Consider the following 57342-nt stretch of genomic DNA (forward strand, 5'->3'; position numbering starts at 1 on the left):
CTCGTCGGGCAACCTCGACAGCCCGGCTGGAGATGCGCTTCCTGTGTACCTCGTGGTCGGGCTCCTTGCTTTTACGATCGGCGTCAATCTCACCGATCGCTCCGTGTCCGTGCGCAATTCACGATGGAAGCCATGACCCGCTCGGCGTGTGATGCCGGCGACGAGTGTGGCGGTGACGTCTTGACGGAGCCGCCGGCCGCGGTCTGACCTGCGCGGGCTGAGAGGTCGCCCTCCGCCACCTGCGAGCAGACCAGCCCGCGAGACTGGGGTGCAAACGCGGTATTAGGTGCGAGGGGATGAGCTGTTCCAGGTTGTGGCCCCGAGCCAGACCGCCGCGTACCCAAGGGTGGCTGATCCGAGCTGGATTTGGAACGGCCCCATCTGGGGCATGAAGCTCATGCTCCTGAAACCTCGCGGGTCCGGGACTACACGGCTGCGCTCGGGATGCGTGGAATCAACGAGCGGTGTGCGGGTATGGGCGACCCGCCACCTGATGGGTAGCGGGGCCGATCGAGCAGAGCTGTAGACCCTTGGTCACTCCTTTCGGAGGAGGATGCTTCCGAAGCCGACGAGCATGAGGCATGCGCCGAGCAGGCCAGTCAGAGCAGCAGGTGCGAGGTTGCCAGTCGTGTGCTCCGCGTCTGAAATGTAGCCCTCAGCAATCGCCATGACGATGGCGAGGACGATGACGCCAGCGCCGACGAATCCTACGCTGACCATCGCTCGTCTCGTTGGCTGCTTCACAATCGCTCCTACGGGTTGCATCCTGCCGTTAAGACGTCGCTGTACCTTACGTCAGGCCGCCAAGCGTCGAGGTTCCATGACCGGCGCGGGCGAGCGGCTGTCCGGCATCGTCGCGCTCTCTGACAGGAGCCCCGGCCGTGGCTCACGGTGTGGGCCCGGGCGGCGAGGAATGCCGGCTCGCGTCGCGATATCGCCTCATCATCGCGCCGAACCACACAGCGGCGCCCGCCGCCGCAGTCGCTTCAAGCGCCGGAGCGAGCTGGGGCACGGAGTTCGCTCCCACGAGCACCGCAAGGAACCAGCCCCATACGCACAGGGTCGCGATGAGATGGCTTCGAGGGCGTGTGATCGTTGAGAACCACGTGGGCTTCATCGTCTGTTCCTCACCGGCAAGATCCGCCGCGGTAGGTATCGACCCACCAGACGAGACCGGGGACGACATAGGGCTGGGTCGCCGTCACCTGCACACACTTCTTCGGTCGGGACTTCTCAGCGATGCCGGCGTTCCACACCAGTGATCCCGCGGCGAGGAGGCAGACGGGTGCCATGGTCCCGCACGCGAGCCCTCCGAGTGCGCCAAGGCCTTTGTCATAGATGATGGCCGTCTCCGCTCGGTTGAATCGCATGCGGTACTGGAAGAAGTTGGGGCGGTCGAACGTCGGGTCCGCGACGATCGGGTACGCGTAGTCGCCGCCGCGGTGCTCGACGACCTGGATCAGAGCCGATCCGGATGACTCGTATCGTGTCGGCACGTTGACGCCGGCGGCATCCCGCGCCCATGGCACCGCGACGTCGGCGACGATCTTCTCGACAAGGGACGTCACGCCGGTGTCTGGGTCGGTGACCTCTTCGGCCGTAAAGGCGATCGCACTCCCGTCCTGCTGGATCTCGACCGACACCCCTCCGCCGAAGTCGTACTCGAAGCGCTCGGTCTGCGAGGCATCGCTAATGATCGCGCTCGCGCGAATCTCCTCCTCGCCGGCGATGACGTTGATCGATGGCGTGTTCGCGTCGCCGAGATAGGTCACTGACCCGTCCTCTCCGACGGTCGCGTCATCAAGGTGGCCAGCGCCGGGAAGCGACACGGACATCGTTTCCTCACCGTCGGGCAAGAGGACGGAGATCCCGTCGTCCGGTGCCGCGGCAATCGTGGCCTTTCCGCCGCCGTCGAGGGTGGCCACGATCTGCTCGGAACTCTCGGTCGTTTGGGCAGCGGTGATGGGCACGGGCGCGACCTCCGTGACCAGCGCGACGATCTCCTCGGTCGCGAGGTCGGTTCCGTCCGCACCGGTATCCGCGGAGGCGGCCGGGACGGTTGCGAGGGATGATGAGCCGACGATCGCAGCGGTGAGCAGGCTGGCGAGTCTGAGGTGTTTGCGCACGTTCTCTCCGATCAGATCAATTGCCCGCCTGTGACCAATTGAAGACCTCATACGACGACGTATGCAATATATTCGAGGGGCCTGCCCAGGAGCATGCGGAGCGCTAGGATCCAGGCATGGACGCGTCGTTCTTCAGCTGGACCGGGTTCGCCATCACCGCAGCGGTCGCGGTCGTGATCCTCGTGCTCGCGTTCCTGCTCGTGCGCGCGGTGGCGCGAGTGATCGCGCGTCGCCGGAGCCGTGGCCGGGGGCGCATGCCATCCGCACCTCGCCGTCCGTCCGGACGTTGAGCGCGACCTGCCTCACGCCGTTGGGTCGTGCGCGGGCGCTGCCGCGGGGGCCACTGTCCGTCCGTCCGTGAACCGCGCCTGCGCGCGATCATGGCGTCGCGGTACGGGAACGTGCTCCGTCGCGGCTGCGAGGCCCATGCGCTTCGTCGAGACGTACACGCTCTCGGCGGTGTCGACGAGGAATGTCTCGTGCCACACGCCGACCGCTCCCGGAGCCTTGCGGGCGGCGCGGTTGAAGGCCGTCCATGCCGGACGATGCTGCTGGTCCGGGTTCGAGGCATAGGCGTAGAGCTTGTCGACCGACGACCAGAACTGCACGACGTAGGGGCCGCCCGATCCGAGGAGGAGATGGTAGCCGAGCAGCCCGGAGTCGGGCTCGGTGCTGAGCTCGCGGAGCATGCGCGGCATGGCGACGAACGCGGGCAGCCACAGGTCGGGGCGCCACCACCGGTTGATCTGCATCCCGATGTGGAACACGACGAGCTCGCCTTCGTGGCGGTGGGTCATGCGACCCGTGACGACTTTCGACATGGCGACTCCTCGTATGGATAGCGATGCTATCCATAATGGATAGCGCTACTATCGAAGTCAAGGGGTGACCATGAGGATTTCCGAACTGTCAGCGCAGACCGGCGTGACCGTGCCGACGATCAAGTACTACCTGCGCGAGGGGCTGCTGCCCGAGGGCGAGCGCACCTCCGCGACGCAGGCCGTCTATGGCGAGAAGCACGTCGAGCGGCTGCGCGTCATCCGGGCGCTGCTCGACGCCGGCGTGAGCATCGCCGAGACGCGACGGGTGGTCGCGGCGCTGGATGATCCGCCCCCGAACCCGCACGAGCTGCTGGGGACCGCGCATGCCGCTATCACCCCGCCGGCCGATGACGCGTCGGACCTCGCCGGCGCCGAGGCACTCGCCACCCGGCTCGGGTGGAAGCCCGGGATGTGCGATCCGGCCGTGCTGCATGCGGTCGCTCGAGCGTTGCAGGGGCTGGAGCGCGTCGGGTTCACGGTGCCGGAGGCGGTGATGGCGGAGTACCTCGCGAGTGCGCGGCGGATCGCGGATGCGGAGATCGCGGGGGTGCCGGAGGAGTCTGCTGAGGCTGCGGTGCGGTACGTGGTGCTGGGGTCGGTGTTGGTCGAGCCGTTGTTGTTGGCGTTGCGGCGGGTGGCTCAGCAGGTGAGCTCGGGGGAGAGGTTCAGCCGGCCCGAACTCAACGGGTAAGCGCGGCGGCGAGACGCTCCCGAAGCGCCGGATCACACACGTAGACGTAGGTTCCACGCATTCCTCGAGTCAACAGCACCCCGTAGATGTTTCGAATGAACGTCAGCAGGTCATCGTCCCCAAACGTATCCTTCAGATGGCCGGTGTTCTCCTTGCCCTTCTTGTCGCGATAGCTCTCGCGATCGGCGACGATCCGACCCGTCGCGGGGTCCAGGCGAAGGTCTGGCCCAATGATGACGCCGGCGTAGTTGAGGTCATACCCCTGCACGGTGTGGATCGAGCCGACCTCTTCGAGTGAGTCCTTTGAGTTGATCCAGTCTTTATCCGTGCCGTTCCACCGCAGTCGCTCGCCATCGAGTTCAATGTCGAAGGCCTCCGGGTGATTCCGCGACACCCAATCCCATGCATAGCCGGCCACAAGTCGGGAAAGTCCCACCTCAGCATCTTTCTGGCGGATGGCTTCGCGCATCTCTCCAAGGTCGTCGAAGAGGCGGAGTTCGTAGTCGCCGAGATCTGGAAGCGACGGCTGTTCGCTCCGAAGAACGGCGCGAACAAACTCCACATAATCGGCGCCAGCCTGTACCCGCATCTGGGTGGTCAGACGGAAGAACCGATGCTCGTTTTTCGCTTGGGACACCTCTGCGCTAAGCGTTGTCGGGGAAAGGTCATGGGGCCGCACGCTCTGCTCGCCGTCGACGAGCAGGAGCTTATGCGTGCTCCGAGCCTTGATCCAGTCGAGCTGGGTGTATCGAGGATCGTCACTCCCGAACAGCGCTTCGTTGATTTCGCGAAACTTCTTGTTTTGCACGCCCGATGCTTGGTTGGCCCGCTGCCCGAGACGATGGGTCTCGTCGACAAGCACGAGGTCGTATGGCTGGTCCGATTCGCCCAGCTGGAACGGCGACATCACCATCGAAGCGTCGAGCTTGGGCGTCCTCTTGAAGACCTTCTTCACCGACATCCGCAGAGACTGTTGAGGGATCACGAGGGCCATTCGAAGTGTCCTCAGCAGATCGCGATTCTCCGGGACGAAGAACTCCGAGAACATCGAGTCCGGCTCGATGCCGTCCTGGTCTCGATAGTCGCGGATATCGGCGAGCAGCTTCATGAGAAAGATCGCGATGATCGTCTTTCCCGTTCCGGGGTTGCCCTGCACAACGAGGGTCGATCGCGCATCCGGGTCCTGGAGATCTTCGAGAAGCCCCTCCAGGATGTCCATGATCGCGATGCCCTGGTCCTCAGTGAGAGCCTTGAACGGCGACAGCTTGAAGAGGTCAGAGTTCTCGATCTGCGGGATGCTCCGAGAGAAAAGTCCCTCTGCTCGCAATGCCTCGAACACGTCACGGAAGGACTCGCGGTAGATATCGCGGTCGTAGTACTGCGCGTCAGTCAGGCCGTCGTTGCCATTGAGGAGGCGATAACGTCCGTCGCCCGAGAACCACCGAATGAGATGCGATTCAAGGTCGAGGCACACTGACTTGTTGAACCTGTGGTTTACGACGACGCGAATCGATTTGAGGGACTCGTTCCGTTTTGACCCCGAGAGATGTTGACGCATCCGCGTGGCCGCACTCACGGTCTCACCGACGTAGAGTCCGGGCGAACTGCGGCGGGTGTCCCCCTCGATCACGTACACCACCGGCCAGTTTGTGTGCCGGGCGTCATCACGCGCCCACGTATCAACAGCGTCACGACGGAACGGGAGGCGCTGGATGCTGAACTCCGTCACTCCGCCGCCTCGGAGAGCTTTGTGTACTTCGTCATGCGGCCCTTGGCGAGCTCGACGGGGTACTTCGCCTTCGTAGACTCCAGCTTCTTCAGGACGATCTCATCGAGGTCGACGCCGATCTTGTTCGCGAGATGGACGCAGTACGTGATGACATCCGCGAGCTCTTCTTCGACCTGTTCTTGGTCGAAGTCAGGAGACCATTGGAAGCATTCGAGGAGCTCACCGGCCTCGATCGCGATGCTCTTGGCGAGGTTCTCTGGCGAGTGGAACTGGTCCCAGTCTCGTTCCGCGACGAAGGCGCGAAGGGCGGAGAGAGTCTGCGGCGACGGCATGATGAGACGCTAGCAGGGTCGGGGTAGGGCCCTGAGGACACTCCCTGTTAGCTTGCTCTCGGAGGCATAGTGAGCGAGAGCCGCGTCATCGAGGTCGTTGCAGCCGTCATCGAGCATGAAGGCAAGATCCTTGCGTGCCGCCGCCGACCGGAGAAGGCCGCTGGAGGGAAATGGGAGTTCCCCGGCGGCAAACTCGAAAAGGGCGAGACGCACAGCGAGGCTTTGGTGCGAGAGATACGCGAAGAGCTCAGCACCTCAATAGAGGTCACCGCGCTGCTTCGAGCGGATGACACCGTGGTCGGTGAAAGCACCATCCGCCTCATTTGTCTTCGCACCAGGCTGCTCGGAGAGCCACCGACCCAGAGCCTCGATCATGATGAACTGCGCTGGGTTCGTCGTAGCGATCTGCCGGGTTTCGACTGGGCCGCCCCGGACCTGCCATGTGTCGCGGAACTGGCGGCCGGGGCGCCTACTCGATGACCAAGAACCCCTCGTCGTCGCGGACGATCAGGGTGATTCCCAACTCGGACAACAAGGTCTCGAGATGTGAGATCGGTCGGCTGGGAAGCAAGATGACCGGAACCGCGGGCCTGCCGGACTCCCGAGCCAGGCGCGAGTAGTCGAGGACTTGCCCTATCGCGGTGCGAACGTATTCACGGGCAGGCGACTTTTTCGCTTCGACGACCCAGCCTGACTCCGAGACATAGAGATCGGGCTCGATCGTAGCTCCGGCGGAGCTCAGACGAAGGCGCTGAGGAGTTTCACCACGGGACTTAATCCACTGGCCGAAGTCGTTCTGCAGCTCGAACTCGATTCGGGAGACGACGCGCTCACCAGGAATCACGGGTGCGCCCAGGAGATACGACGATGACTCGGGAGGCGTCCATGACGAGGTCTGTGCACTCTCCGTGAGGGGCGTGGATGGCGCGTCGAGTGCTTCCACATCAGCGTCAACTGGCACGAGCTTGAAGATGATTCCTTCGCGAAGATTCCCGTCAGAGTCGGGGATCGTCTCGATACTGAACGCTGGCTCGCCTGTTGTGAACTCGCCGACGTAGGTGACGTAGGTGCCCTGTTTCGTGAGTAGGCGGATAGGGCGTTCGTTCTCGGCCGCGTCCCGAAGTGCGGCATTGCCACGCACGAACAATTGAGGACCCCGCTGGCCTTCGCCCGTGTAGAGAAACGAGCCATCCTCCTGTAATCCTTCACGCGCGTTGTATCCGTGCCTCGCACCGCTCTCCGGGCTGGTGATGAGGAGGATGTCAGGCATCGACCGCGGCGTGATGATTCCGCCCTGTTCCTGGCCTCCGTACGCGGCATGAATCTCTCGTCGCAGCACTTTGTCGCCGATCTCGAGTGTCCAGAGCGCCGGATCGGAGGGTCGGAGCCGCCGGCCGAATCGAGCCCGCACAGCGTCAGCCTGACTATCCTCGAGTTCCCATCGAGCGAGGCCTTCGGGAAGTCTGCCGTATCGCTCACGAAGGAAGCTGCGGATGCGCTTCTGGCTGATGTTCAGTTCGAGCGAGAGTCGGGCCGGCGTCGTGGTGCTCACGCGAGGCAGCATATCGATATGCTGCACTGCTCATGCTTCGCAGCAGCCAAATGGCCAAGAGATCCTCCAGCCCGCGCCTGGTACGCTCCACGCCTTGGTCTGTGTGCACTGGGTGACGATCTCTTGGGCGCTAGCGATGCGTTGCCATGCGGCGTTCATCGCGCGCCCGCCTGGCATCAATGGCCTGCCAAACAGCTAAATAGCACCCGCTATTGCAGCGACGCCTCCGGCAAGGCCGATCACATCACGGATGTCCATGCCGCGGGCCGAAGTGCAATCGATCTATCTCCCGAGTCGGAGCGCCAAGCGTCGCGTCGTACTTCGTGTGTCCACTTGCGGCTATTGGAACCCGCCCGTCAACCGCCCCCGCATCCGCGAACTGCTCTCGTTCATCCCAACGATCCTCACCGTCTTCCCCAACGCGACGTACTTCGTCTCGATCGCATCCAACGCAGCAACGGTCGACGCATCCCACACATGCGACCGCGACAGATCGACGACAACCCGATCGGGATCCTCGGTATACGAGAACAACGTCGTCAGATCATTGCTCGACGCGAAGAACAATTCCCCCTCCACGACGTACGTCACGAAGTCCCCGGCCTCAGACAGCACGCGCGTAACCGAAACGAAGTGCGCCACCCGCCGCACGAACAGCACCGACGCGACCAGCACCCCACCGACGACTCCGACCGCCAGGTTGTGCGTGATCAGCACCAGCACCACCGTCGCGATCATCACGAACGTCTCGCTCTTCGGCATCCGCTTCAGCGTCGACGGCCGCACGCTGTGCCAATCGAACGCCCCGATCGCGACCATGATCATCACCGCCACGAGCGCCGCCATCGGAATCGTCCCGACGAAGTCGCCGAACACCACGACCAGCAGGAACAGGAAGATCCCGGCGCAGAACGTCGAGATGCGGGTCCGCGCGCCTGACGCCTTTACGTTGATCATCGTCTGACCGATCACCGCGCACCCGCCCATGCCGCCGAACATTCCGGAGAGCACGTTCGCGACGCCCTGCCCCCACGATTCGCGGGTCTTGTTCGAGTGGGTGTCGGTGATCTCGTCGACGAGCTTCGCGGTGAGCAGCGACTCCATCAGCCCGACGAGCGCGACTCCGAGCGCGAACGGCGCGATGATCGTGAACGTCTCCCACGTCAGCGGAACGTTCGGGATGAACAGCGACGGCAGGCTCCGAGGCAGCTCGCCCTGATCGCCGACCGTCGGCACCGTGATCCCGAAGGCGAGCACGACGCCCGTCACGATGATGACCGACACGAGCGGCGCCGGCACGATCTTGGTGAGCTTCGGCATCACGAGCATCACGACGATGCCGAGCGCCACCAGCGGATACACCAGCCACGGCACGTCGATCAGCTGCGGGAACTGCGAGCTGAACACGAAGATCGCGAGCGCGTTCACGAACCCGACCATCACGCTGCGGGGGATGAATCGCATGAGCTTCGCGACGCCGAGCACTCCGAGGACCACCTGGAAGATCCCGGCGAGGATGACCGTCGCGATGAAGTAGTCGAGCCCGTACGTCGGTGCGACGGGAGCGATCACGAGCGCCACGGCTCCGGTCGCCGCGGTCACCATCGCCGGTCGCCCGCCGAGGAACGCGATCGATACCGCCATGATGAACGACGAGAACAGCCCGACCTTGGGGTCCACGCCGGCGATCACCGAGAACGCGATCGCTTCCGGGATGAGCGCGAGTCCGACGACGAGCCCGGCCAGCACCTCCCGCGTCAGCAGTCGCGGGTTCTTCAGCGCGTCGAGCACCGAGGGGTGGGCGCGATAGCGGGCGCGGTCGTCGACCGTCGTTGCAGACATGGAGCTCCAGGGGAAGGCGCCTCAGAGAGGAGGCAGACGTTCCAGCCTACGACTGATGCACGAGCGCCCACCCGCGCCCCTTCCACCCACCCCGTACATCCGCCAGGATGAACACGACCGCCCCGAGAGGAGCCCCGCATGTCGCTCGCCCCCTCCACCGCCCCGGACACGGCATCCGCCGCGCTCCCCGGCGTCGTGGTCATCGCCGCGATCCGCCGAGTCCTCCTCTGGTCGCTGATCACCGCATTCCTCTACCCCGTGTTCATGACCGCCAGCAAAGGCATCTGCCCCGGCGGCGTCGACGCGAACGGCGGGTTCATCGACTCCGCGGGTCAGCCCGTGGACGAGGCTCCGCAGTGCATCCAGCTCACGCTCGCGCCGAGCCCCCTCGTCTACGTCGCCATCGCCGTCATCCTGCTGCTCGCGCTCGGTCGCGTGATGAAGGCGGCCGACGAGCGCACGGCGCTTCGCACCCTGGAGTGGACCCTGCGCGGAGTCGGGCTGTTCGTCGTGGTCGCGATCGTCGTCTCGCACGTCTGGTTCGCGCTGATCCCGCTCGAGCAGTTCACCAGCGACTCCTGGAGCGTCGTCAGCCCGTTCCCGTTCGGCTCGATCGACGTCGAGGTGACGCCGATGACGACCTCGTGACCGCCTAGTCGCGCCAGTCGATCCCGACGCCGGCGATCCGTCGTCCGGCCTCGTCGGCGGCGACCGGCTCCCCGACGTCCGCCCCGCGCTCGAGCGAGACGGCGGAGTGCACGATGGTGTCGGCGTACACGTGCACGAGGTTGTAGCCCTGCGCGGCGTCCTGTCCGCGGGTGGCGCCGACGGGCTGCGCGAGGTCCTGCCCGTACGCGCTCGACGAGGCGACGGCGACGGGGATCCCGGCGAAGGTGCCGAACGACGGATGGTGCACGTGACCCGACAGGATGCCCCGCACGTCCGACCCCCGCAGCACCGCGGCCAGCGCGTCCTGATCCCGCAGCTCGACCGTCACGGCGAGGTCGAGCACCGTGGGCAGGGGCGGATGGTGGATGAGCAGCAGCGTGCCCTGCGGTGCCGCCGTCGACAGCTCTCCCTCCAGCCACTCCAGCTGCGACGACGGCACCTCCCCCCAATGCGCGCCGGGCACCGTCGAATCGACGACGATGACGCGCATCCCCCCGAACCACCGCACCTCCACGATCGGCTCGTCACCCGCCCCCGCGAGTCCGAGCTCCGATCGCATGGCACGGCGGTCGTCATGGTTGCCGGCCGCCCACACGACCTCGCAGCCGAGCGCATCGGCGGCGGGCGTCACGAGCTCGCGCAGTCGATGGTAAGCGGCGGCATCGCCCCGGTCCGTCAGGTCTCCCGTGAACAGCAGCGCGTCGGGACGGAGTCCCGAGGCGACGAGCCGGTCGAGCATCTCCGCTAGGTTCGCGTCGGCGTCGGCCCCGCTGCCGTACAGCGGCGACCGTTCACCGGGCAGGTGCGTGTCGGAGATGTGCACGAAGGTGTGCGACGGGCGAGGGTGTTCGGTGAGGATCATGTCTCTTCCTGGTCGGCGGACGGAGGCAGGTCGGGGCAGATATCAGACGGCGGCGGCCGTGGAGCCGGGGACGAGCGTTCCCGTGAACGAGCGGCGTACGAGCGTCTCCGGCTCGTCCGCGGTGAGCAGCTGCTGCATGGTCTCGACGGCGGCCGCGGCCACCGCCTCCACGGGGATCCGCAGGGTGGTGAGCCCGAGCAGGTCGGCGCCGGGAAGGATGCCGTCGCACCCGGTCACGCTCACGTCCTCCGGCACGCGGAGCCCGGCCGCGCGGGCGGCGCGCATGACGGCGAGCTGCCGGTAGTCCGAGGCGCACATGACGGCGGTCGCCCCTGCGCGCACGGCGGCGAGGGCCTCGTCGACGCCGTCATCGGGACGCGCGCCGGCCGAGATCATCGTCACGGCGACGCCCGCCGCGGTCAGCACCTCCTGCATCGCGAGCGCGCGGAGGTGCTCGGGGTACGAGGCCTCGGGGCTTCCGGCGAGCACGACGACGGTCCGGTGGCCGAGCGCCACGATGTGCTCCGCGAGCAGACGTCCGTGGCCCTCGTCGTCGTAGTGGGCGGTGTGAATACGGCCCGCCGACTCCACGCGCCCGGCACGGAGGATCGGCACCTGGTCGGCGAACGGCTCGAGCTGCGCCGCGGAGATGCCGCCGGTGGCGACGATGAGTCCGGCAACCCGCATGCCGAGCAGCCGGTGCAGCGCATTCACCTGCTTGGCGCCCTGCTCGTCGGCGCCGATCGTGACGGTCACGAGGTCGAGGCCGCGCTGATGCGCCTCCTCCTGCAACCGGGAGAAGAGGAGACCGTACGCGGGGTTGCTCGCATCGCGAAGCATGAGGCCGACGGTGCCGGTGCGTCCGGCGGCGAGCTCCGCGGCCATCGTGTTGCGCACGTACCCGAGCCGCTCGGCCGCTTCCAGGATGCGCTCCTGCGTCTCCGGCGCGAACCGGCCCTCGCCCTTCAAGGCTCTGGTCGCCGTGGCTCGCGACACCCCGGCCGCCGCGGCGACGTCGCTGATCGTGACCCGCAGGGCGGGAGTCCCAGCATCCGCCCCGCTCATGCGCGCTGCTTCCGTCGGCGGGGCGCTCCGGCGCGCGAACCTCGTCCATACACGAGATACATGGTGACACCCATGATGATCATGAGCAGCACGGTGTAGACGAACGTGATGGGCATCGCGTCGAGGTTGTTCTCGCCGCGCGTGCTCTCCTGGATCGCGACGCCGAGCGGCTTGTACAGCGGGTGGTAGAGGAAGATCGCGGCGTCGTAGTCGTCGAGCAGGCTGTTGAAGTTCAGCGCCGTGATCGCGGCCGCGGTCGGCAGCACGAGCGGGATGAGCACGCGCCGGAACGTGGTCAGCGAGCGCGCTCCGAGGATGCGCGAGGCGTCTTCCAGGGAGTCCGGCACGGACGCGAACCCGGCCTTGAGCAGCCGCAGCGTGAAGGGGATCTTCACGCAGATGTACGCGACGAGCAGCAGGACCGGCGTCCCCGTGAGCACGATGTTGCCCACGAGCGGCTGCGGGGCGTCGAAAGCCATCACAAAGGCCAGCGCGATCAGCACGATCGGCAGGATCCACGGGATGTGCAGCACGTACTCGATGGCCGTGGTGAGCAGGTTGCGGTGCTTCTGCATCATCCGCGCCACGAACAGCAGCCCGCCCACCACGATGACCGCGGCGAGGGCGCTGTAGACGACGCTCACGATGAACGGACGGAGGGCCGCCGCGCTGGAGAACACGGTGATGTAGTTGTCGAGCGTGAAGCTGTCGAGCGTGATGGATCCGGCGAGGATGCTCCGCGCGTCCACGAACGAGAAGATCACGATGAGCACGACCGGGATGAGGTAGATCACCCAGAGGAGGTAGGCGACCACGTGCACGACCGCGTTCGCGAACGGGTTGCGGATCCGCTGCTTCTGGATCGGCGTCGCCACCTTCGCCACCGAGAAGTACACGCCGGACTTCTCGGCGCGGTTCATGATCGCGAGCAGGATGATGGTCGCGACACCGAGCACGATCGCCAGCAGCGCCGCGATGTCACGCGTGATCGGGCTGCGCGACAGGTCGATGATGAGCGGTGCGACGGTCTGGAAGTCCGGCCCGCCGAGCACGAGGGGCGCGGTGAGCGCCCCGAGGCCGATGAGAAAGGTCAGCACGGTGACGGCGAAGAGCATCGGCTTCATGACCGGCAGCACGATGCGACGCAGGATCGTCCAGGTCGAGGCGCCCATGAGCTTCGCCGCCTCGATCGACGCGTAGTCCACCTTGCCGAGCGACGAGGACAGGAACAGCATGTGGTTCGTCGTCGTCGCGAACGTCATCACGAACACGACCGCGAAGTAGCCGGAGAACCAGTCCCGGTTCATGTCCGGCCAGATGTTCACCATCAGATTCGTGATGAAGCCGAATTTCCCGTAGATGAAGTTGTAGCCGGCGGCGAGCACGATGCCGCCGTAGATCAGGGTCGTGGCGTAGCCGAGCCAGAGGAGCTTGGCGCCGCGCACCTGGAAGTACTGCGTCACCAGCACGATGAACACCCCGACGACGTTGACCGTGACGGACAGCGTGATCGCGAGGAGGAAGCTGTTGCCGAGCGTCTTCAGGGCGCGCTCGCTGCCGAGCAGCTTCTCGACGGCGCGGATGCTGAACTGGCCGTCCGGGAAGAAGGTCGCGGCGAGCAGCTCGGCGTTCGGCAGCACGAGGAAGGCGGCGGCGAACCAGACCACGACGATGCCGGTCACCCAGGCGAGCGGCGAGCGGAGCATCGCGCGCACGCTGCCGGGCCGTCCGCGGCGCAGGCGGGGCTTCGTCGCGGTGCCCGCCTCGGCGGCCTCGGTGGTCAGGGCGCCGGGGGCGTCGGTCATGGCCGCGGACGGCGGCGGCACCGGGCGGGAGTCGTTCTGCGGAGCGCTCATGTCACGCCGCCGGGTACTGCAGAATCCACCGCGGGTCGACGTCGATGCGCACGGCGTCGCCGACGTCCCACCGGTGCGCGCTCGCTGCGGCCGGCACGCTCACCCGGAGCGTCCCGTCGGCCGCCGACACCGTGTAGACGCTGTGGCTGCCGTGGTACGTGCGCTCCGCGACGGTGCCGTCGAGCGACGCCGTGCCTCCGGCGGCGGCCGCGGACGGCGACGCGAGGTGCAGCTTCTCCGGCCGCACGTAGCTCTCGGCCGTGGCGTCGAGGCCGGCACCGATCGCGACGAGCTGCGCGGGGCTGAGCCGGTTGTTCTCGCCGATGAACCGGCAGACGAAGGGTGTCGCGCTGCGGTCGTAGATCTCCTCCGGCGTGCCCACCTGCTGCAGCGTCCCGGCGTCGAGCACCGCGATGCGGTCGCTGAGGGTGAGCGCCTCCTCCTGGTCGTGCGTGACGTACACGGTGGTCACGCCGACCTCGTGCTGCAGCTCCTTGAGCTGTTCGCGCAGCTGGACGCGGAGCTTGGCGTCGAGGTTCGACAGCGGCTCGTCCAGGAGCAGGATGCTGGGGGTGAGCGCGAGCGCCCGGGCGATGGCGACGCGCTGCTGCTGGCCGCCGGACAGCTCCGCCACGTTCTTCTCGAGCTGCGACGCGGCGAGCCCGGTGCGGTCGGCGACCTCGTCCACGCGCCGCCGCTGCTCGGCCTTCGACACCTTCTGCACCGAGAGGCCGAACGCGATGTTCTCCCGCACGTTCATGCTCGGGAACAGCGCGTAGTTCTGGAACACCATGCCCACGCCGCGCTTCTCGCTCGGCACGCGGGTCACGTCGCGACCCGCGATGTGGATGCGGCCGCCGGTCGGCTCGATGAACCCCGCGAGCGTGCGCAGGGCGGTGGTCTTGCCGCATCCGGACGGACCCAGGAGGGTGAAGAACTCACCCTCCTGGATCTCCAGATCGAGGTGCGAGACCGCACGGTGGTCGCCGAACACGACCTCGACGTCGTCGAAACGGATCATCGTCTTCTCTCTCTGCCGGTGCGGGACTGCGCGGGTCAGCCGATGTACTCGAGCGTGACCTTCTCGACCCAGGCGCCGAGGTTCTCGCTCACGAAACCGAAGTCGATGTCCTGACGGTCGAGCGTGCCCATGAGCTCGACGACCTCGGGGTTGGCCTTCTCGACCGCGCCCTCGTTCACCGGCATGGCGTTGAACTCCGCGGCGAACTCGCCCTGCACTTCGGCGCTGCCGAACCAGTCGATGAACTCCTGTGCCTTGTCCTCATTGTCCGTGCCGTTGATCTGTGCGATCTGCTCGGTCACGTAGGGGACGCCGTACTCGGGCACGATCATCCCGGTGCTGGTGCCGTACTCCTCGTCGCGGGCGGAGATGCCGCTCGACGGCAGCACGCCGTAGTCCACCTCGTCGCGGGTGATGCGGGCGTAGAGGTCGGTGCCCTCCACGGCAGGGGAGCCGTTGGCGTAGTACGACTTCACCAGGTCCCAGCCCTCGTCGCTCACGCCCAGGTCGCCGTCCTCGTCGAGGTGACGGGTGAGCATGCTGGCGAGCACGAGCTGCGGGGTGGCCTGGCCGAGCGCAGGGTTGACCTCGTAGCGGCCGGCGAACTCCTCGTCGGTGTACAGGTCGTCGGGGTCGGTGGGCGCGTCGCTGATGCGGTTCTCGTCGTAGACCGTGACGATCGCCTGCTCCACGAGCGGCCAGAACGCGCCGTCCTTCGGGTCGCCGGCGTCTGCGGGCACCTCGCCGCTCCAGCTCGGCTCGTAGGCCGTGATGGCCTCTTCGGTCTTGAGCTGCTCGAAGAACATGTTGTTCAGGCCGAACACCACGTCGCCGACGGGGTTGTTCTTCTCCGCGATGATGCGGTTCGTCAGGTCGGCGCCGCCGAGGCCCACGATCTCGATGTCGATACCCGCGTCCGCCGCCTTCTCGGTGATCCACTCACCGCGGCCGTCGCTGTTCGAGTTCGTGTAGACGATGAGGGTGTCGCCGGAGCCGCTGTCGCTGCCGCCGCCGTCCGCGTCTCCATCGCCGCCCGCCGTGCATCCGGTGAGCGCGATCGCCGCCGCGGCCGTCAATCCGATGAGCGCCCAGCGCCTCTGCTGCCTGTCGGCCATGTTCGTCCCTTTCTCGCCTTCGAGGTGTGTCGATGCGACACTACCGGTTCTTGTGGTGAAGGCACAAAGATTGTCTGGTTTCGTGAGCGCGGTCGCGCGTCCGCACTCAAGATAGGCGCGCGGCGTGAACGTGAGGATGCGATGAGGTGAACGGGTGGGGGATGGGTCCCGGACCGGGGTGTGGGATGTCCTGTCGGAGGGTGCGGAATGCCGGTATTGACTCGAACATTTCTTCGAAACTCGCGCCTCGCGGAGATAAAATGAAGCATGTCGAAAATGTCCGGGTTGCGCGAGGCGATGGAGCGTCTCGACGAGGCGTGGGGCTCTGCGAGCTGCGCGCCGGAGCTCTCCCGCGCGCAGCTCGTCGACGTCGCCGACGCGATCGGACTCCTGCAGCGCCGGCTCGATGCATTGCACATCGACGTGGCGGCTGGCATCGCCCGGGAGTCGCGCGCCGAGCTCGGGGCCGACAGCCTGGCGAAGCAACGCGGGTACCGCACGGCGGCGAAGCTCATCGCCGCCGTGACGGGCATCTCGACGGGGGAGGCGCAGCGCCTGGTGAAGGTGGGAGAGGCGACGTCACCGCGGAGCGATCTGCTCGGTGCGCCGCTGCCCGCGCGGTACCCGCTCCTCCGGGAAGCGCTCGCGTCGGGTGCCCTCGGAGCGCCGGCGGCTGGTCTCCTCGTCGCCCTGCTGGATCGCTGTCGCGTGGCCGCCGGGGTGGAGCGCATCGCCGAGGCGGAGCGCGTGCTGGCCGCCACAGCCGAGGGGCTCGAGCTCGATGCGGTGCGCAAACTCGTCCTCCGCGCCGAAGCGTGGCTCGACCCCGACGGCGTGGCGCCGCGGGCGGAGGAGCAGCGCGCTCGGCGCGGACTGCGCATCTTCGAACGGGACGGCATGGTGCACCTGCACGCGCAGCTCGATGCCGAGACCGCGGCGCCGGTCGTCACCGCGATCCGCGGGCACGTGTCCGCCGTGTTCGCCGCCCGCCTCGACGCCCCTGATGCGGGGTCGCCGGACGCCGACCGGCGCTCGGTCGCGATGATCCAGGCCGATGCGCTGGCCCTCTTCTGCGGGCATGTGCTCGGGTGCGAGGGTGATCGGGTGCCGCTCGCGGGGGCGACGGTGGTCGTCCGGGTATCGCTGGACGATCTGCAGGCGGGAGCCGGGTCGGCGACGATCGACGGGCTCGACCAGGTGATCGACATCGGCGCCGCGCGGCGGATGGCGGCCAGCGGCGGCGTCATCCCCTGCGTGCTCGGCGGGGCGAGCGAGGTTCTGGACTGGGGTCGCGAGAAGCGCCTCTTCACCCGAGCCCAACGCCTGGCACTGGCCGAACGGGACGGCGGGTGCGCGATGTGCGGGCTTCCCCCGGGGATGACGAAGGCTCACCACCTCCGCTGGTGGCAGCGCGACCGAGGTCCGACCGATCTCTCGAACGGGATCCTGCTCTGCGAGACCTGTCACCACCGCATCCACGACAACGGGTGGGAGATCGTCATCGAGGGTTCCGGTGTGGCCGGCCGGCCCTGGTTCCTTCCGCCGCGGTGGGTCGACCCGCAGCGCACACCACGGCTGGGCGGACGGGCGCGCTTCGATGTCGCGGCCTGAGTGCGGTGCGCAGGCACGCGAGTTCGGGCGCGGGGCGTTGTGGGGCTGTCAGCGGCGGAGGCGGGAGCGCACGCGTCGCGCGGTGCGTGCCAGGGCGTCACGCCAGGCGCCTCTGGGCCATTCCCGGTGCAGGCGCAGGCTGCCGTCGTCGTTCCGCACGAGTTCGACCCGCCGGCCCGCGAGAAGGGGCGAGCGGCCGAGGTGTGCGACCACGTCCGGGGCGGCCGTCAGCGGCGCCGTGAACACCCAGCCGGCCACGCGGACCGCGACCGATAGATCGGCGTCGCGCGCACCGTCCTCGCGGAACACCTTCATGGGGTCCACGGCGATGGGAACCGCGTCGAGGCGCTTCGGTCGGCGCCCGCCGACCTTGCGCTCCGAACCCGCGGTGGACTCCGCGGCCTCGCCCGGCTGCGGGGTGTCCTGCGCGACCACGTCGACCCGGTCGGCACGGCGCTCCTTGCGGGCGTCCAGCAGGCCAGGCGGAAGATCCTCCGTCGTCGACAGCGGGAGGGACAGCAGATGATCCGCCGAGCCGACCGTCTCGAACACGAAGGCCTCTTCGCCGTTCCGACGCACGCGGACGCGCACGGTCAGCTGCAGCCCTCCCCGCGACCAGCGCGCCGAGGTCACGGCGGCGGTGCAGGTCGTCTCGGCCTCGAAGGCGGCGAAGGCGAGCAGGTCGTCGCGGCGGTCGGCGCGCAGCAGAGCGGCGCGGATGCGCTGCGGGAACGACAGCCCCGCGTCCACGCCGGGTCCGAAACGACGCTGCGTGAGCGGCACGACCACGTCCAGCAGACGGTCGCGGTACTCCGCCGGGTACTTCACCATCCGTCGCCCGGCGATCCTGTTGAGGATCTTGCCGCGGAACCAGTGCCGCAGCAGCCGATCCCGCACCTTCCCCGGTTCGGTGTTCGCCTCGACCACGTCGAGCACGGTCTCCAGATGCGGGAAGTACGACTCCGGCTCGATGCGGGCCGAGCTCGCGCTCCCCGGCTCCTTCACCCACGCATAGCAGGGCTCGCTCGCGAGCACCGAGATCGTATCGGCGGCGAAGTACGCCTGCATCACGAAGAGATGGTCTTCGAGCCGCACCTTCCCGTCAGGGAAGCGGATGCCGTTCTCCCGCAGGAAGGCGGTCCGGAACATCTTGTGCGGCGTCAGCATCTCCAGGATCGGGTCTTCCCCGAGCACCGCGTGCGGGATGTCGCGCTGGAAGATCTTGGCGGGCAACTTGCGTCCGATGCCCACCTCCTTGCCGACCACGACATCGGAGCCGTTCTCGTCCGCGTAGTCGCACAGCCGCTCCAGCGCCCGCGGGTAGAGGCGGTCGTCCTGATCGACGAACTGCACGTACGTCCCTCTGGCCTCTTCGACACCCCGGTTGCGCGGAGTGCCGGGCCACCCGGAGTGCGGCAGCGACAGCACGCGCACATGCGGACGGTCCTTCGCGATGCTCTCGAGCCGCGCGGCCGTCTCCTCCCCGGAGCCGTCGTCGCAGAGCAGGACCTCGAAGGACCCCGCGGGCAGCGTCTGCGCGTCGAGCGAGGCGATGAGGTCGTCGAACGACGCCTTCGGCCGGAACACCGGCACCACCACGCTCACCCGCACGCGGCCCCCGGCCGCCTCGTCCCCGGTCGCACTGCTCATGGACGTCATCCCCCTGTGATCGTGACCGGCCCGAATCTCCCCCGCCGGAGATTCCAGCCAACCATCCCTTCCTGCTGAGCGCGCCAGGCTCGCGGCGGTCCCGGGTGTATGCCGCCGCCGTGGAGGATCAGTGCAGGGTGAGACCGATCTCGAACGAGCGCCGCCAGGGGAGGGTCAGCTCCGCGATCCGCACGTCCTCGGCGGGCAGCATCGACTCCAGGAGGGCCGTCAGCTCCGCACGGATGACGCGCTCGGCCGTCGCGACCTGCGCATCCTCGGCCATCGGGTAGATGTCGGGGAAGAGGGAGGGGCCCGCATCGGTGCGCACCACGGCCTGGTAGGCGAAATCGTCGAGCAGCCGCGTGAGCAGGGCGATCCGCGCGGCACGCTCGTCGAAGGAGCCGGTGGCCCGGCCCACCACTCCGGCGGCGGCCACCGCGACGACGCTGCCGAGCGTGTTCCCGGCGGTGTTCCACCCGCCGAAGGCCTCCAGGCGCCCGAGCAGTCCGGCCTCCGCCAGCGCGCGCACGAGCGCCTCGTCCGCGCCGTTCGGGTAGCGCACGTCGGCCAGGGCCACGTGCTCCCCGGCCTCCAGACGCTCCCGCACGAGTGCGACCGTCCCCGCGACGGCCTCGACGTCGACGACCTCCGGCCGCCCGCGGAACATGTCGTGCCGGTCGGGGTCCGGGGCGTGCAGCACGAGGGTGACGTCGCCTCCCGCGGCGACCTCCTCGGCCCCGGCCGCGCGGATCTGCCGGCTCGCCGACGCCGCCAGCGACATATTCTCGTACGGCGGGACGCGCTCCATGCCGGCGGCGTCCGCGCAGGCCACCGAGAACGAGGCGGTCACCCCGGCGTTCACCGCGAGGGCCCGGGCGACGAGCGCGGCCCCGACCTCGTCGGCCCCCGGGTACATCAGCACGCGCCGGCCCGACGGCAGCATCCGCATCCAGTGCCGGAGCCACACCTGCTCCGCGCTGCCCGCCGCGAAGGGGGCGGTGTCGTCGGCGGTGATCGCCAGGAAGTCGAGGGTCTCGTCCTCCACGAGGCCGAGCGTGGAGAGGTTCACGATGTGGTTGCGCAGCCGCCGAGACGAGTAGTCGGAGACCACATCGGCCGGCACCGGGGTCAGCGCGTCGAGCGGCAGCACCTCGGTCTCGCCGAGCAGCCGGTGCGCGTCGCCGCCGAGCGCGTGGATCTCCTTGCCGTGCTCCGTCCAGTAGGTCGGCTCCTCGGCCGCGGAGTAGGAGTTGCTCGCCCTGGTCACCAGCGACACCGCCGAGATCGGCAGGTCGGGCCGCATCCGCCGCACCTCGCGCAGCACGTCCAGGCGCGCCAGCACGTCGCGAGCGGTGTCGTGACTCGTGCGGCTCGCGATGAGTCCCCCGTAGAGCAGCATGTCCACCGACACCACCAGGTGCACGGTGGCCGGGTCCGCGGCACGCTCGCGCAGCCAGGCGCCCAGCCCGTCGGCATCGCCCGCGGTCCGGTAGGAGGGGAGGATCCCGGCGGGCGGAACGTCGAGGGTCACGCCCGCGACGGCCGCGACGTCTCCCGGGAGCTTGACGTTCACCGGACGGTCGTCGAGGGGCAGCAGCGCGATGCGCGGGCGGAGGATCGGGTCGGACACGAGGAGCCTTTCGTCGGTGAAGGGGGTCGCAGATCGGGGATCAGGGGCGGGCGACGGAGACGAGGTACGAGTAGCGGTCGCCGCGGTACACCGACTCGGCATACTCGATCGGGCGGCTGCGGGCGTCGTAGGTCGTGCGCTTCACGAGGAAGGCGGGCGAGAACGGCGGCGTCTGCAGCGCGGCCGCCTGCTCCTCGTCGAGGACGACCGCGTGGATCTCCTGGTCGGCGCGCACGGCGGTGATGCCGAAACGGGTGCGCAGGTCGTCGTAGAGCGAGTCGCCCTCGATGCCGTCCTCCAGGCCCGGCACCGCGTCGGCCGCGATCGAGCACACCTCCAGGCAGATCGGGATGTCGTCGGCGGTCCGCACCCGGCGGATCCGGACGACGCGCGACTGCGGGCTGAGGTTCAAGGCGTATCCGGCGGTCTGCCCGGCCGCCGCGGTGCCCACGTCGACGGAGAGGGAGCCGGGTCGCATGTTGCGGGCGAGCATGTCCTCCGAGAACGAGGTCAGCTCGAACGCCTTGCTGATCCGCGAGGCGCTCACGAAGGTGCCCGCTCCCTGCAGCCGGTACACGAGGCCGTCCCGTTCGAGCTCGTCGAGGGCGCGACGCACCGTCTGCCGATTCACCTCGAGCGACTCCGCGAGTTCGCGCTCCGTCGGCAGCTTCTCGTGGGGTGCGAGCCCCTGGTCGATGACCTTCTCCAGATGCCGCCGCACGCGTTCGTGCTTCGTGAGGCCCTCGATCGCCGCCATGGTTCCCCCTCGTTTGGACTAACCCAATCTTGACGATCACCCGGGATTGTGTCAATGTCTCCTCTCAGCGGTTCCTAATTGGTCTATTCCAATCCTTGCACGGTCAACGATGAGCGGAGAATCCCCATGCACGTGAAGCACAACATGCGCCGACGCGTCCTGGTCGCCGGGGCGCTGGGCACGGCGACGATCGTCGCCCTGAGCGGCTGCGCCGGCGGCGGCGGCGACGCGGACGGCCCCACCGAGATCACGTTCTCGTACCTGTGGGGAGGCGAGGAGGCGAAGGCGCTGGAGGCGATCATCGCCGACTTCAACGCCAGTCAGGACGACATCGTCGTCACGGGCGTCTCCAGCCCTGACACCCAGAAGCAGCTCACGTCGATGTCGTCGTCGAACGGCTCCTTCGACATCTCCGACAACTTCGGCAACACCGTCGGCGCCTGGGCCTCGAAGGGCATCCTCGCGCCGCTCGACGAGGCGATCGCCGCCGAGGACATCGACGTCGACGACTTCGTCCCCAGCGCCATGGAGCAGATGACGTACGACGGCAAGATCTACTCGCTGCCGATCGCCATCCACAGTTTCCAGCTGCTCTACAACCCGCAGCTCCTGGAGGAGGCCGGGGTCACCCCGCCGACCACGATGGACGAGCTCGCCGCCGCCATCCCGAAGCTCACCAAGAAGGACGCGTCGGGCAAGATCACGCAGCTCGGACTCGGCTCGGCGAACGACAGCACCACCCTCACGACCCTCGGCTACGCCTTCGGCGGGAGCTGGGACGGCGAGGACGGCCCGACCCCCGCGGAAGACGGCAACCTCGAGGCCCTGCAGTGGTATCAGGACAACGTGATCGAGCCGGTCGGCGCCGACGCCATGGCCACGTTCGTGTCCGGACAGGGCGAGTACCTCTCCGCGCAGGACCCGTTCTTCAGCGGCCAGGTCGCCATGATCATCGACGGCGAGTGGCGGTCGGCCAGCGCCGCCAAGATCGCCCCCGACTTCGAGTGGGGCGTGACCGCGATCCCCGCCGCCTCGCCGGACCTGGAGAACAGCACGCAGGTCACCGCGAGCACCCTCTTCATCCCCGCGAACTCGAAGCACAAGGAGGAGGCGGCCACGTTCCTCGCCTATCTCGTGAGCGACGAGCCCATGGAGAAGTTCGCCGTCGCGCTCGGCAATCTCCCCGGCCGCTCCTCTCTCGCCGGCAGCGCCGCGTTCGACGAGCTGCAGGACTTCGGCGTCTGGGCGGAGGCCGCGTCGTCCCCGAACGCGAAGTCCCTGGCGAGCCGTCCGTACAGCGCCGAGTACGCGACCGACCTCGCGACCGCGTTCGACGAGGTCGTGCGACTGACCGCCACCCCGGAGGAGGCGATCGCGACCGTCGAGGAGCGCATGGCCTCCTACGCCTCGAAGTGAGCCGGTCCTCGTGACCACGGCAACGGCACCCCGGGTCCGGCAGGAGAACGCTCCTGCCGGACCCGGCGCTCCCGTCCGGCGGCGCCGCAGCCGCCGGACCACGCTGATCGGGCTGGCGTTCGCGTCGCCGTTCATCGTCGGCTTCCTGTTCCTGTTCGCCTATCCGATCGCGGCGTCGGCGTACTACAGCTTCACCGACTTCAACCTGTTCCAGGCGCCGGAGTGGGTGGGGCTGGACAACTACACCCAGATGTTCGCCGACGGGGTGTTCTGGAAGTCACTCGCCAACACGGCCGTGCTCACCGTGTTCGGCGTGCCGCTCGCGATCGGCATCGCGCTCGCCGGCGCGCACCTGCTGAACACCCCCGTGCGGGGCCAGCCGCTCTACCGCGCGCTCGTCTACCTGCCCTCGATCGTGCCGGTCGTCGTCGGCGGCTACCTGTGGCGCTGGCTGCTGAACGCCCAGTACGGCTTCATCAACCACTTCCTGTCATGGTTCGGCATCGAGGGCCCGGCCTGGCTGCAGCAGCCGGAGTGGACGAAGCCCGCCATCATCCTCATGTCGCTGTGGACCGTCGGCGGCACCATGATCATCTACCTCGCCGCCCTGCAGGAGGTGCCGAAGGAGTTGTACGAGGCGGCCGAGCTCGACGGCGCGGGGGCGTGGCGCCGCTTCACGAACGTCACCTGGCCCACGGTCTCCCCTGTGACCCTGTTCCAGGTGATCGTGAGCATCATCGGGTTCCTGCAGATCTTCACGCAGCCCTACATCCTGTCGCAGGAGCGCCTCAACCAGGCGGGCTCGGGGCCGGGGCAGTCGATGCTGTCCTACGCGATGTACCTGTACCAGAACGCCTTCGTGTTCCTGAAGATGGGCTACGCCTCCGCCATGGCGTGGACGCTGTTCATCATCACGCTCGTCGTGAGCCTCATCGTGCTCGCGACCTCGAGGAAGTGGGTCCACGATGGCGCACGCTGACATCTCCGCACCGGTGCGCCGCCCCCGTCGCACCCGGCGCACGCTCCGCCGCGTCCGGCAGCAGATCGCGGTGACGCTGCTTGCGCTGCTGTTCCTGTTCCCACTGCTGGTGATGCTGTCGACCGCGTTCAAGACGCCCGGCGACGTGTTCTCCTCGCCGCCCACCCTGCTGCCCGCCGAGTGGACGACGGCCAACTTCGCCGAGGCGTTCGCGCAGATCCCGGTGTGGCGCTACCTCGCCAACACGCTCTTCGTCTCGGGCATGAGCATCCTGGGCACGGTCATCTCCTGCCCCCTCGTCGCCTACGCGCTCGCGAAGGTGAAGTGGCGCGGCGCCCGACCGCTCCTGATCCTCGTGCTCGCCACGATGATGCTGCCGCCGCAGGTCACGCTGATCCCGCTGTTCCTCGTGTGGAACGGGCTGGAGGCGACGAACACCTATCTCCCGCTCATCGTCCCCGCGTTCCTGGGCACGCCGTTCTTCATCTTCATGATCCGGCAGTTCCTCCTCGCGGTGCCGGACGAGCTCATCGAGGCCGCCCGTCTGGACGGTGCCTCCGAGTTCCGCACCTACGCGACGATCGTGCTCCCGCTGGCGCGCCCGGCCATCGTGACCGCCGCGATCTTCCAGTTCGTCTGGGCGTGGACCGACTTCCTCAATCCCCTCATCTACCTCAACGACCAGTCGACGTACACGCTGTCGATCGGTCTGTACGCCTTCTTCGGGGAGAACGACGTGGCCTGGGGGCCCCTCATGGCCGCGTGCGTGATGTTCACCCTCCCCGCCGTGGCGATCTTCCTCCTCGGCCAGAAGTTCTTCATCGGCGGTGCCAGTGCAGGAGCCCTCAAGTGACCCATGAATCCCTCGCCCTCCTCCGCGGCCGGCTCGTCGCCTCGGTCCAGGCCTCCGCGGGAGCTCCCGCGAGAGACACCCACGTCATCGGCGCGCTCGCCGAGTCGGCGCTGCTCGGCGGCGCGAGCGGCCTGCGGCTCAACGGGCCGGAGGACATCCGTCGGGTGCGACCGGTGACCGATGCGCCGATCATCGGGCTCCACAAGGTCTGGAACGGCGTCCGCAACGTCATCACCCCGGAATGCGCGCTCGCCGCGGGGCTGGCGGAGGCCGGGGCGGACATCATCGCGGTGGACGCCACGACGGAGCAGCTCGGCACGGACTTCCGGCTCATCGGGGAGATCGCCGCGGCGACGGGGCGGCCGGTGATGGCCGACGTGTCGACGGTCGCGGAGGGCGAGCGCGCCTGGGCGGCGGGGGCGGCGGTCGTCGGCACGACCCTGTCCGGCTACACCCCGCACTCGCCGCGTCAGGACGACCCTGACCTCGACCTCGTGGCCGCGCTCGTCGCCGCGGGGATCCCGACCATCGCCGAGGGGCGCTATCAGACCCCCGCGCAGGTGCGTGCGGCCTTCGACGCCGGGGCCTTCGCGGTCGTCGTCGGCGGAGCGATCACCGATCCGATCGCCCTCACGCGTCGGTTCGTCGCGGCGACACCGGCCGCCCGGGAGCGGGTGTGATCGTCGGGGTCGACATCGGCGGCACGAAGATCGCCGTCGCCGGGTTCCGTGCGGAGCCGGGCGGGGCGCGCCGTCGCGCCACCGCCGTGCACACCCTGCCGACGCCAGCTCGGGAGGGTGGCGAGGCCATCGTGCGGGCGGTCGTCGATGCGATCGATGCGATCCGCGGTGGGGAGCAGCTCGCGGCGGTCGGCGTGGGCACCGCGGGCGTGGTAGATCAGGACGGCGGCATCACCTCCGCGACCGATGCGATCAGCGGCTGGGCGGGCTTCCCGCTGCGTGCGGCGCTCATCCGAGCCCTCGATGTCCCGGTGGCGGTCGTCAACGACGTGCACGCGGCGGCAGTCGCGGAGGCCACAGCAGGGGCGGGCAGGGGAGCGCGTGGTCTGCTGATGGTCACGGTCGGCACCGGCATCGGGGGAGCCGTCGTCCTCCCGGACGGTCTCCGCGCAGGCGTGACCGGCACGGCGGGATCGGTCGGGCACACCGAGCTCGCCCTCCCGCCAGGACTGGCCGGTCGTCGATGCGGCTGCGGAGGGGTCGGGCACGTCGAGGCCGTGGCCTCCGGTCCGGCGTTGGAGCAGACGTACCGCAAGCGCACCGGCATGGCGCGTACGCTGCGGGAGGTGGACACGGCCGCTCGTGCCGGGGATGCGGTCGCCGAGGAGGTGATCGCGGAGGGGGCGGCGTTCCTCGGTCGCGCGCTCGCCGGGGCGCAGGCGCTCCTGGACGTGGAGGTCGTCGCGGTGGGCGGCGGCGTGGCGGCCATCGGGGAGCGGTACCTCGCCGGGGTCGCCCGCGCCTACCGCGCGGCGGCGATGCCGGGCCCGTCGACGGCCAAGGTGCGATCCGCGGAGCTCGGGGTGGATGCGACCGTCACCGGGGCTGCGGTGCTGGCACCGGTCTGAGTCCGGATTCCCACCCCGCATTCAGCGTTAACGATATATCGTTGAGTATCGTTCACGACTGGGAGGTCATCATGAACAACGCATTCCCCTCCACCCCGTTCGGCGGCAACGGCAACGGCAGCAACGGCGGCGACTTCGCCGGCGGCCTCGGCAACCTCTTCGGGGGCTCGCAGGGTCCCGCCGGAGCACTGTTCGAGGCGATGGACCAGCTCCGCAAGTCGTTCGAATCGCGTCCCTCCGGCGGGTCCCGCATGGCGCGCGGCGACGTGCGCGCCGCCGTGCTCTCGCTCCTCACCGAGCGACCGATGCACGGGTACCAGATCATCAACGAGATCGCCGAGCGCAGCGGCGGCACCTGGAAGCCGAGCGCCGGCTCCGTCTACCCGACGCTCCAGCTCCTCGCCGACGAGGGTCTGATCGAGGCCGAGGAGCAGAACGGCCGCAAGACCTACGCCCTCACCGAGGCCGGCCGGGCCGTCGCCGCGGAGAGCACCGAGACCCCGCCGTGGGTGCCGTCCTCCGACAAGGACCGCAGCCGCGACGCCCGGTACAGCGCTCTGCCCAAGGCCGGGGTCGACCTCGCCGCCGCGGCCGCGCAGGTCGGGCGCAGCGGCTCCGCGGAGCAGGTGCAGCAGGCCATCGAGGTGCTCGACGAGGCCCGCCGTAGGCTGTACACGATCCTCGCCCAGGACTGACCGCGTCGTGCGGCGTCCGGCGCGGAACGGCGGAAGGATGACGCGATGACGGCAGCGGCGGCACAGGGTCCCCACCGAGCCCGGTACCGCCGCATCCTGTCGTTCGCGAGCCGTGAGTTCCTGAAGATCTGGTGGTTCGAGCTCGTCCTTCCGCGGTTCGGGCTGTCTTCCGTTGCGGAGCGCACACGCGCCCGCCGCATGCAGCGGTTCGCGCGCCGATTCCACACGCTCGCGATCGAACTCGGCGGCCTCATGATCAAGGTCGGGCAGTTCATGTCCTCGCGCCTCGATGTGCTCCCACCCGAGATCACCGCCGAGCTGGAGGGGCTGCAGGACGAGGTTCCCGCCGTGCCCACCCCGCAGATCCGGGCGCTCGCGGAGGCTGAGCTGGGCATGCCGCTCGAGCGGGTGTACACCTGGTTCGACGACACCCCCGTCGCTGCCGCGTCCCTCGGCCAGGTGCACCGTGCCCGCCTGTCGGCGCTCGACGCGGAGGACACCGGTCTCGACGAGGTCGTGGTCAAGGTGCAGCGCCCGGGCATCGACGAGATCGTCGCCGTCGACCTCGCCGCCCTCCGCCGGGTCGCGCGGTGGCTCACCCGGGTCCGGATCGTGGCCGACCGCGTGGACGCCCCCGCCCTCGTGGAGGAGTTCGCCGTCACGAGCCTCGAGGAGATCGACTACCTCCACGAGGCCCGCAGCGCCGAGCGGTTCCGCGAGAACTTCGCCGACGACCCGCGCGTCGCCGCCCCCGAGATCGTCTGGGAGCGCACGACCCGTCGGGTCCTCACGCTGTCCGACGTGACGGCGATCAAGATCAACGACACCGCGGCGCTCCGGGCGGCGGGCATCGACCCCTCCGCGGTCGCCGACGCCTTCGCCGAGGTCATGTTCGACCAGGTCTTCACGCACCGGTTCGTGCACGCCGACCCGCACCCCGGCAACATCTTCGTCACGCCGGTCCCTTCGACGGGCTCAGGGACCCAAGGGGGCTCAGGGACCCAAGGGGGCTTCCGGCTGACGTTCATCGACTTCGGCATGATGGCCGAGGTCTCCGACAACCTCCGGCAGGGACTGCGGACCCTCCTCATCGCGGTGACCGCGCGGGACAGCCGCGGCCTCGTCCGCGCCGCGAAGGAGATCGGCGTGCTGCTCCCCACGGCCGACACGGGAGAGCTGGAGCGGGCGCTGACCGCCCTCTTCGCGCGCTTCGGCGGGATGGGGTTCGCGGAGCTGAGCCGGGTGGACCCGCGGGAGTTCACCGACTTCGCCGAGGAGTTCGGCGACATGGTGCGGCGGCTTCCGCTGCAGCTCCCCGAGGACATGCTGCTCCTCATCCGGGCCGTGTCCCTCACCTCCGGCATGTGCAGCGGCCTCGATCCCGCGTTCAACGTGTGGGACGCGGCCGAGCCGTACGCCGCGCGGCTGCTCCGCGACGAGTCCGGGACCCTCATGCAGGACATGGCGCAGCAGACGATGGCGAACGCGGCCACGACCTGGCGGCTCCCGAAGCGCATCGACGACATCATCACCCGCGTCGACGACGGCAACGTCTCCTTCGACACCTCGCGTCTGGAGCGCCGCCTCGACCGGCTGGAGGGTATCGCGCGGCGGATCGCCTCCGGGGTCCTGTTCGCGGCGATGCTCATCGGCGGGGCGCTGCTCGTCGGTCCGCTCCCGCCGCTGGGCATCACCCTGCTGTGGGTCTCGGTGCTCCCGCTCCTCGGCGCCCTCTTCCTGGGTCGCCGCCGCCCCCGCTGACCCCCGCCAGGCCCAGACCCGCCCGGCGGTCCCGCCCAGGCCCCGCCCCAACACCCCCGCCGGAACAGGCGATCGCGCGGAACCAGGCGCTCCCAACCAGGAGTGCCTGATCTCCCGCGTACGCCTGAGCCCGCACAGGTGGAAAGATGGTCTCTCATGGACACGCCTGACGAGAAGCCCACCGAACGCTCCGCAGGATCCCCGACCCGTCCGCGCACCGACGCCGTCGTGACCGGGACGCACCGCCAGGCGGCGAAGGCCTCCGAGACCGCGCGCAAGATCGTCCGCGACATCACGACGGTCCCGCCGCGCAGCGTGCACCCGGCGCTGGTTCCCGGGGTGTCGGTGGAGGAGACGGGGCGCACCTACCGCACCGACCCGCTCGTGTTCGGCGTCGCCGCCGCGTTCGCCCTCGCCTTCATCGCGTGGGGCGTGTTCGCGGGGGACAACCTCGCCGGCACCACGAGCACCGTGCTCGCCTGGGTCGTGGAGTACTTCGGCTTCTTCTTCACGACCATCGCAACGATCATCCTCGTGTTCATGCTGTTCGTCGGCTTCAGTAAGTACGGGCGCATCCCGCTCGGCCGCGACGACGAAGAGCCCGAGTTCTCGATGTTCTCGTGGATCTCCATGCTCTTCGCGGCGGGCATGGGCATCGGCCTGGTGTTCTGGGGCGCGGCCGAGCCGCTGACCTTCTTCGAGAATCCGCCGCCCGGCACCGTCGAGGCGAACACCCTCGAGGCCATGCACACCGCGCAGACGCAGGTGCTCTACCACTGGGGCCCGCAGGCCTGGGCGTTCTACGCGCTCGTCGGTGGAGCCATCGCCTACGGCGCCTACCGCCGCGGCCGCACGCCGCTGATCTCGTCGATCTTCGCCCCGCTGCTCGGCGAGAACCGCACGACGGGCCCGGTCGGCCGCACGATCGACATCTTCTCCATCATCGTGACGCTGTTCGGCACGGCTGCCTCGCTGGGGCTCGGTGCGCTGCAGATCGGCCACGGCGTCGAGATCGTCAGCGGAGCCGGACCCCTCGGCAACGGCATCCTCATCGCGGTCATCGCGGTGCTCACGGCCTGCTTCATCGCGTCCGCCGTGTCGGGCGTCTCCAAGGGCATCCGGGCGCTGTCGAACATCAACGCCGTGGTCGCCATCCTGCTGGCGTTCTTCGTGTTCTTCGTCGGCCCGACGCTGCTCATCCTCAACGTGATCCCGTCGGTGGCCGTGCAGTTCCTCGGCGATCTGCCGACCATGATCGGCCGCTCCGCCTCGCAGGGTGAGGCCGCGCAGGCCTTCCTGTCGAGCTGGACGATCTTCTACTGGGCGTGGTGGATCTCCTGGTCGCCCTTCGTCGGCATGTTCATCGCGAAGATCTCGCGCGGCCGCACGCTCCGTCAGTTCGTGTCGGTCGTCATCGTCGTGCCCTCCGCGATCTCGCTCGTGTGGTTCGCGATCTTCGGCACGACGGCCATCCAGCAGCAGATGGACGGCGCAGGCCTCGTCGTCGACCCGCCGGAGGAGGTGCTGTTCGGGGTGCTGGAGAACCTGCCGTTCCCGCTCGTGACCAGCATCATCCTGATCATCCTCATCGCGATCTTCTTCATCACGGGTGCCGACTCCGCCTCGCTCGTCATGGGCACGCTTTCGCAGCAGGGCCGCCCGGAGCCGTCACGCTGGGTCGCCGTCGTCTGGGGCGTGCTGGTCGGTGTGATCGCCGCCGTGCTGCTCGTCAGCGGCGCCGAGGGGAGCGGGCTGCAGTCGCTGCAGAACGCGACGATCATCGCGGCGCTGCCGTTCGCGATCATCATGACGTTCATGATGATCGCGTTCATGAAGGATCTGCGGCGCGATCCCCTGATCCTCCGCGACCGGTATGCCCGCGCCGCCGTCCGCCACAGCGTCATGGCCGGACTCGAGGAGTACGGCGACGACTTCGCGCTCGTGCCGGTCGAGTACGACCACTCGGAGGACGACCTCGCCTGGATCGACGAGGACACCGTCGACGACACCCTCGCCGAGGTGTACGAGGCCGCGACCGAGGCGATCGACATCATCCCGCCGGCCGAGGTGGATGCCGCCGTCGATGCCGCGATGGACGCCCCTGCCGACAAGGACTGAACGGGAGAGCTCAGGCGCTCACGCCGGATCAGGCACGTCCTCTCGCAGGACGCCTGAACCGGCGTGGTCGCCTGCCTCGGCAGCCGCGGTGATCCGCGCGGCCATGCCGGAGAAGATGAGTCCGTGGAAGGGCAGCACGGCGAGCCAGTACAGCCGGCCGAGGAGCCCGCGGGGGAAGAACACGGCACGCTGCTCGTAGCGGGCGCCGTCGCCGTCGGGCACCGCGCGCAGTTCGAGCCAGGCCTCGCCCGGCACCTTCATCTCGGCGCGGAGTCGCAGCAGATGCCCCTCCTCGGTCTGCTCGACCGCCTCGACGCGCCAGAAGTCGATCGCATCCCCGACGCGGGCGGCGGTGCGGCTGCGGCGTCCGCGGCGGAGCCCCACGCCGCCGACCACGCGGTCCATGAGCCCCCGCACCGCCCAGAGCAGCGGCGACGAGTACCACCCGTTCTCCCCGCCGATCCCGAGGATGACGCGCCACAGCTCCGCGACGGACGCGCGCGTCGCGACGGAGCGCTTGTCCGTGAAGACGGTGCGTCCGGCCCAGTCGGGGTCGCTCGGCAGCGGGTCGCTCGGGGCGCCGGTCACCTCGGCGTCCTGCCAGCTCGTCTCCACGGCGTCCGCGTCCACCCGGCCGAGGGCCAGCGCCACGGACCGGCGATACGGCGTGAGCCCGCCCTCGGGCCGCGGGATGAGCGCGTCGACGGCGTGGTCCTTCATGATGCACTCGTTCTGCAGCGAGGCGACGAGGGGCCGGGCGATGGAGCGCGGCACCGGCGTGACGAGGTTTACCCAGTGCGAGGCGAGCTCCGGGGTCAGCACCGGAAGGGCGGCGATGGCGCGCTGCCGCAGTCCGGCCTCCACCGCGTACCCGTTCATCATCTGCCCGTAGCGCAGCACATCCGGTCCGCCGATGTCGACCGCGCGGTTCACCTGGTCGTCGACCCGTGCCGCCCCGAGCAGGTAGTGCAGCACGTCGCGCACGGCGATGGGCTGGATGCGGTTGCGCACCCACTTCGGCGCCGGCATGTACGGCAGCACGTCGGTGAGGTGCCGGATCATCTCGAAGGACGCCGAACCGGAGCCGATCACCACGCCCGCCTGCAGGACGAGGGTCGGCACCCCGGACTCCAGGAAGATCTCGCCGACGTGGACCCGGGAGCGCAGGTGAGGGGAGAGCTTCACGTCGTCCGGGTGCAGGCCGCCGAGGTAGACGATCCGCCGCACCCCGGCTCGGGCGGCCGCGGTGGCGACGGTGGCCGCCGCGCGCTCGTCGCTCTCCTCGAAGCTCTTGCCGGCCGACATGGAGTGGATGAGGTAGTACACGACGTCGACGTCGTCCATCGCGGAGGCGACGGCGTGCTCGTCGTCGGCGGACCCCTCGAAGATCTCGCACTCCTCGCCCCAGCCGAAGGAGGCGGCGCGGACGGCGTCGCGGGCGAGGACCCGGACCCGGTAGCCGGCGTTCAGCAGGCGCGGGGTCAGGCGGCCGCCGATGTAGCCGGTGGCGCCGAGCACGAGGGCGCGGGGCGCGGAGCCGTCGTCGCGGGGGGCAGCCCGAAGGGCGTCTTCGCGACCGGTGGGCTGGGTGAGCTCGCTCATGCTCCGAGCGTAGATCCCGGGGCCGACACGGGGAACGGGCTTGCGCCCGCGGCATCGCCGTCATGACACGCTCGCGAGTACCCCGGCGACAGGGTACGGTCGTATCCGTGACCTCCATCGAATCGATTCGACGACTCCCCGCGGACCGTGCCACCCGGCGCGCGCGCATCGCCGTCTCGGCGCTGTTCCTCACGAACGGCGCCCTGTTCGCGAACATCCTGCCGCGCTACCCCGAGATCAAGGCCGCCCTCGGCCTGGACAACCTCGGCTACGGTCTCGCGCTCGCCGCCTTCCCCGCCGGCGCGATCGCGGCCGGACTCCTGGCGGCCACGCTGATCCGTCGCTTCGGGTCGGCGCGCATCGCGGTCGTCGGCACCGTGCTCACGAGCCTCGGCCTGCTGTCGGCGGCGTTGTCTCCGACCGGCGTCCTCTTCGCGATCGCCCTCTTCGTCGGCGGCGCCTCCGATGCCATCACCGATGTCGCGCAGAACGCCCACGGCCTGCGCGTGCAGCGGCGGTACGGGCGCTCCATCATCAACTCCTTCCACGCCATCTGGTCCATCGGTGCGGTGATCGGCGGAGTGATGGCCGCGGGCGCGATCGCGCTGCAGCTCCCGCTCGCCGTCCACCTGGGGACCTCGACTGCGGTGTTCGCGACGGTCGCCCTCGTCGCCCTCCGCTTCTGCCTGCGGGGTCGCGACGACGAGACGGAGGCGGACGCCGTGGCGGAACCGCAGGAGATCTCCGGCGCCGTCCGCCGCGGTGTCCCGGCCCGGACGATCATCGCCGTCATCGCCCTGACCCTCATCGCGATGGCCGGGGCCATCGCCGAAGACGCAGGCAACTCGTGGGCCACCCTCTACCTCGGCGACTCCCTGGGAGCGGCGGCAGCCGTCGCGCCGCTCGGGTTCATCGCCCTCGTCGGCGCGCAGTTCGTCGGCCGTCTCCTCGGCGATCCGATGACCGACCGCTTCGGGCAGCGCGCGGTGGCGCGGGTCGGCGGCCTCATCGCCGCCGTCGGGATGACGCTCGCGCTGCTGTTCCCGAGCGTGCCCGGCACGATCCTCGGGTTCGCGGCCGTGGGCTTCGGCATCGCCACCCTCATCCCCGCCGCGATGCACGCCGCCGACGAGCTCCCGGGACTGCGGCCCGGTGTCGGGCTCACCGTGGTGTCCTGGCTGCTGCGGCTCGGCTTCCTGCTGTCGCCGCCGTTCGTCGGGTGGCTGGCGGAGACGCAGAGCCTGCGCGTGGGTCTCGTGGTGGCACCGGTCGCGGCGCTCGTGGCCGTGCTGCTCGCGGGCTTCCTGGACGCCCGGCGTCCGCGGAACGGGTCGGACTAGGCCGGCTCCTCCACAAGATCGGCGCCGCCGTGCGCGGCGTCGGCGTCCGCGGCCTCCTGGATCGCGGCGGTCATCCCGACGAGGAACCGCATGACGACCACGCGCTCCTCATCGGTGAGGTCGTCCACGAGGGAGAGCATCCGGCGGTGCATGGCACCGAGTGTCGCGCGCACCTCGTCGTCGCTGCTCACGGTGGGCACGACGATGCCGGCGCGGCGGTCGGTCGGGTGCGGTTCGCGGCGCGCGTGCCCGCCCTTCTCCAGCCGGTCGATGAGCGTCGTCGTCGACGCGGTGGAGATGTCGAGCATGCGCGCCAGATCGATCGGCCGCACGATGCGACCGGCCTTCTGCTCGCGCAGCAGGAACCGGAGGGCGACGAGGTCGGTCTCGTTCATGCCCATCGACGCGCGCGTCCGGGCGCGCATCGCCGTCTCGGCACTGCGGTAGCGCCGCAGCATGTTGAGCACGTCGACCGTGGTGGCGCGCTCGCTGTCGGGGTACCAGTACCCGGAGGCGTGGAACTCGCCGGTGCTGTCGGTCACGCGACCTCTCCTTCGTCGCTGGAACCGGCCTCCCGCTCGAGCATCTCCATCGCGCCGGTCTCGACCTCGGCCGGGACGATGCGCAGAAGACCGCCCGTGATCGCATCGGTCTCGGCGGCGATGATCTGCTCGATCCGGCGTCGCGAGACGGAGGGGAAGAGTTCCTCCAGGCGTGCGAGCAGATCGGCGTAGCGGATGTACGACGCCTCCTCGAGGCTCAGTGGCTCGGGCATGGCATCCTTTCGGGGGCAGGGTTCCATCATCGCACCTCCGGAAGTCCCTGGTCGCCCCCGATATCGCTAGACAGCCTTACTGTCAGGTTGCCGAGGTACCATGGGGTTCGGGGAAGGAGGATCTCTGCATGGGAAACACGAGTACCGACGTCACGACCTCAGCGCTCGCTCGCGATGTCGACGACTTCCGTCGCGCCGACGCGCAGTTGAACCGCCGTCTCGCCGCCCGACGCGAACCCAACGATACCGACCGTGCGGCGATGCACTTCATCAGCACCGCGCCCGTCGAGAAGCCCGTCACTCCCCGCGACCTCGCCACCTACCTCGGCATCAGTACGGCCGCCGTCACGAGCGTCGTGCGACGGATGTCGGAGCGGGGGCAGATCGTCGTCGCGCCGCACCCCCTGGATGCGCGGTCCAAGGTCCTCCGGCCGTCGCTCCGCGATCTGCACGGACAGGGCGACGAGCTGGCGCAGCGCGTGGCCGCCATCGAGGGTGAGTTCACCGCGGAAGAGGCGACCGTGATCTCCCGCTTCTTGCGCCGCCTGACCGACGAGCTCGGCGATCTTCCCTAATCGATTTGATTTAACTAGTTAAACTAGTAAACTATCCTCGTCCAGGTTTTCTGCCACGAGGAGAAGAACATGGGAACCCTCACCTACGCGAACCTCGCCGAGCCGATCGAGATCAACGACGAGCTGCTCGCCCACCTTCGCGCCGCCACCGTCACCAAGCTGCGGCGCAACGAGCCGTTCGCGCTCACGGTGCAGACCGGCGCCGACTGCACCGAGACGCTGTGGATCCACGCGTCCATCCCGATCCGCTTCGTCGTCGAGACGTCGGTCACCCTGCAGCGACCGCTGCTGGCCCGTCTCATGCAGGCCGCGGGTTCGACCGGCGGACTCGACCTCACCGACCCCGAGCTCGCGCTCGATGCGGTATCGCGCGAATTGCACGCGATGTCCGCCTGATAACGGAGGGGTGCAGACCTGCCTCACCGCCTCGGGATCCTCTTCAAGGGCTCTCGGATCCCGGGCGGTGACGGCTACGGCGAGAACGGAGCGGGGGCTCTCGATCGCCGACCGCGGCATCCGGCCGCCGGGATTCGGGTTCCCGGCAGCCGGATGCCGTTTCTTCGTCAGAGGGCGGTGTAGCCGCCGTCGACCAGGTGGTAGCTGCCGGTGATGAAGCTCGCGGCGTCGCTCGCGAGGAACACCACGAGGTTCGCGACCTCCTCCGCCTGGCCGAGACGCCCGATCGGGTGCTTCGACACGAGGAAGTCCTTCGCCTCGTCGCCCATGTTCGCCAGGAGCGGGGTGTCGATGAAGCCGGGGCCGACCGAGTTCACGCGGACCCCCTGCGCGGAGTACTCGAGGGCGGCGGTCTTCGTCATACCGACGACGCCGTGCTTGGCGGTGACGTAGGCGGGGGAGCCGGCGAAGCCGACACTGCCGAGGATCGAGGCGATGTTCACGACCGATCCGCCGCCGTTGGCGAGGATCGACGGGATCTGCGCCTTCATGTTGCGGAACACGGCGTTGAGGTTGATGGCGATCACCTTGTCCCACGCGTCTTCCTCGTAGTCCGCGGTGGGTGCCGTCGCGCCGCCGATGCCGGCGTTGTTGACGCCGATGCGGAGCGGGGCGAGCGAGTTGGCGAGCTCGACCGACGAGGCGATCCAGGCCGGGTCCGTCGCGTCGCCGACCGACGCCTCCGCGGTGCCGCCAGCGGCGCGGATCTCCTCGACGACCGCGTTCGCGTGCTCCGCGTTCAGGTCGTTGACCACCACCGCCGCGCCGTTCTGCGCCAGCAGCAGGGCGACCGCGCGGCCGATGCCGCTGCCCGCTCCTGTCACGATCGCCGAGCGGTTCGAGACGTCGTACTGAGCCACTTTCGGGCTCCTTCCCGGGCGGGCGCGGTGCCGGGAGATCTTCTCGGACGGTCCGTCCTTCCCTCCAGCCTACGCCCGGAATACCGGTGTGGATTCATGTGAATGGAAATGTTCAGCGGGCTAGCTGCGCTGTGGGGACCGTCTGCCCCGGGGAAATGTCGGAAACGCTTTGAGCTTGCATCAAGTGCAAGCTATAGACGACTCCGACCGTCTGGGTTTAAGCGACGGCGCTGGTGCGCTCTTCTTCGATTCCGTCGACCAGGCTGCGCAAGGTACGGGTGTTGAGCTGGGGGTCGTTATCGGCGCGGTAGCTCGAGTTCACTAGTTCGCGAAGTTCGATGGCGCGGGTGAGTCGGTCGGTCTCTCGCTTCGCGCGCCAGGGTTCGGGTGTCGCGAGCAGGTTAGCCACCTCGGCGGCGCGTGCGTGCATGTAGTGACTGCGGTAGTCGTCGAGCGGGCCGAGGAGCGACTGGCCACACGCGTCAATGCGGCATCCGAGACGGGTGCGAACATCGCTGTGTTCGAGGAGTGCGCGCGCTCGCTTCATGCTGAGGGTCGCGGCGATGCCAGGGAGGTAGACCCCCTGCCACGCGCCGCCCTTCCGCTTGCCGTCCTCGTCAAGTTTCGGCGGCCTGTTCTGGCGGGAGATGTCTCCGGCGTGGTTGACGTGCTCCATCTGGCCGAGGCCGACCGAGAATCCGTCGACGTGGCCGAGCGCGAAACCGGCCTGCCCGACATTGCCCGAGCGGCCGAGCACGACGTGCATCCCCTGCTCTCGGAAGACGTCCGCTGCCGCGAATGCGGATCGAACTTTCTGGATCCCATCGTTCTCTCCGCCCAGCGGGGTGAAGCGGAGTTCGATCGAGCTGATGCCCGCGGAAGCGTAGTCGCGGGCGAGGCGGTTGATCAGCTCCTGGTTCACGCGCGCGCGTAGCGTCAGGACGGGCCGAACGGGCAGATCGGTATGGAGGGCTGTCGCTTCCGCGAGAGCGAGGTTGAGCATTCCCTCTCGCTCGTCTCTGACCATGAAGTGTGGCGGTGTCACCATCGTCGCCGAATCGGGGTGTGCGTCCAGAACGGCATCAACGAGCTTCTGGCGTGCGCCGAGGTTGGAGGCCAGGACCGCGAGGTCGTAGGGCTCCCCGGTGTAACCGGGGATGCCGTCCAAGGTCAGGCCCGGCGCGTCGAGGCGTTCGGTGCGCGGGTCGTAGAGGACGTCGATGCCCTTGTCGACCGCCGCGTCCGCTGCGCCTTGCTGGTGCTTGGCGCTTTTCGTGTGCAGCACGATGGCGGAAACCCCGGAGTGTTCGCGAGAGAGGAAGTCCTCGACCTTGAGGTGGTCTTGCGCATTCAGGTGAAACTCGAGGCTCATCGTGTCCTACCTTCCCAGTGGCTGTTCATGTCATACTATAGGACATAACACCCGACAGAGTAAGGACACGCCATGAGCGCAACCGCAGAACGTGGAGCGTTGGCCCTCAAAGTGACCACGATCATCGATCACCTCGGTCTCACCCAAGAAGAGGTCGGTGGCATCGTCGACGCGTCAGCGAGATCAGTGGCTCGTTGGTCGAGCGGTGACGTCGTTCCTCAGAAACTGAACAAGCAACGGCTGCTGGAGCTCGCATACGTTGCGCAGGCGGTAACGGAAATCTTGCCTACCGATCACGCGAATGTATGGATGTTCGAGCCGAACAAACTGCTCGATCACGACACGCCAGCCGAGCGGATCCATGCTGGCGGATACCGGGACGTTCTTAATCTGATCGAAGCGATCGCAGAAGGCGTCGTAGTGTGACGGGTCTCGACGACGATCTCGTGCAGCGAGTAGATCAGCTGCCGCGCACAGTCTGGTCTGCAGACACCTTCAGGTACACGGGATCTTCCCGCGATCCCCTTTCCGGTGCGGGCGCACGACTGTTCGGCGGCCGGTGGAACCCGAAGGACATCTTCGCCACGATCTACCTCGCCACACCCGTGTCTGCGTGCATGGGAGAGCTGGCGAGGGCCGCGACCAGCCAGAGCGCACCGGTCGAGGTCTTCCTCCAAGCTGACTACTCGCTCCATACCATCGCTGTTTCCGAGATCACGGTTCTCGACCTTCGCGCCCCAGCCGCGCTCGCTCACGTCGGGCTTTCGGATGGCGACATCCGAGATCCCGATTGGACGGCGTGTCAGAACATCGGAAACGCCGCGTGGTTTCTGGGATTCGGCGGCATTCTGGCTCCCTCCGCGACAGGAGATGGCATCGTACTCGCCGCGTTCGAAGCGCGGGCAAGCCCGCACCTGTCGATTCGCGACACGGAGAGGCTTACTCACGACCTCTACACTCGCCTAGTTGGGTCAGACGAAGCCCTTTCTAAGCGGCGCGGATGACCGTGACTCCGGGGCAGATCGCGGTCTCGTAGGGATCGCATGCGGTTCATATTCGGGCGCCATTGTCCGCATTAGTTCTGTGAGTTCGCGAGCTACTCCGACCATGAGCGCGTTTTTGTGCTCCCACGACATCCGCGCGACGACTCGACGCTCATCGACGCTTGACGACGACCGCACCCTGGCCTCGCGCTTGACGCGCAAGTTCGAGAGGATGCACGCGCTGAGCGCCTCGTTCTCGACTGGTCAGGCACAGCGAGCTGCCACCGAGCTGAAGTCATGGCGCGAGACAACCACCGCGATCGCGGCAGCACGGCTTCCGATCGACTTCGAGGGCTGCCGTATGCGTGGTCCGGAATCAGCACTCGGTATGCCCGTCTGCTGGAGCCGATTTTCTTCCGGTTTGACCGGAATGGGGCTATGGTGAGGGCCAAAGCCGGCCCACGGCCCGGGCCGGCTTTTCTTAGGCCCGCAGGAGCGCGAGTTCTGACCCGTGGGTCGTCGCTCGCGGCGTCAGCATCCCGCGCTTCATCCGGCAGGAGGGTCCTGAAGTGAAACCGCTTAGACGGGTTTGAGTGGGGCGCTTCGCCCGTCACACAAGCGCGTCGGGTTTGTCTTCGTATGTTGTGGCCGCGACCCCAGACCTCTGCAACCGTCTTACGAGCAGGTTGAGACATGGCTTCACGGCGGAGGCGAATATCCTCGTCGAGCCGAGGATGTTCACCAGGTGGGGGCTGAGGGCATAGTACGTTCGCACGAACCTCTTCCCGCCGGGTTTTCGAAGAAGCACGTCGTCCCGCCACCGACGTAGAACCCTAACTTCTGGACAGTCGTAAGAGCCGTACACGGCTGTCGCGATGTAGCACCCTGATGATCGCTGCGGCCGCATGATGTGCTCGGAAATGCGGGCATCGATCTCGGCAACCTGACTCATGAAGCCAGCGATTCGCTCATAGATGACACTGAACCCCCGTGTACGCACCTCCTGCATTGATACCTCGGGGGAGATTGCGGAACGGTCGAGTCGGCACCGTAAGCTGAAACCAGACCCGCCGGACTGAAGCCTCGTCTCCACCAGTCTCCAGCCGTTCTGCTCGGCAAGGCGTCGAAACTCGACCCAGCTGGACGACGTGTCGTTCTCCCTGAAAGCGCGCCGGTCCTCTTCAGTCATCTCCAGAAGCGAGAATGCTTCAAGTTCGACGAATTCCTCGTCCAGGAGTGGGTGGATCCCCACCGTGGGGTACATAACTCGCAAAGGTGCAGCTCCCTGAGGGAGAAAATCCTCGATCTGAACGAGCATTGCGACAGGGTCAGAGCGCCGCGACTCGAGTTCCATCCACGTGGCGAATCCCGCGACAGCTCCTAACGTGTCGTCCATGGCCACGATGTCACCGCGCACGTAGTCCTCGCGATTCATCTCCCATACTTCGATGCCCTTGTTCGAGCACTGCATCATGAGTTGAGCTTCCCACACGCAAACAGAACGCTCGAACGGTGGCTGAAATCGACTAGACATCATGAACCCGATCAGTCAAAGAAAGAGGCCGTCGGCAAGACGAGTGCCGCAGGCGCTGTGTACGAGCACCCTAGCGGTCGCCGATCGTTGGCGGTGCGGACTGGCACCGGGATGAGCACGCCTCAAGCTCCCGCGCTATACGCTGAGACCATGCTGCAGGCTCGTCAGGATGTTCTCGGCTTCGAGCAAGGAGAGTTGTGACCCGCATCTTCGACAACATCGAGTTGAACCTCGGTAGCCAACTCGTCGAAACCTTCAGAGGATCCAACCGTATCGACGCGGCCGTGGGCTACTTCAACCTTCGCGGCTGGAAGCTGTTTAGCGATGTCGTGCAGGACCGGGAGGTTGGCAAGGGTCCAGCAGCACGTGTCCTGATTGGGATGGTGCATGGCGACCCTGAGGACCAAGTACTCGATTATCTTCAGCGCACTCTGGAGGGCGCTCCGCTCGACGACCTGATGGATCGCAAGACTGCGCAAGCTAGGCAACAGCAGGCGAGACTCAAGTTTCGGCAGCAGCTGATGCGTGGTGCACCTACAGCCTCGGATGAGGCCACGATCCGAGCGCTTCGGGCGCAGCTCTCCGACGGACGGGTAGAGATCAAGCTGTTCACCCGCCGGCCTCTCCACGGCAAGACCTATATTTGCCACCGCAACGACAAGATCGCTCCGATCGTTGCTTACGTCGGATCCTCTAATCTGACGACGTCCGGACTCGCGAATAACTTCGAGCTCAATGTGGATGTCGTTGATTCAGATGGTGCTGCGAAACTCGATGGTTGGTTCGAAGACCGCTGGACCGACAAGTTCTCGATCGATGTCACCGAGGATCTGATTGAAGTCATCGATGAGTCCTGGGCGAGCGAGATCCCGCTCACACCATACGAGGTGTACTTAAAGGTGTGCTGGCATCTTTCTCGGGACGTACGTGAGGGCCTTATCGAGTACACGTTGCCGCCGGTGATGCGTAACCAGTTGCTCGAGTATCAAGAGAGCGCCGTCAAGACCCTTTCTCGCCGCATCATGACTAAGGGTGGCGCGATGCTTGGCGACGTTGTCGGCCTCGGCAAGACTCTTACGGCTACGGCGACTGCCATGCTGCTCAACGAGGCCGAGGGGTACCGAACCCTGATCGTATGCCCGGTCAACCTGGTCAAGATGTGGGAGGAGCATCGGGAGAAGTACGAGCTGAACGCCACGGTTGTTCCGTACAGCATGGCCGCCAAGCGGCTCCCCGAGCTGGGGCGCTATCAGTTCGTCATCGTGGATGAATCGCACACGTTGCGCAACGACACCCGCCAGGACTACCAGGCGCTGGCGGAGTACATCCGCAACTACGATTGCCGCGTATTGCTACTGACCGCAACGCCGTACAACATCCGATTCAAGGATGTGGGAAATCAGCTTGGTCTCTACATCGATCCGGACGAGGATCTCGGCTTGCAGCCAGTTGTGGCGATGTCCAAAGACGACCGGTTCGCGGAGCGTCTAGACGGAAAAACCAGCACCCTCGAGGCCTTCAAACGCAGCGAAGAGCCAGATGACTGGAAACGATTGATGAGCGAGCATCTCATCCGTCGCACCCGCTCATTCATTCGCAAAAACTACGCACTCGTCGACGAGCACGGCAAGGAGTACCTTACTTTCTCCAATGGAGACCGATTCTCGTTCCCTGCTCGCATCCCCAAGCCACTCGTGCACTCGTTTGGCGCCAACGACCCGGCGGCCAAGATGGAATCGGTCGAGACGCTCGACACGATCGACCATCTGTTGCTCCCGCGGTACAACCTGGCCGCGTACCTCAAGAAGGCCCCGAACCTTTCTCCCGAGGAGAAGCGGACGGTGGAGCGTTTTGAGCGCGGCAGCGGCCACCTCATCGGATTCGTACGTAGCGGACTCTACAAGCGCCTCTCTAGCTGCGGGTATTCGTTCGTGTTGTCGCTGAAGCGACACATCGCGCGCAACAACCTCTACATCTATGCCGTCGAGAACGACCTCGCCCTGCCTCTTGGCACACTCCTCGACATCATGCTTACCTCAAGCGAGAGCGACGACGACGCCGAGGGAGATTACGAGGGCACCGAGCCCCCGCTCGACCGTGACGGCAAGAGCGAGTACGAGGCGTTGCTCGCCTCCGCCCCTAGATCGGTGAGATGGATCCGCCCATCGATTTTTACCCCGCAGCTGCTCGACGACCTCCGATCCGACACCGAAGCTCTCATGGCCTTGATGCACGAGTTTGGGGCCTGGACCGCCGACGTGGACTCGAAGCTCGCCGAGCTCATCAGATTGCTCACTGAGACACATCCTGATGAGAAGGTGCTGATCTTCACCGAGTACAAGGACACCGCCAAGTACGTCGCCGAGGCACTGCAAGAGGCTGGTATCGACCGCGTTGGCATCGCCAGCGGCGAAACTAACAATCCGACCGAGGTCGCGCGCCGCTTCTCGCCGCTGTCGAACACGCTCGGCTCGGCGGCGCTCAACGACACCGATACGGCGACCGACCCTGACCCCGCAACAGAGTACCGAGTACTGGTTGCAACAGATGTGCTGTCAGAAGGACAAAATCTGCAGGACGCTCATATCGTGGTCAACTACGACCTACCCTGGGCAATCATCCGGCTCATTCAGCGCGCTGGCCGAGTCGACCGCATCGGCCAGAAAGCCGATGAGGTCCTGATCTACTCGCTTTGGCACGATGGTGTGGAACAGGTTCTCAACCTGCGCCAGCGGATCTCGGAACGCTTGCATGCCAACGCCGAAGTGTTCGGGTCGGACGAGCAGTTCTTCGGTTCCGAGGATGAGGTCCGCATCATTGAAGACCTCTACAAGGGCAAGCTCGATGAGAACGAGCTTGACAATGAAGTCGATGCGTCCAGCCTGGCGTACGAGGTGTGGAGCACTGCCGAACAGGACACGCCGGAGATCACCCATCGCGTCCAGGAGCTGCCTGACCTCGTCTACTCCACCCGCCCTGCTCTGACGGAGCGGGATACAGACGGCGTCGTCTGCTACATCCGCACCGAGAACGAGAACGATGGTTTCGGATTCGGTACCGCCGATGGGGTACGCCTGCTCACCGGGCAGGAGGCACTTGCGCGCTTCCGATGCGAGCCTGCGACTCCTGCGATTCCCGCGCGCGCCGACCACTTCCCGCTGCTGATCCAAATGGCTCAGGGCAATCTCATCCAGAGTGGCAACATCGAGGGCCGCCTCAGCGGCGTCCGCAAGCGTCTGTGGAACAAGCTCAACGGGGCGCTTGTAGCCAGTAAGGGCGAAGTAGCAGCCGCGCTCGAGGCGATCTTCACACGACCTCTCACGAAAGAAGCCGAAAAGCGATTCACCACCGCGCTCGCAACGAGAAGCGATGTCGACGAGCTCGCCGAGCTGCTCGTGCTCTTGCACCGAGATAAGCGTCTAGTGATCGATGTCGCCGCGGTCGACCCCATCCATATCGTTTGCTCAATGGGAGTGGTGGCATGAGCGCTTCGGAGCGCATGAAGCTCGTCAACGCCGGTGACTTTCAGTCCCTGTTCCTTGAGGAACTCGGCTGGGACCGACCCGACCAGCCTCCACTCAAAATCAACATCGACGAGCAGACCTACACCCTGGATCAGGTCGCTGGATACTCTGGTCTACGTGTTTGGCTCTGCCGGGAAGTCCCAGATGCTCGCACCCAACGCCTGATCGACCAGCAAGTCCGCAAAATCTCCGATGCCCGCCTGCTGATCTTCGCCGACGATGACCACCAGGAGTGGCGGTGGCTCCAGGCTGCCGACGCAGATGGAGTAGGACAGCCCCGCCTCGCATTGCACCGACATTTCATCGGTACAAGTAACGAGGCGCTCAACCAACGCCTGGGCACCATCGAGATACCGCTCAACGAGCACTGGACGCTCATCGACGTGCTTCGGCGGATGCGCGCAGCCTTCGACGCCGACCTGGTCACCCGACGCTTCTACGATCAGTTCGTTCGACGCCAGCGTGCACTCACGAGCGTCATCGAGGGCATCGCCGATGACGGTGAGCGGGAGTGGTACTCCGCGCTGCTGATGAACCGCCTGATGTTTATCTATTTCATGCAGAAGAAGTCCTTCATGGACGATGACACCGACTATCTCCGTAATCGTTTAAACCGACTTAGTGACATGGTCGGCGGAGGCCAGTTCTATGGCTTTTACCGCGACTTCCTCCTGCCGATGTTTCACAAGGGCCTCGGCGGCAGGAATCATGACTATCCCACGGACGTCATTCGGGAGCTCGTGGGCGATGTCCCGTACATCAATGGAGGCATCTTCACCGAGCATGAGCTCGAGCGGGACAACACGATCGACGTCCCCGATGAGATCTTCACCTCGATCTTTGACCTCTTCGACAAGTTCCAGTGGCACCTCGACGACCGCCCCACCGCCGCGCAGAACGAGATCAACCCCGACGTGCTCGGCTACATCTTCGAGCAGTTCGTCAACGAGAAGGAAAGTCAGGACAATCGCGGGTCTGACAAGGGGGCTTATTACACCAAGGAGGACGTCACTCACTTCATGGCAAGTAACGCCATGGTGCCGGTCTTCCTCGAGCGCCTCATCGAGCGCACCGGTATCAACCCTTGGCGCTACGTGCGGGAGACCCCGGAAGCATACATCTGGACAAGCCTCGCCTGGGGCACGGATCGTCCACTGCCGCCCGAAATCGAAGCCCAACGCACCGAACAGCACAGGCCGCTCTGGGGCGTCCTCGCAGACAGCACTCTGGGGTTGCCCGGCGAAACGTGGTGGGAGGTCGATCGACGTCGACAGGAGCACGCCCAGGTACTCGCCGCAGCACGCCGCGGCGAGATCGACTCCGTTAACCGTGCCGTCACCGAGAACATCGACCTTGAACAGCTCGCGATCGACACGATCGATCAGCTGAACGCCCCCGAGCAGGCTCTAGCGGCTTGGCAGATTCTCACCCAACTCAGGGTGATCGACCCGACCTGCGGTTCGGGAGCGTTCCTCTTCGCCGGCCTGCGCATCCTGCAGCCGTTGTACGAGGCCACCCTCGATGCGCTCGATCGTCACACTCGCTCGACCGAGTTCCCTGAGGGAGCAGCACTCCTAGCGAAAGTGGACGATCACGCGAATCGAGAGTATTTCATCCTCAAGCACGCCACACTGTCGAACCTCTACGGCGTGGATATCATGCGGGAAGCCGTCGAGATCGCCCGTCTGCGTCTGTTTCTCAAGCTCGTCGCCACAATCGACGACCGAGGCGACCTAGAGCCGCTGCCCGACCTTGACTTCAACATCAAAGCAGGCAACACGCTGGTCGGCGCCCTCAACGAAGACTCACTTGATAAGGACGTCACCGACTGGTTCTTGAAGCCTCGCGTAGCGGAGGTCAAAAAATCTGCGGCTCGCATCGCGCAGGCTTACAGCGTCTTCCGCGAGGGGCAGGAGACCGGCGACGCTGATCCGGTGCACCGCAGTGCGCTCATCAAGCTACTCGACGAGGTGCGGACGCACGTCAACGAGCTCTATCACTCGGCTATCCAGTTCACTCAGAGTGAGCCATTGCCGCTCGGCGCGTGGGTAGACACCCATCATCCGTTCCATTGGTTCGTCGAGTTCCCGGAGGTTTTTCACCAGGGCGGGTTTGATGTCGTCATCGGCAATCCTCCTTACGTCAACCGACGGGAACTCAGCTACCGCATCACCGGTTTCGAAACTGACGACATCGACGACATCTACGCCTCCTGCTGTGAACGTTCGGCGCAGATCACCCGCCCAGATGGTCGGCTCAGCCTGATTGTCCCGATCCGGAGTCAATTCAGCGATCGCGACGAATCGCTCCGCAGGTTTTACGAGCGCCGGTTTGGCTCGCTGTGGGTAAGCACGTTCCAGGAACGACCGGCCGCCCTTTTCCAGGTCAAGGTGCGCAGCACCATCATCACCGCTGCTGGCGAGGGCAGCGCAGCAGAGCTGCGCACGACACTCACGCACAGCTGGATCGAGGCATTCCGCCCCCATCTACTGGCGACGTTGCGATACTCGCTTCGGCCGCCCGGGGCGAGAACGCCGAACTGGATGCGGGCCAGTAGTGACGAGATGTTCGAACTGATCGACACGTTGATAGCGAAGGGCGCACTCAGCTCGTCGCTCGTCCGCGTGAGCGACTTCTCGGTCGGTTTCAAGAAAACCGCGACCTACTTCCTCAGTACATACACCCAGTCGCCGATCACCTATGACAAGAGAACTCATCTGACTGTCCCTCTCAACGAGGGGAAGCTGTTCGTGCAGAACCGCGCAGACCAGCTCGCAGCAAGCGCGGTCGCTGCGTCGCGGCTCGCCTTCTTGTGGTGGACGTTCACGGGTGACTGCTTCAACGTCACCAAGAGCACGATGTCACAGATCCCGTTCCCGTTGCACAGCTTTGGACAAGATACCTTCGACGCCCTCGTTGAGCTCGGGGAGCGAATTGAGGCTTCGTTGCCGGAGGTGCGCTCATGGGACCTCAACTCCGGTAAGTATGTTGGCGGATACGCGATCCCCGAACTGGACTATCTCGCCCGCGAGGCCGATGAGATCATGCTCAACGCGATCGGGCGGATCGATCTGCTCCCAGAGATCCAATATGCGCACGCCCGCATGTACAAGAGCACCGGAGTATCGGGAACGACGTTCCGTCAGCTGCCGTTCGAAATCGAGGCGCGAGGCGCCGGCCGACCAGGGCCCTGATCGTCGCTGCGAATCTGCGTCGGAGGCCGCTAGTAGCATTGGCCTCATGGTGGATCCCGGGGTAGTAGAGAACTCAGGAACGAAGTTCTCGCAGGTGTTGGATGCAGCCGCGAAGTTGCCCGGAGTAAGAATCAATCGTGCTGCGTACCTCCGAAAAGCGCTGAAGCGCTACTGCACCGATGAGCAGATCGAGCGAGCGATCGCTCAGAACCCTGCTGCAGCCGGGATATCGTCTGACGTCATCAAGGAGGTAGCGAACACCTCCATTGGATACGAGACGAGCAAGGTGACTGGCCTGTCGGCGCTTGCCGGCATCCCTGGCGGGGTCGCAATGATCGGCACCGTTCCCGCCGATCTCGCCCAGTACATGAGTCACATGCTTCGGATCTCGCAGAAGCTTGCATACGTCTACGGCTGGCCGGACCTCTTCGCTGACGACGAGGAGTTGGATGAAGCAACAGAGAGCCTCCTAATCCTCTTTGTTGGTGTCATGTTCGGCGTGCAGCTCGCCCAGGGCGGAGTGTCAAAGGTCGCGGCCATGATTGCCGCGAATGTGGCGAAGAAGCTCCCGCAACAGGCGCTAACTAAGGGCGTGCTTTACCCCATCGTCAAGAGGGTCGCGGGATACCTCGGGGTAAGCATGACCAAGAAGCTCTTCGCGGGCGGAATCGCGAAGGCAATCCCCGTGCTCGGGGCGGTGTTCTCGGGCGGGCTGACGCTCAGTACCTTCCTCCCGATGTCCAAGCGACTGCAGAGACATCTGGCAAGCCTTGAACTCACCAGGCCCGACCACCGCTCAGCGGCCAGCGACGCCGATGACATGGACCTCGAGGTGATTCAACAGGAGGGTCAGCCGACCGCTGCGGAGAATGCTGGCGCCCAGAATCGCTGAGCGAGCCTCACCGAACGGAGCAGAAGCCCGCCGAAACGATCGTTTCGGGGAGCGTGCCGTTTGTTCATGACCTCCGATCACCTCCGACGTGTCGGCGGTCGCCGATCGCTGCATGTTGAGCCGGGTGGGTGGCGGCCGCGCCATGGGAATTGAGGCATCGTCGCGCAAGGCGTGAGCGTCTTGTATCACCCCGCCTGTGAGAGTGCCGGCGTATCATCGCACTACTGAACTCTTGCCCGAGGGAAGGAACATCGGCATGCCGCCCGTGAATCGGCCGCTCACACTCGCGGACGCTGTTGACGAACTACTTGGGACGATCGAACTCAAGGAGTGCGATCCCGAGGTCCTCGGCGCACTGCGGGTCAAAGCGGAGAAACTCGCCAAGGAGGCCATTCCTTACTCTCCCGGGATGACTCCACAACAACGCGCCTTCCTCATCCGGGCAGGCGCATTCACCGCAGCGGAGTTGGCTGAGACTGAGGATAGCGTCGCCCGAGGGGACCTGCGGGATGAGGAGCACCGCACCGAACTAGAGATGATTGCGGCCTCATACGGCGAGTCCGAAGTCGTGAAGCGACTAGGCCTGGGCCGTTCCGAGATCCATGACCGCTTGCGAGCGGGCGGGCTCTACGCATTTGAGGCAGCGGGTACGACTGTGTACCCGAAATGGCAGTTCACCGATCAGACGGATGATGGGTTGCTGCCACATCTCGCGCACGTCGTACGCTCGTTGATTGAAGACTGGCATCCTGCGAGCGTGTACGGTTTCATGACTGTGCCGAAGGATAGCTTGATCCACCGCGGAGAGTGGCAGACGCCGATCCAGTGGCTTCTCGGAGGTCGGAGTCCTCGCCGCATCGACCTCATCCTCGAAGGCGCGAGGTGGCGCTAAGACGCGCTTGATGCTCAGTCGCGCCTTTTGCCTCAGCCCCGTGCTGGGAAGCTCCAGTAATGTGAGCACCTGCGCGACGAGGTTCTCGGCGAGAAAGGTGCGCTCTGGCTTTAATTAGGCGCTCTTGCCGGCACTAAGAGGGCCCTGTGGATCCTGGCGACCCGCGCAGTAGGGGCACCCGGAACCGCGTCTCCGGGTACGGGTAGCGACGCGAGCTGACCAGCGGTGGTCACGCGCGCATCGCCAGATCACTGAGACACCGGACCCCACGGTGACGGTATCCGGATCGAAGGGGTTTGAGTTGTCCCATTCTTGAATGAGGTCCGGTCTGAGCGTGGCAAGGTCGGTCTCTCCTCGCCACGGTCTCTGCCCTGCGCAGTATGGGCATCCGAATCCGTTGCTGCGATTGGCGGGCGAAGCACTGAAGTCATGGCCACGCGAACACACCCAGCCATACTTACGGTGAGAGTAGGGAGCGACCTCGCTCGGAGCGACGGTGTTGCGGGGCCCCCACTCCGAGACCAGATCCGGGCGCCGGCTGGCGAGATCGGTCGCCGCGGGAATGACTCGGCGTCCGGCGCAGTATGGGCATCCGTGCCCAGCGCCTCTGTTGGCGACTGTGGCTGTCCAGCGGTGTCCCTTCGAACAACGCCACCTGGCGCGGTGACCGGATCGGCCGAGCACCTGCGTCGGGCTCTTCGTGTTAGCACCTGGATCGCTATCCCATTCTGCCGCAAGTTCTGGATTGACGGTTGCGAGGTCGTTGAGACCCGCTAAGACAACGACGTTGCCGCAGTAGGGGCAACCGGTACCCCTGACCGCGCGCGCTTGTACCGTTTGCTTCCACTCGTGCCCGCGTTCACAACGCCACACTGCCTCGAAGCTCGAACCGGCCGTGACTTCCTCAGGTCCTCGCTGATTGGTGGTGCTCCATGACGCTCGCAGATGAGGGTGAGTAGTTGCGAGGTCATTGAAGCCGGGGAGTACAGCCTTGTTCGCGCAGAATGGGCAGCCTCGACCGTGAGGGCCGCTTCGACTGGCTATCACGGCTCGCCAGGAATGGCCGCAAGCACCGAGCCACCATGCATGCTTGCCTGATCCGGGCCGAACGTTCGCAGGTGAGACATCGGGGCCGTTACGCTCCTGGTCCCACTCGCGGGCAAGGTCCGGTCGGAGGGTAGCGAGATCCGTTTGTCCCGCAAGAGCTCGCAGGCGGCGGCCACCCTTGGAGCAGTATGGGCAACCGGACCCATGGTTGGTGCGGTTGCTGATGCTCGCAACCCATCGGTGACCGTTGGAGCATATCCAGGCGACCCGCCGGGAGGAACTGGCGCTCGCGCGATCCGGGTCTCCGATGTTCGCGCCCGGTGTGCAATCCCACTCGTCGGCGATCGCCGGGTGCAATGTGCGCAGGTCTGTGTGCCCTGGCCAGACCGCCTGACGTGAGCACACCGGACATTGGGAGACCGCGGCTCCGCGCGTTGATGGCTTCGTTTCCCATGAGTGACCCTTGTCGCAGACCCACCAGGCTTTTCGGGACACGCCCACGAAATCCCAGGGGCTGCGCCCGGGATCGTTCTTATCCCAATCCCATTCGCTCACGGCTCGGGGATGCTGACGAACCCAGGCCGGATACGCTTGGCGAACGTCGATGATGGCGGCTGCATCGATGACATCGAGGGGTACGTCGAGGGGATCGACCCGGGTCGGCACACTCACGCGCCGCAAGGGGCGCAGCCACAGGACGATGCGTTCGACGAGGCCAGCAGCGGGGAATGTCAGTTCGGGAAGCGATGCAGAGATGTGCGCGCGGAGTGAGGTCGGCTCCGCTGTTCGCCACAGCTCGATAGTGGCGGGCTCTGAAAGCAGTCGAAGCAACTTGACCGTGATCGGGAACAATCTCGCGCGTACATTCACCTCGCCACCGGACGCGGTTGGGGTGTAGGCGGTATCAGCGATCTGCGCGAGGCTGAAACTATCGCGAACCATCGCCCACACCTCCGAATGGAGACGAGCGTTGACGCGTCCCGAACCCATCATCCGACGGAAAGATAGTTCAGCTATGCGCTGGGCCCCACTGAAGGGCGCGATCAGCTGCGTGTCAAGGGTCGTTCCGGCGCCTGTCCACACGAGCTGGCCGGGATGGCGTAGACACCATGTCTCGCTGTCGTGCGGGATCTGCTCGACTAACTCCCCGCGACTGCATAAGCGACAGAGGACGCGATTGGGGTAGGGGAATGTTCGGTCGGGTTGAGTGATCGCCAGCATGCGGTCGAAGTGCCCGGACGGCCGGCCTGCTGCGGCTTCGATCGTAGCCGCAGCTAGGTCTTGGCGAGCCCACACTCGGTAGATGTACGGTTGGCTTGACGTCGTCAGCCGGCGTTCGACGAAGTCGAGCGGTACCCCTGCTGCTCTACAGAGTCGTCGCGCATACGACTGTGGTGTTTCGAAGCGGTGCCATTTCGGTCGATTCGCCCAGATCAACGGGTGGCTCATGATGTCTCCAGGATGTCGTCGAGCCTGATCTTGTTCTTGTCGGTAACCGACGTCGTTGCGCGCAGGGTGGTGAGAACCTCGAACAGGCGTTGCTTGGTGACGTCCTCGTCATACCGTTCATCGTCGAGCAAGATCGTCGTCACGAGCCGCTCGACGATGAGAGCGAGGACGGCCAGTTGTCCTCGAGCTGCGCGATGGAGAAGGGCGGCATTTAGAGTCAGCAGGCCGGGCCGGTGACCGCAAAGCGGAAGGTTGCGATCGAACGTCGCGACCCATCGAACCCACCATTTGCGTCCGTCCTCGGTCTTGATGTTGATCCTCTCGATCGTGACGATGTCGCAGCGGGAGGTGACCTGTTGGCCGTCTCCAGAGCCGAAGGCCTTCCCCTGCAGGTGGATGCCAACCAGCACCACAGTCGCCGAAGATTCATTCTGCAGCGCCTTGATCATGCTCGAGGGCTCGCTGCCTCCCAGCTTGTGCGCCTCATCGATGACGAGGAGCTTGGTGCGGTGGCCGGCGAGGAGTTCCACTGCCATCTTTCGCAGACGGTCTGTGGTCATTTGGCGGGGGATGGTGATCGTGGGGCACAGGAACTCGACGATCTGCGCGAATAGCGCTTTCCCGGTCGAGTGTTCTGTCATCTCTACCCACACGACGGGAACCTCGCCCCGCTCGAGATAATCGGGGAAGCCTGATCGGTGGTGATGTTCGACTGATCGAGCGAGCATGAGTGCGAGTTCGGTCTTGCCGTGGAACATCGGGGCGGAGATCATCAAACCACGGCGTGAGTTCTTACGCCGGGGGTTTGCCGACATGAGTTTCCTCACGATGCCGATGCAGAGGTCCTGCTCGGGCGTGCTGACTCGGAGTGACAAGCGCATGTAGTCTTCGCGGGCCTCGTCATACGTCGCGCGTTCTCCGCCGCTCAGAGCCGAGTAGTCGCGGAAGGCCATGTCGGGCGGCTTGTCGGGTTGGGCATCGAACGCTTCGCGCAAGCCCGGGAGGGTCGTCTTTCGGTCGTGCAGCAGCACGAGAGGTTGAAGCGTCAAGGTCGTATCTCCTTCACTGCGACGATGTCGTACTCGGCGGATTGCCAGTCGATGCTGGCGATGTCGGCGGGGCTCGAAGCAGGCGACATCTCGAGCGGAGTCGGCTCAGACGGCAGGGGAGGGTCCTCGAGCTCGCGCTGAGCAGCTGCGGACGCGCGGAGGCGCCTCGATCTCAGGCGCGAATCCTTCCGATCGAAGCGTTCAATGGCATCGACGAATTCGGTCTGGCGTACCTTGTCAGTCGACTTGCCGCTCCCGAAGGTCTCCACCAACTTGACTGCCGCCTCCGCGGCCATCCACGCGGTCTTTTCTTCGAGGGCCGTGTCCCAGCACTCGATCCATTCGCCGCTAGTCGGGTGCCTGACCCACACGCAACTGAGGTTGTAGGGGTCAAAGCTGATTTCAAACTTCCGTGCTTGTTTCGAACCCGGCGCTGCACCGGTCAGCGATCGATTGCGTAGCTCGTCGAGGCGGGAGGAGTCGAAGCGTCTATTTCTGAAGTTGATTCCTGCGCGACCGATGATCCGCCGCTCCGTCGGGAGTAGCGCGAAGTAGTCCTCCGGGCCGAAGGGAAGTTGCACCCCAGGGCCAAAGCTGAAGAGTATGGAGTACATCTGATTTGGCGTCCACTTCTTGCCAGGGATGTCTCCGTGCTTCAGCCCACTATGAGGCTTGTTCAAGTACACGGTGGTCACCCAGGTGTCGAACGCCACGCGGACGGAGTCCAAGGTAAGAGTCGGCTGATCGCGTCTGCCCTTGTTCGCAACCGAGTTGCCTGTCGCGCCTGGGAGCCACGTGGCAAAGTCGCTGGCTATCGTGCCGAAGTTGCGCTCGACGTGAGGTTTGTTGGTGCCGGCACCGGGCGGGGCGAGGACGGGGGTGATGCCGTAGCGGAGTAAGGCGTCTCGGAAAGTTTTGGAGCGGAAGTCGGCGCCGCCGTCTATCGTGATCGATTCGGGGAAGATCCACGGCACAGCCAACGAGTCGTCATCTAGGAAACGGTTCACTGTCTTCATCAGTGCGACAGGGAGGACGGACGAGGCGGAGAGCCGGCTTGATGCTGATCCTGGGACAGCTTTTCGCCCCACGATTGCGCGGGCCAGAAGGATGGCGTGATCGAACCCCTTGGGTGAGTCGGCATGGATAGCCCATGCCATCGGGACGCGACTTGCAACATCGAATAGGACGGTGAGCTTGGGTCTGAAGGGCTCGCCTTTGTCATCCCACACCTGCACATCAAGTGTGGTGGAGTCGATCTCGCAGGTCTCACCAAGTCGAGACGCGCTACCCGACTTGTATTCGCGGTCGGGGCTGTTCGCCGAGTTGCGTCGCGTTGACGCTTTGTCGAAGGTGTACATGCCTGCGTCGCGTTCGTTGATGAGGCCCTGGAGCGTGGTGGGCTTCACCCCGCACACCGGATCTCCCGGATGTCGCTGATCCAGCAGCCGACGGACGTGGAACGCGCACTGCCTACGAGTCCAGGTCGGCATGTCGACTCGACCGCGCAGAATCTCGTCGATGGCGGAGATCAATCGTGGGTCTGCGTTCTCCACGACCAAGCGTTTTCTACCCTTGCGATGCATGCGGTTGTTGAGGCCGGCGATGCCGTCTGTCTGGTAAGTGGTCCAGTAGTTGAAGAAGGACTTGCGCGACATCTTCGCGGAAGTCCCAGCGAGCTCGGCGATCTTGGCGACTATCCGACTTTCTTGAGTCGTTGTGGTCGGATTGAAGAGCGGCCGAGGTCCCGGTGCGAAGGGGTCCATCGGGATGCCCCGGAAGACTTCCAGGAGATGGGACTCCATATCGAGCACGTCGGCTGGCCACTGCTTGCCCTCGGGTCGTGCCCTGACCTCGGCTGTGCGTCTTGCCGTGCCCGCGTGGCGTAGCAGCTCGCGCATAGACATCACAATCCAGTCGTCGTCGCTCCCCTGGAGACGCAGCCGCGCGTCCTTGCCATTTCTCACGCTCTCCAGTACCCAGATCTCGGCTTCAACCTGGATCAAGCAACCCGGTTCCAGTCGCACTGTCTTAGACATACCGGGCCTGTGCGTCCGCGTTGCTCGCGGTCGTGTAAACGGTGTCATTCCGGAATATCGCTGCTAGATCCACACGAAGCAACCGGCGCCATGTGAGATTGTCGACCCACGCGCACGCCAATGGAGGGCACTCCGGAGCAGCGACTTCGCAAAGCTCGCCTCGGGTTGCACCGTTGATTGCCGCCTGCAGGATGCGGAACTGCGTCGGAGCGTCAGGCTCGCATCGGACGTGTCGCGACGCGGAGATGCAGTACAGATTCTGTGTCGCGTGGGGATTGTGTCCCTCCAAGACCTGAAAATGCCAGCCGAGGAGACGGCAAACCTTCGCCGTCTCCCCGAACTGGAGCTCATCATGTTCGTCGATCTGATCTCGAGGCTTGACGTCGAAGAGCGCGTAGCCTCCCTCGGTTGTGAGACCCAAGAAGTCCGGAAAATGGGACTCACCCGCCAGTTTCGAACCCTTGCCGAAGTGGATCGCAAGGGGCTGGGACCACAGGTTCTCGATCTGGCCCCCGAAGTCGAGCCAGAGCGCCTCCCAGCGTTCATTCTGAGACTCGCACCACACAAAGCGATGCGTGCGCTGCCAGTAGTATTCCGCCGGAGTGAAGTGATGACGGACGCCAGGCGACTTGCGGACCGGGAGGGGATTGATAGCGGTCCAGTCGAGCTCCAGAGCAGCGTTCACGATCGCGAAGTCATCTCGCCGCGACCGGTCGGTCGCGGCCGAGAGCTCGGGGTCGGGAAGCCACTGCAGTTCAGTCGACGCTGAACGCCTCTTCGGCGTCATGCCCAAGTAACGCGGCCTCTTCACATCATTGCCCTTCAGCTTCGTTGCGAAAGTGCTCCGCAGCCCGGCTGCGACTCGATGATTGCCTCGATGATCGGGCATCGAACGTGGCGTGGCGACCAACGCACCGGCGTTTCGCTCATACCGGGGGTTCGGCTTACACAATGTGTAACCGAACAATGATCTGTGTCAGCTAAAGCCGCCTTGTGTAACCTCAACGCGATTCTGACAGGAAAACTCTTGACACGCTCGCGACGCGGGTCTAACGTACAACCAAATGGTTGCACAAATGGAGTTGAGCGAAGCGGAGGTCGACCGTGTGTTCCACGCACTGGCGACGTCGACCCGGCGGGACATCCTGCGCCGGACGATCGAGCGGGAGCAGTCCGTCTCGACCCTCGCCTCCGAGTACGAGATGTCGTTCGCCGCGGTCCAGAAGCACGTGGCCGTGCTCGAGGCGGCGAACCTCATCGTCAAGCGCGCCGAGGGACGCGAGCGGCTCGTCCGCGCGAACCCCGAGATGATCGCCCGCGCCAGGGCGCTCCTCGCCCGATACGAAGAGCTGTGGCGGTCGCGCATCGCCCGGCTCGACGATCTCCTGGCCGAGCCCTCCCCGCCCGCGGGGGAGCGACCGGCCTCCACCGACCCCACCAGCAGTCAACGCGACGAATCGCAAGGAGACTGACATGCCTGTCACGGACATCATCACGGATGCCGAGAACCTCACCATGACCGTCGTTGCCGACCTCGCCGCGCCCGTCGAGCGCGTCTGGGCCGCCTACACCGACCCGCAGCAGCTCGAGCGGTTCTGGGGTCCTCCCGGGTGGCCGGCCACCTTCACCCGGTGGGACCACACCGTCGGCGGGCGAGCCGTCTACACGATGAACGGTCCCCGCGGGGAGAAGGCCTCCGGCACGTGGGAGTTCCTGGAGATCGACGCGCCGCGCAGCTTCACGGTGCTCGACTCGTTCGCCGACGAGGAGGGCACGCCGGATGCGAACCTCCCCTCCATGCGCATGACCTTCACGTTCGAGCCGACGGCCGAGGGCACACGCATGGTCAACACGAGCCACTTCACGTCTGCCGAGGCGCTCGAGCAGGTCGTCGCGATGGGCGCCGTGGAGGGCACCCGGATGGCCATGGCCCAGCTCGACGCCGTGTTGCAGGACCTCCGCGACTACGCGCAGGGCAAGGGCACGCGGGTGGAGCTGCTCGACGACACGCACGTGCGCATCACCCGCCTCGTCGAGGGTCCGCGCGAGCTGGTGTGGCGCGCCCACTTCGAGCCCGAACTCATCCGGCAGTGGATGCTCGGGCCGGACGGGTGGGAGATGACCGAGTGCGTGTCGGCGACCGAGGTCGGCCAGTCGTACCGGAACTCCTGGGCGCCCGTGGGCGACACGGAGGGTGAGCCGTTCGGATTCGAGGGGGAGGCACTGCTGATCGACGCCCCGAAGCGCGCCGTCACCACCGAGCGGATGCAGGGCATGCCGACCGAGACGCTCAACGACCTCAACCTCTACGAGGAGGACGGCGCGACTCTCGTCACGGTGCTCATCGAGTATCCGGACAAGGAGACGCGCGACATGATCCTCGCCACCGGCATGGCCGACGGCATGGAGGCCTCGTTCGCGCGACTGGAGCGGGAGCTGCTGTCCGTCTGACACCCAGGCACTCGCGCCGGAACAGGCGGTTCTCGTGGAGAGCCGCCTGTTCCGGCGCTTCTGCCTGTGCGAAAGCGGGATAAAGTGGCGGCACGATGAGGATCACGCGCCGTACCCTGCTCCTCGGCGCCGGAGCCGGTGCCGTCTCGGTGCTTCTCGCCTCCTGCACCCCGGAGCCGGAACCGACGCCGACCCCCACCCGCACGCGCGAACCGGAGCCGCCGCCCGGTGTCCCCGCCCCGAGCGGGAGCGTCCGCAGCACCTGGACCACCGACCCCTTCGCCCGGGGCGCCGCGAGCTTCACTCCCGTGGGGGTGCTCGCCGCGACCCGTGCGGCGCTCGCGCAGCCCGTCGACGACCGGCTCTTCTTCGCGGGCGAGGCGACCGACGACGAGGCGCCGGGTACCGTCCGGGGAGCCCTGCGGTCGGGCCGCCGCGCCGCGCGGGAACTCACCGTCGCCGCCGAGGACGGCGAGCGGGTGGCCGTGATCGGCGCCGGGATCGCCGGAGCGACCGCCGCTGCGCAGCTCGCGGAGGACGGCCTGCAGGTGACGGTGTTCGAAGCGCGCGAC

Annotated in this window: 53 protein-coding genes (2 of these 53 running past the window's edge); 27 read left to right on the forward strand and 26 right to left on the reverse strand. The window is 66.5% G+C overall.

Features of this window, described 5'->3' with window-relative positions:
* Window positions 1-136, forward strand: partial view of a hypothetical protein gene (locus B7W94_RS03795; protein WP_085604487.1) — the 3' portion only. Its footprint begins 140 nt before the window's first position; 136 of the gene's 276 nt are visible here — the last part of the coding sequence; its start codon lies off the left edge, out of view; the stop codon is at window positions 134-136.
* Window positions 137-534: 398 nt separating this feature from the next.
* On the opposite strand, the gene B7W94_RS03800 is transcribed toward B7W94_RS03795, so the two are convergent.
* The 3 genes from B7W94_RS03800 to B7W94_RS03810 form a co-directional block, all read right to left on the reverse strand.
* Window positions 535-720 (reverse strand): hypothetical protein, encoded by a 186-nt coding sequence (locus B7W94_RS03800; RefSeq protein WP_085604490.1) that lies wholly within the window; start codon window positions 718-720, stop codon window positions 535-537.
* 32 nt (window positions 721-752) lie between these two features.
* On the reverse strand, window positions 753-959 hold the full coding sequence (locus B7W94_RS18535) for a DUF2599 domain-containing protein (RefSeq protein ID WP_085604492.1): 207 nt from the start codon (window positions 957-959) through the stop codon (window positions 753-755).
* 168 nt (window positions 960-1127) lie between these two features.
* Window positions 1128-2177 (reverse strand): hypothetical protein, encoded by a 1050-nt coding sequence (locus B7W94_RS03810; protein WP_172400055.1) that lies wholly within the window; start codon window positions 2175-2177, stop codon window positions 1128-1130.
* Window positions 2178-2242: 65 nt separating this feature from the next.
* Here B7W94_RS03810 and B7W94_RS18060 point away from each other — a divergent pair, with 65 nt between their 5' ends.
* A complete protein-coding gene (locus B7W94_RS18060) occupies window positions 2243-2416 on the forward strand; it encodes a hypothetical protein (protein WP_157544415.1) in 174 nt (57 codons plus the stop codon).
* A gap of 12 nt (window positions 2417-2428) precedes the next feature.
* Here the strand turns inward: B7W94_RS18060 and B7W94_RS03815 are convergent, their stop codons facing one another.
* On the reverse strand, window positions 2429-2947 hold the full coding sequence (locus tag B7W94_RS03815) for a monooxygenase family protein (protein ID WP_085604498.1): 519 nt from the start codon (window positions 2945-2947) through the stop codon (window positions 2429-2431).
* A gap of 70 nt (window positions 2948-3017) precedes the next feature.
* Between B7W94_RS03815 and B7W94_RS03820 the strand changes: the two genes are divergently transcribed.
* A complete protein-coding gene (locus B7W94_RS03820; RefSeq protein ID WP_085604996.1) occupies window positions 3018-3638 on the forward strand; it encodes a MerR family transcriptional regulator in 621 nt (206 codons plus the stop codon).
* Here the strand turns inward: B7W94_RS03820 and B7W94_RS03825 are convergent.
* A complete protein-coding gene (locus B7W94_RS03825) occupies window positions 3628-5367 on the reverse strand; it encodes a DUF2075 domain-containing protein (RefSeq protein ID WP_085604500.1) in 1740 nt (579 codons plus the stop codon). The genes B7W94_RS03820 and B7W94_RS03825 overlap by 11 nt on opposite strands.
* Window positions 5364-5699, reverse strand: coding sequence for a nucleotide pyrophosphohydrolase (locus B7W94_RS03830; RefSeq protein ID WP_085604503.1), 336 nt, complete (start codon window positions 5697-5699; stop codon window positions 5364-5366). Before B7W94_RS03830 ends, B7W94_RS03825 begins: the two co-directional genes overlap by 4 nt.
* 69 nt (window positions 5700-5768) lie before the next feature.
* On the opposite strand from B7W94_RS03830, the gene B7W94_RS03835 reads away from it, so the two are divergent.
* Complete coding sequence (locus tag B7W94_RS03835) at window positions 5769-6179, forward strand: (deoxy)nucleoside triphosphate pyrophosphohydrolase (protein WP_085604506.1); 411 nt, start codon at window positions 5769-5771, stop codon at window positions 6177-6179.
* Here the strand turns inward: B7W94_RS03835 and B7W94_RS03840 are convergent.
* Both B7W94_RS03840 and B7W94_RS03845 read right to left on the reverse strand, forming a co-directional pair.
* Window positions 6169-7251, reverse strand: a complete 1083-nt coding sequence (locus B7W94_RS03840) for a hypothetical protein (RefSeq protein WP_253247378.1) — start codon at window positions 7249-7251, stop codon at window positions 6169-6171. The genes B7W94_RS03835 and B7W94_RS03840 overlap by 11 nt on opposite strands.
* 339 nt (window positions 7252-7590) lie before the next feature.
* Window positions 7591-9093: a SulP family inorganic anion transporter gene (locus B7W94_RS03845; RefSeq protein ID WP_085604509.1), complete on the reverse strand. Its 1503-nt coding sequence runs from the start codon at window positions 9091-9093 to the stop codon at window positions 7591-7593.
* 138 nt (window positions 9094-9231) lie between these two features.
* Here B7W94_RS03845 and B7W94_RS03850 point away from each other — a divergent pair, with 138 nt between their 5' ends.
* Window positions 9232-9741 carry a hypothetical protein gene (locus B7W94_RS03850; protein ID WP_085604512.1) on the forward strand — a complete coding sequence of 170 codons (510 nt, stop codon included), beginning with the start codon at window positions 9232-9234 and terminating at the stop codon, window positions 9739-9741.
* A 4-nt stretch (window positions 9742-9745) separates the two neighbouring features.
* On the opposite strand, the gene B7W94_RS03855 is transcribed toward B7W94_RS03850, so the two are convergent.
* From B7W94_RS03855 to B7W94_RS03875, 5 genes are all read right to left on the reverse strand, one after another.
* Entirely contained in the window at window positions 9746-10624 is an 879-nt protein-coding gene (locus B7W94_RS03855; protein WP_085604514.1) for a metallophosphoesterase, read from the reverse strand.
* Between the two features lie 42 nt (window positions 10625-10666).
* The gene (locus B7W94_RS03860) at window positions 10667-11689 is read right to left on the reverse strand and encodes a LacI family DNA-binding transcriptional regulator (RefSeq protein ID WP_085604517.1); all 1023 of its coding nucleotides are present in this window, start codon (window positions 11687-11689) and stop codon (window positions 10667-10669) included.
* Window positions 11686-13395, reverse strand: coding sequence for an ABC transporter permease (locus tag B7W94_RS03865; RefSeq protein ID WP_172400068.1), 1710 nt, complete (start codon window positions 13393-13395; stop codon window positions 11686-11688). Before B7W94_RS03865 ends, B7W94_RS03860 begins: the two co-directional genes overlap by 4 nt.
* Before the next feature lie 151 nt (window positions 13396-13546).
* Window positions 13547-14566, reverse strand: a complete 1020-nt coding sequence (locus tag B7W94_RS03870) for an ABC transporter ATP-binding protein (RefSeq protein ID WP_085604520.1) — start codon at window positions 14564-14566, stop codon at window positions 13547-13549.
* A gap of 35 nt (window positions 14567-14601) precedes the next feature.
* Entirely contained in the window at window positions 14602-15681 is a 1080-nt protein-coding gene (locus tag B7W94_RS03875) for an extracellular solute-binding protein (protein ID WP_085604523.1), read from the reverse strand.
* A 267-nt stretch (window positions 15682-15948) separates the two neighbouring features.
* On the opposite strand from B7W94_RS03875, the gene B7W94_RS03880 reads away from it, so the two are divergent.
* Window positions 15949-17292 (forward strand): HNH endonuclease signature motif containing protein, encoded by a 1344-nt coding sequence (locus tag B7W94_RS03880; protein WP_253247379.1) that lies wholly within the window; start codon window positions 15949-15951, stop codon window positions 17290-17292.
* A 48-nt stretch (window positions 17293-17340) separates the two neighbouring features.
* On the opposite strand, the gene B7W94_RS03885 is transcribed toward B7W94_RS03880, so the two are convergent.
* The 3 genes from B7W94_RS03885 to B7W94_RS03895 form a co-directional block, all read right to left on the reverse strand.
* The gene (locus tag B7W94_RS03885) at window positions 17341-18942 is read right to left on the reverse strand and encodes a glycosyltransferase family 2 protein (protein ID WP_172400056.1); all 1602 of its coding nucleotides are present in this window, start codon (window positions 18940-18942) and stop codon (window positions 17341-17343) included.
* Between the two features lie 127 nt (window positions 18943-19069).
* A complete protein-coding gene (locus tag B7W94_RS03890; protein WP_172400057.1) occupies window positions 19070-20572 on the reverse strand; it encodes a DUF4127 family protein in 1503 nt (500 codons plus the stop codon).
* Window positions 20573-20612: 40 nt separating this feature from the next.
* Window positions 20613-21329, reverse strand: coding sequence for a GntR family transcriptional regulator (locus B7W94_RS03895; RefSeq protein ID WP_085604536.1), 717 nt, complete (start codon window positions 21327-21329; stop codon window positions 20613-20615).
* A gap of 126 nt (window positions 21330-21455) precedes the next feature.
* On the opposite strand from B7W94_RS03895, the gene B7W94_RS03900 reads away from it, so the two are divergent.
* The 8 genes from B7W94_RS03900 to B7W94_RS03935 all read left to right on the forward strand — a co-directional run bounded on the left by B7W94_RS03900 (window position 21456) and on the right by B7W94_RS03935 (window position 30739).
* Window positions 21456-22745 carry an ABC transporter substrate-binding protein gene (locus B7W94_RS03900; RefSeq protein ID WP_025104070.1) on the forward strand — a complete coding sequence of 430 codons (1290 nt, stop codon included), beginning with the start codon at window positions 21456-21458 and terminating at the stop codon, window positions 22743-22745.
* A 10-nt stretch (window positions 22746-22755) separates the two neighbouring features.
* Window positions 22756-23724, forward strand: coding sequence for a carbohydrate ABC transporter permease (locus B7W94_RS03905; protein ID WP_025104069.1), 969 nt, complete (start codon window positions 22756-22758; stop codon window positions 23722-23724).
* Window positions 23711-24577, forward strand: coding sequence for a carbohydrate ABC transporter permease (locus B7W94_RS03910; RefSeq protein WP_085604539.1), 867 nt, complete (start codon window positions 23711-23713; stop codon window positions 24575-24577). The genes B7W94_RS03905 and B7W94_RS03910 overlap by 14 nt, the downstream gene beginning before the upstream one ends.
* Window positions 24574-25257: an N-acetylmannosamine-6-phosphate 2-epimerase gene (locus B7W94_RS03915; protein ID WP_085604542.1), complete on the forward strand. Its 684-nt coding sequence runs from the start codon at window positions 24574-24576 to the stop codon at window positions 25255-25257. The genes B7W94_RS03910 and B7W94_RS03915 overlap by 4 nt, the downstream gene beginning before the upstream one ends.
* Complete coding sequence (locus B7W94_RS03920) at window positions 25254-26165, forward strand: ROK family protein (RefSeq protein WP_085604545.1); 912 nt, start codon at window positions 25254-25256, stop codon at window positions 26163-26165. Before B7W94_RS03915 ends, B7W94_RS03920 begins: the two co-directional genes overlap by 4 nt.
* 71 nt (window positions 26166-26236) lie before the next feature.
* Window positions 26237-26860: a PadR family transcriptional regulator gene (locus B7W94_RS03925; RefSeq protein WP_085605007.1), complete on the forward strand. Its 624-nt coding sequence runs from the start codon at window positions 26237-26239 to the stop codon at window positions 26858-26860.
* A gap of 45 nt (window positions 26861-26905) precedes the next feature.
* Entirely contained in the window at window positions 26906-28621 is a 1716-nt protein-coding gene (locus tag B7W94_RS03930) for an ABC1 kinase family protein (RefSeq protein ID WP_085604549.1), read from the forward strand.
* Between the two features lie 156 nt (window positions 28622-28777).
* Window positions 28778-30739 (forward strand): BCCT family transporter, encoded by a 1962-nt coding sequence (locus tag B7W94_RS03935; protein WP_085604552.1) that lies wholly within the window; start codon window positions 28778-28780, stop codon window positions 30737-30739.
* Window positions 30740-30757: 18 nt separating this feature from the next.
* On the opposite strand, the gene B7W94_RS03940 is transcribed toward B7W94_RS03935, so the two are convergent.
* The gene (locus B7W94_RS03940) at window positions 30758-32341 is read right to left on the reverse strand and encodes an SDR family oxidoreductase (RefSeq protein WP_025104063.1); all 1584 of its coding nucleotides are present in this window, start codon (window positions 32339-32341) and stop codon (window positions 30758-30760) included.
* 107 nt (window positions 32342-32448) lie between these two features.
* On the opposite strand from B7W94_RS03940, the gene B7W94_RS03945 reads away from it, so the two are divergent.
* Window positions 32449-33681, forward strand: coding sequence for an MFS transporter (locus B7W94_RS03945; protein ID WP_441338624.1), 1233 nt, complete (start codon window positions 32449-32451; stop codon window positions 33679-33681).
* Here the strand turns inward: B7W94_RS03945 and B7W94_RS03950 are convergent.
* Window positions 33678-34223 (reverse strand): MarR family winged helix-turn-helix transcriptional regulator, encoded by a 546-nt coding sequence (locus B7W94_RS03950; protein ID WP_085604555.1) that lies wholly within the window; start codon window positions 34221-34223, stop codon window positions 33678-33680. The two genes, B7W94_RS03945 and B7W94_RS03950, sit on opposite strands and share 4 nt — an antisense overlap.
* Complete coding sequence (locus tag B7W94_RS03955) at window positions 34220-34456, reverse strand: hypothetical protein (RefSeq protein ID WP_025104060.1); 237 nt, start codon at window positions 34454-34456, stop codon at window positions 34220-34222. The genes B7W94_RS03950 and B7W94_RS03955 overlap by 4 nt, the downstream gene beginning before the upstream one ends.
* A gap of 128 nt (window positions 34457-34584) precedes the next feature.
* Here B7W94_RS03955 and B7W94_RS03960 point away from each other — a divergent pair, with 128 nt between their 5' ends.
* Together B7W94_RS03960 and B7W94_RS03965 are read left to right on the forward strand one after the other, a co-directional pair.
* Window positions 34585-35031, forward strand: coding sequence for a MarR family winged helix-turn-helix transcriptional regulator (locus B7W94_RS03960; protein WP_085604560.1), 447 nt, complete (start codon window positions 34585-34587; stop codon window positions 35029-35031).
* 69 nt (window positions 35032-35100) lie between these two features.
* Window positions 35101-35427 (forward strand): DUF7882 family protein, encoded by a 327-nt coding sequence (locus B7W94_RS03965; protein WP_085604563.1) that lies wholly within the window; start codon window positions 35101-35103, stop codon window positions 35425-35427.
* A gap of 167 nt (window positions 35428-35594) precedes the next feature.
* Here B7W94_RS03965 and B7W94_RS03970 read toward each other — a convergent pair whose 3' ends face one another.
* Window positions 35595-36347 carry an SDR family NAD(P)-dependent oxidoreductase gene (locus B7W94_RS03970; RefSeq protein ID WP_062633228.1) on the reverse strand — a complete coding sequence of 251 codons (753 nt, stop codon included), beginning with the start codon at window positions 36345-36347 and terminating at the stop codon, window positions 35595-35597.
* 217 nt (window positions 36348-36564) lie between these two features.
* Window positions 36565-37719 carry a hypothetical protein gene (locus B7W94_RS03975; protein WP_216353866.1) on the reverse strand — a complete coding sequence of 385 codons (1155 nt, stop codon included), beginning with the start codon at window positions 37717-37719 and terminating at the stop codon, window positions 36565-36567.
* Window positions 37720-37791: 72 nt separating this feature from the next.
* Between B7W94_RS03975 and B7W94_RS03985 the strand changes: the two genes are divergently transcribed.
* The 3 genes from B7W94_RS03985 (at window position 37792) to B7W94_RS17855 (ending at window position 39147) form a co-directional block, all read left to right on the forward strand.
* On the forward strand, window positions 37792-38145 hold the full coding sequence (locus B7W94_RS03985; protein WP_085604568.1) for an antitoxin Xre/MbcA/ParS toxin-binding domain-containing protein: 354 nt from the start codon (window positions 37792-37794) through the stop codon (window positions 38143-38145).
* Window positions 38142-38723, forward strand: a complete 582-nt coding sequence (locus B7W94_RS03990; protein ID WP_085604571.1) for an RES family NAD+ phosphorylase — start codon at window positions 38142-38144, stop codon at window positions 38721-38723. Before B7W94_RS03985 ends, B7W94_RS03990 begins: the two co-directional genes overlap by 4 nt.
* Window positions 38724-38826: 103 nt before the next feature.
* Window positions 38827-39147 carry a hypothetical protein gene (locus B7W94_RS17855; protein WP_139833243.1) on the forward strand — a complete coding sequence of 107 codons (321 nt, stop codon included), beginning with the start codon at window positions 38827-38829 and terminating at the stop codon, window positions 39145-39147.
* 165 nt (window positions 39148-39312) lie between these two features.
* Here the strand turns inward: B7W94_RS17855 and B7W94_RS03995 are convergent, their stop codons facing one another.
* On the reverse strand, window positions 39313-40176 hold the full coding sequence (locus tag B7W94_RS03995; protein WP_085604574.1) for a CFI-box-CTERM domain-containing protein: 864 nt from the start codon (window positions 40174-40176) through the stop codon (window positions 39313-39315).
* A gap of 257 nt (window positions 40177-40433) precedes the next feature.
* Here B7W94_RS03995 and B7W94_RS04000 point away from each other — a divergent pair, with 257 nt between their 5' ends.
* The 4 genes from B7W94_RS04000 to B7W94_RS04015 all read left to right on the forward strand — a co-directional run bounded on the left by B7W94_RS04000 (window position 40434) and on the right by B7W94_RS04015 (window position 48738).
* On the forward strand, window positions 40434-43721 hold the full coding sequence (locus B7W94_RS04000; RefSeq protein ID WP_085604577.1) for a helicase-related protein: 3288 nt from the start codon (window positions 40434-40436) through the stop codon (window positions 43719-43721).
* Window positions 43718-46954, forward strand: a complete 3237-nt coding sequence (locus tag B7W94_RS04005) for an Eco57I restriction-modification methylase domain-containing protein (protein WP_085604580.1) — start codon at window positions 43718-43720, stop codon at window positions 46952-46954. Before B7W94_RS04000 ends, B7W94_RS04005 begins: the two co-directional genes overlap by 4 nt.
* A 46-nt stretch (window positions 46955-47000) precedes the next feature.
* Window positions 47001-47846, forward strand: coding sequence for a hypothetical protein (locus B7W94_RS04010; protein WP_085604583.1), 846 nt, complete (start codon window positions 47001-47003; stop codon window positions 47844-47846).
* Window positions 47847-48102: 256 nt separating this feature from the next.
* Entirely contained in the window at window positions 48103-48738 is a 636-nt protein-coding gene (locus tag B7W94_RS04015) for a hypothetical protein (RefSeq protein ID WP_085604586.1), read from the forward strand.
* 114 nt (window positions 48739-48852) lie between these two features.
* On the opposite strand, the gene B7W94_RS18540 is transcribed toward B7W94_RS04015, so the two are convergent.
* From B7W94_RS18540 to B7W94_RS04050, 4 genes are read right to left on the reverse strand one after another with little or no spacing between them, the layout of a single operon-like run.
* A complete protein-coding gene (locus tag B7W94_RS18540; protein WP_139833244.1) occupies window positions 48853-51234 on the reverse strand; it encodes a zinc-ribbon domain-containing protein in 2382 nt (793 codons plus the stop codon).
* Complete coding sequence (locus tag B7W94_RS04040) at window positions 51231-52265, reverse strand: TniB family NTP-binding protein (protein ID WP_085604589.1); 1035 nt, start codon at window positions 52263-52265, stop codon at window positions 51231-51233. The genes B7W94_RS18540 and B7W94_RS04040 overlap by 4 nt, the downstream gene beginning before the upstream one ends.
* A 14-nt stretch (window positions 52266-52279) precedes the next feature.
* Window positions 52280-54319, reverse strand: coding sequence for a Mu transposase C-terminal domain-containing protein (locus tag B7W94_RS04045; protein WP_172400059.1), 2040 nt, complete (start codon window positions 54317-54319; stop codon window positions 52280-52282).
* Window positions 54312-55130 (reverse strand): hypothetical protein, encoded by an 819-nt coding sequence (locus tag B7W94_RS04050; RefSeq protein ID WP_172400060.1) that lies wholly within the window; start codon window positions 55128-55130, stop codon window positions 54312-54314. The genes B7W94_RS04045 and B7W94_RS04050 overlap by 8 nt, the downstream gene beginning before the upstream one ends.
* 253 nt (window positions 55131-55383) lie before the next feature.
* On the opposite strand from B7W94_RS04050, the gene B7W94_RS04055 reads away from it, so the two are divergent.
* From B7W94_RS04055 to B7W94_RS04065, 3 genes are all read left to right on the forward strand, one after another.
* Window positions 55384-55791 carry an ArsR/SmtB family transcription factor gene (locus B7W94_RS04055; protein WP_085604598.1) on the forward strand — a complete coding sequence of 136 codons (408 nt, stop codon included), beginning with the start codon at window positions 55384-55386 and terminating at the stop codon, window positions 55789-55791.
* Window position 55792: 1 nt separating this feature from the next.
* Window positions 55793-56770 (forward strand): SRPBCC family protein, encoded by a 978-nt coding sequence (locus B7W94_RS04060; RefSeq protein WP_085604600.1) that lies wholly within the window; start codon window positions 55793-55795, stop codon window positions 56768-56770.
* A gap of 95 nt (window positions 56771-56865) precedes the next feature.
* A protein-coding gene (locus B7W94_RS04065; RefSeq protein ID WP_085604602.1) for a flavin monoamine oxidase family protein crosses the window boundary here: on the forward strand, window positions 56866-57342 show its start. The gene runs 876 nt beyond the window's last position; the window shows 477 of its 1353 coding nt (coding positions 1-477); its start codon is at window positions 56866-56868; its stop codon lies beyond the right edge, outside the window.

The organism is Microbacterium sp. LEMMJ01 (genome assembly GCF_002114135.1).
Classification (GTDB): Bacteria; Actinomycetota; Actinomycetes; order Actinomycetales; family Microbacteriaceae; genus Microbacterium.

Coding starts and splice junctions, on each gene's coding strand:
- B7W94_RS03880 (WP_253247379.1), top strand. CDS start 15,949: ATGTCGAAAATGTCCGGGTTGCGCGAGGCGATGGAGCGTCTCGACGAG.
- B7W94_RS03895 (WP_085604536.1), bottom strand. CDS start 21,329: ATGGCGGCGATCGAGGGCCTCACGAAGCACGAACGCGTGCGGCGGCAT.
- B7W94_RS03875 (WP_085604523.1), bottom strand. CDS start 15,681: ATGGCCGACAGGCAGCAGAGGCGCTGGGCGCTCATCGGATTGACGGCC.
- B7W94_RS03900 (WP_025104070.1), top strand. CDS start 21,456: ATGCACGTGAAGCACAACATGCGCCGACGCGTCCTGGTCGCCGGGGCG.
- B7W94_RS03870 (WP_085604520.1), bottom strand. CDS start 14,566: ATGATCCGTTTCGACGACGTCGAGGTCGTGTTCGGCGACCACCGTGCG.
- B7W94_RS03935 (WP_085604552.1), top strand. CDS start 28,778: ATGGACACGCCTGACGAGAAGCCCACCGAACGCTCCGCAGGATCCCCG.
- B7W94_RS03975 (WP_216353866.1), bottom strand. CDS start 37,719: ATGAGCCTCGAGTTTCACCTGAATGCGCAAGACCACCTCAAGGTCGAG.
- B7W94_RS03925 (WP_085605007.1), top strand. CDS start 26,237: ATGAACAACGCATTCCCCTCCACCCCGTTCGGCGGCAACGGCAACGGC.
- B7W94_RS03860 (WP_085604517.1), bottom strand. CDS start 11,689: ATGAGCGGGGCGGATGCTGGGACTCCCGCCCTGCGGGTCACGATCAGC.
- B7W94_RS04015 (WP_085604586.1), top strand. CDS start 48,103: ATGCCGCCCGTGAATCGGCCGCTCACACTCGCGGACGCTGTTGACGAA.
- B7W94_RS04010 (WP_085604583.1), top strand. CDS start 47,001: ATGGTGGATCCCGGGGTAGTAGAGAACTCAGGAACGAAGTTCTCGCAG.
- B7W94_RS03850 (WP_085604512.1), top strand. CDS start 9,232: ATGTCGCTCGCCCCCTCCACCGCCCCGGACACGGCATCCGCCGCGCTC.
- B7W94_RS18540 (WP_139833244.1), bottom strand. CDS start 51,234: ATGAGCCACCCGTTGATCTGGGCGAATCGACCGAAATGGCACCGCTTC.
- B7W94_RS18060 (WP_157544415.1), top strand. CDS start 2,243: ATGGACGCGTCGTTCTTCAGCTGGACCGGGTTCGCCATCACCGCAGCG.
- B7W94_RS03930 (WP_085604549.1), top strand. CDS start 26,906: ATGACGGCAGCGGCGGCACAGGGTCCCCACCGAGCCCGGTACCGCCGC.
- B7W94_RS03800 (WP_085604490.1), bottom strand. CDS start 720: ATGGTCAGCGTAGGATTCGTCGGCGCTGGCGTCATCGTCCTCGCCATC.
- B7W94_RS03995 (WP_085604574.1), bottom strand. CDS start 40,176: ATGATGCAGTGCTCGAACAAGGGCATCGAAGTATGGGAGATGAATCGC.
- B7W94_RS03885 (WP_172400056.1), bottom strand. CDS start 18,942: ATGAGCAGTGCGACCGGGGACGAGGCGGCCGGGGGCCGCGTGCGGGTG.
- B7W94_RS03985 (WP_085604568.1), top strand. CDS start 37,792: ATGAGCGCAACCGCAGAACGTGGAGCGTTGGCCCTCAAAGTGACCACG.
- B7W94_RS03845 (WP_085604509.1), bottom strand. CDS start 9,093: ATGTCTGCAACGACGGTCGACGACCGCGCCCGCTATCGCGCCCACCCC.
- B7W94_RS17855 (WP_139833243.1), top strand. CDS start 38,827: ATGAGCGCGTTTTTGTGCTCCCACGACATCCGCGCGACGACTCGACGC.
- B7W94_RS03815 (WP_085604498.1), bottom strand. CDS start 2,947: ATGTCGAAAGTCGTCACGGGTCGCATGACCCACCGCCACGAAGGCGAG.
- B7W94_RS03865 (WP_172400068.1), bottom strand. CDS start 13,395: ATGCTCCGCTCGCCGCTCGCCTGGGTGACCGGCATCGTCGTGGTCTGG.
- B7W94_RS03910 (WP_085604539.1), top strand. CDS start 23,711: ATGGCGCACGCTGACATCTCCGCACCGGTGCGCCGCCCCCGTCGCACC.
- B7W94_RS03810 (WP_172400055.1), bottom strand. CDS start 2,177: ATGAGGTCTTCAATTGGTCACAGGCGGGCAATTGATCTGATCGGAGAG.
- B7W94_RS03820 (WP_085604996.1), top strand. CDS start 3,018: ATGAGGATTTCCGAACTGTCAGCGCAGACCGGCGTGACCGTGCCGACG.
- B7W94_RS03830 (WP_085604503.1), bottom strand. CDS start 5,699: ATGCCGTCGCCGCAGACTCTCTCCGCCCTTCGCGCCTTCGTCGCGGAA.
- B7W94_RS04060 (WP_085604600.1), top strand. CDS start 55,793: ATGCCTGTCACGGACATCATCACGGATGCCGAGAACCTCACCATGACC.
- B7W94_RS03960 (WP_085604560.1), top strand. CDS start 34,585: ATGGGAAACACGAGTACCGACGTCACGACCTCAGCGCTCGCTCGCGAT.
- B7W94_RS04045 (WP_172400059.1), bottom strand. CDS start 54,319: ATGTCTAAGACAGTGCGACTGGAACCGGGTTGCTTGATCCAGGTTGAA.
- B7W94_RS04005 (WP_085604580.1), top strand. CDS start 43,718: ATGAGCGCTTCGGAGCGCATGAAGCTCGTCAACGCCGGTGACTTTCAG.
- B7W94_RS03940 (WP_025104063.1), bottom strand. CDS start 32,341: ATGAGCGAGCTCACCCAGCCCACCGGTCGCGAAGACGCCCTTCGGGCT.
- B7W94_RS04055 (WP_085604598.1), top strand. CDS start 55,384: ATGGTTGCACAAATGGAGTTGAGCGAAGCGGAGGTCGACCGTGTGTTC.
- B7W94_RS03955 (WP_025104060.1), bottom strand. CDS start 34,456: ATGCCCGAGCCACTGAGCCTCGAGGAGGCGTCGTACATCCGCTACGCC.
- B7W94_RS03855 (WP_085604514.1), bottom strand. CDS start 10,624: ATGATCCTCACCGAACACCCTCGCCCGTCGCACACCTTCGTGCACATC.
- B7W94_RS03965 (WP_085604563.1), top strand. CDS start 35,101: ATGGGAACCCTCACCTACGCGAACCTCGCCGAGCCGATCGAGATCAAC.